The organism is Spiribacter curvatus (genome assembly GCF_000485905.1).
GTDB lineage: Bacteria > Pseudomonadota > Gammaproteobacteria > Nitrococcales > Nitrococcaceae > Spiribacter > Spiribacter curvatus.
In genome coordinates this window covers 284,160-339,697 of record NC_022664.1, presented here as the reverse complement: position 1 = coordinate 339,697, position 55,538 = coordinate 284,160, and the positions used below count along the sequence as shown (strand labels likewise).

Here is a 55,538-nt window from a genome sequence, read left to right as displayed (position 1 = left end):
CGCATGGCACTGGAGAGTCACGAGGACGTCGACGAACTCAAGCGCCGGGTGACCTCCCCCGGTGGCACCACCGCTGCCGCCATCGGCGAACTGGAGGGCGGCGATCTGGCCGGTCTTTACCGCCGGGCGCTGCAGGCTGCCGCCCACCGCGCTGACGAGCTGGGTCACGAACTGGGAGATCAGTAGCCATGGGACCGGGTTACCTCGCCAATCCCCTCGCCTTTCTGGTGGACACGCTTTTCAGCCTGTACATCATGGCGGTCATGCTGCGGTTCCTGCTGCAGTGGTCGCGGGCGGATTTCTACAATCCGCTCTCGCAGTTCCTGCTGCGCATCACCCAGCCCGTGTTGCAGCCATTGCGTCGATTCATTCCCAGCTGGGGAGGCATCGACATCGCGGCGATCGTGCTGATGATCATCCTCCAGATCATCGCGTTGAGCCTGCTGATGACCATCGCTGGCGTGACACCGCGGGTCGACTATCTGCTGCTGCGCACACCGGCGGAGCTGATCAGCCTGCTGCTCAATGTCTACCTGATCGCCATCGTGGTCCGGGCAATCCTCTCGTGGATCAGCCCCAATGACTACAACCCCGCAACCACCGTGCTGCTGGGTCTCACTGAGCCGGTCATCCGTCCGTTCCGTGCGGTCCTGCCCGATCTCGGCGGGATCGACCTGTCACCCCTGGCGGCGATTGTCGCCATCCAGGTGGTGAAGATGCTGGTACTCCCCCCGCTCGACCGGATCGCACCCGGGCTGATGATGTAGCGATGACAGCGCTGGCTGAGGAGAGATCGGTCGGGGTCATCACCCCCCAGACGGTGCATTTTGACGAGCCCCTGGCGCTGGACTCCGGGCGGGTTCTCCCGGGCTATACGATCGCCTACGAGACCTACGGTGAACTCAACGCCGACGCCAGTAACGCCATTCTTGTCTGCCACGCGCTGTCGGGGAATCATCACGCAGCGGGCTATCACAGCCACGACGAGCGTAAGCCCGGCTGGTGGGAGGCCTGCATCGGACCTGGCAAGCCGCTCGACACCAGTCGCTTTTTCGTTGTCTGCAGCAACAACATCGGCGGCTGTCACGGTTCCACCGGCCCAACCTCGGTCAACCCCGAGACCGGCGAGCTCTATGGCGCTGATTTCCCGCTGGTGACAGTGCGCGACTGGGTGCGCAGTCAGGCCCGTCTGGCTGATCATCTGGGCGTTGAACGCTGGGCCGCAGTGGCGGGCGGCAGCCTGGGTGGCATGCAGGCCCTGCAGTGGGCCATCGATCAACCCGAGCGCTTGCGGCATGCCGTGGTGATTGCCGCGGCGCCGCGACTGTCCGCTCAGAACATCGCCTTTAATGAGGTCGCGCGACAGGCGATCCGTTCCGATCCGGACTTTCAGGAAGGTCGTTATGCCGTCACCGGCGATCGACCCCGTACCGGTCTGATGCTGGCGCGGATGCTCGGTCACATCACCTATCTCTCGGAAGCGGCCATGGGCGAGAAATTCGGGCGCGACCGGCGGGGTACACCCGGTGGCTATCGCTACAACTACGATGTCGAGTTCGAGGTCGAGAGCTATTTACGCTACCAGGGTCAGTCGTTCGTGGATCGTTTTGATGCCAACACCTATTTGCTGATGACCCGGGCGCTGGACTACTTCGATCCGGCGGCGGCCCATGATGGCGACCTATCAGTGGCACTGAGCGGGGTTACGGCACCGTTTTTCGTCGCCTCGTTCACCAGCGACTGGCGCTTCCCACCAGCGGCGAGCCACGAGATTGTCCGTGCGCTGCTGGACACCGACAAGCGGGTCAGCTACGCCGAGATCCGCGCCAATCACGGACACGACGCCTTTCTCATGCCGGTGCCGCGCTATCGCGAGGTATTCACCACGTACATGCAGCGGGTCGCCACGGAGGTCGGGGTATGAGTCCACTGCGCTCGGATCTCGAGATTGTCGCCGGCTGGGTGAGTAGCGGAGATCGAGTGCTGGACCTGGGCTGTGGCGACGGCCGGCTGCTCAGACATCTGTTCGATCGCCGTCAGGCCACCGGCTATGGCCTGGAGATCGATCCCGCGGGCATCACCCAGAGCATCGCCAATGGCATCAATGTCATCGAAAGCGATATCGACGAAGGGCTCTCCGATTTCGATGACAATGCCTTCGATCAGGTCATCCTCACCCAGACACTGCAGGCCGTGCAGCGTCCCGATCAGCTCCTCTGGGAGATGCTGCGGGTGGGCCGGACCGGGATCGTCACGTTCCCCAACTTCGCCTACTACCGCCTGCGCTGGCATCTCGCGGTCAAGGGACGTATGCCGATGAGCCATGCGCTTTCCTATGCCTGGTACGAGACACCCAACATCCATTTCTGCACCATCCACGACTTTGAGGCACTCTGCGAGCAGCTGAGTATTCACATTATCGAACGGCGCGTGTTATCTCATGACTACAAACGCCCATTAATGGCGCGCTGGGTTCCCAATCTATTCGGAGAGGTCGCGCTGTACCGGATCTGCCGGGCCTGAAGGAGACTGAACATGAGTCACTACGCTCATCGCATCACTGCCTGGATGACAACCCTGTTGCTCGCCTTCCCGATGATCGTCAATGCGCAGCAGTCGGATCGTTTCGGTGAGTACGAGATCCACTACAGCGCCATCCCCACGGGCATGCTCAACGAACGGGTCGCCCGTGAATACGGCATCGTGCGCAGCCGCACCCAGGGTATGGTGATGGTCACCATCCTCCGCAATGGCGAGGCGGTCTCCGGTCGGGTGGACATCCTCGCCCGTGACGAGGACGACGAGCTGACCGAAATCGGCGCCCAACGTGTCCGCGAGGACGGCTGGGTCTCCTATGTCGGTACCTTCCCGATCGAGGCCGGCGATGCGTTCACTTTCGAGATCGAAGTCAATCCACATGCCGGTGGCGAGGTCTACCCAGTGGCATTCCAGCAGACCTTCTACCCGGGAGAGTGAGCGACGTGTCGACCTGGTTGATCAGCCACAGCGATTGCCTCCACCACGATACTGGCAGCAATCATCCGGAGCGGACCGAGCGGCTCGAGGCGGTCCTCGCGGCGCTCGACACGCCCGGATTCAACGACCTCCAGCGCCACGAGGCGGAAATGGCGTCGCGAACAGCGCTGGAGCGCGCCCACGCCAGTGACTACATCGACGCCGTCATGGCCGCCATCCCCTCCAGCGGTCATTCCCAGTTCAACGCCGACACCACGCTGTCGCCGGGATCTGGGGATGCGGCCTTGCGTTCGGCCGGCGCGGCGATCCAGGCCGTGGATGCAATCCAGAGCGGCGATGCGCGGCGGGTTTTCTGTGCCACACGGCCGCCGGGGCATCACGCCGAACCCGACGAATCGATGGGCTTTTGCCTGTTCAGCAACGCCGCCATCGCGGCTTTGCATGCGCAGGCCGTCCACGGGATCCAACGCATTGCGGTGGTCGACTTCGACGTCCATCACGGCAACGGTACTCAGGCGATATTCACCGGGCGCGAGGGGCTTTTCTACCTCTCCACCCATCAGTACCCCCTGTTCCCGGGGACCGGCAGCCGCAAGGAGAATCGGTCCGGCAATATCCTCAATATCCCCGTGCCGGACGGTACAGGGTCGGCGGACTATCGCCAGCAGTTCCACTGCGAGGCGATTTCCGCACTCATCGATTTCGATCCCGAGCTGCTGATCATTTCGGCAGGGTTCGATGCCGCCATCGAGGATCCGCTGGCGGGGCTCGCGTTGACGACGGATGACTTTGCCTGGATCACCGACGAGTTGGTCGCGGTGGCCAACTACTGCTGCGGCGGACACATCTGCTCACTGCTCGAGGGCGGATACGACCTCGACGCCCTCGCCAGAGGGGCAGCCGCGCATGTCGGCGGACTCATGAAATAGGTCTTGACAGAACCGGTTGTGCACAGCGCAAGACTCGGTAACCGCGTCGCAGCGCGGTAACTGCCTGACATCAGTGGATAAATAATAACTCATTGTTTTTGCTGGTTATTTTAAACTGGTCAAGGATTCGCCAATTTGTGAAGAGCCCCGACAGCAGGGCATTTACGCCATTCATCCCCGTGTTCCTCCACAAACTTGTCCACAGGGTCTGGGGACAACAATCACGGCCGGTGCGGCATCGCCAGATATTCGTGGGAGCGCATCTCCTGGAGCCTCGAGACAATGCGGCGGAACTCGAAATGCAGGTGTCTTCCCCGATACAGCCACTCGACATCCGCCGTGGCGGAAATGATCAGCTTGACCCCCCGGTCGTAGAACTCATCCACCAGCGAGGCGAACCGGCGGGCCGCATCCTCCCGCTCACGATCGAGGATCGGTAAGCCGGAGAGGATGACAGTGTGGAATCGACGGGCGATCTCGACATAGTCATCGGCACTGCGCGGGCCTTCGCACAGGTCGGCGAACCGACACCAGAGCACTCCATCACCGAGCGCGCGCACCGGGATGTCGCGCTGATTGATGGATAACTCGGGCGTGTCATGATCGCGCTCTGGACACATCCGCTCGAAGGTCTTTGCCAGCGCCGCCTCGGCGCGATCGTCCGCCGGGACATGATAGATCGGTGCACGGCTCAGCAGCCGGAGGCGGTAGTCGAGCCCACCATCGACATTGATCACCTGTAGGTGGCGCTCGAGGAGATCGATCGCTGGCAGGAACCGATCGCGCTGGAGACCATCCTCGTAGAGCCCGGCGGGAGCGATGTTCGACGTCGCCACCAGCGTCACCCCTTCCTCGATCAGACCATGCAGCAGGCCAGACAGGATCATGGCATCGCCGATATCGCTGACGAAGAACTCGTCGAAGCACAGTACCCGCAGATCCGCCGCCCATTCCGCGGCCAGGCTGCGCAGCGGATCAGGCTGCTCACGCAGCCAGCGCAGACGCTGGTGCGCCGATTGCATAAAGCGGTGAAAGTGCACACGCCGCTTGCCGATCGACGCCGGCAGGCATTCATAGAAGGTGTCCATCAGGTAGGTCTTGCCACGACCGACGCCGCCCCAGAGATATAATCCCGGAATCGCATCGCTCGACTCGCCGCGGCGACGGCGCCACCAGCCGCGCCACCCCGTCGGCCGCGGCGGTTGCGCCAGCAGGGACGCATGCAGCGCATCCAGCGCCTCGACCGCGGCGCGCTGCGCTTCATCATCGACGAAATCCCCACCGGCCAGATCGGCCTCATAGCGGCTGCTTGGCGTGGTCACCGCCTGTGCCTGCCCTTTCGCTTGAGTCAATGACAGAGTATGCCATCCCGATGGCTCCAGACGATGACTCAGGGCAATTGCCAGCCGCTCTGGAGTTTCGTATTTTCACGATATACTGCTGGTTTCATCACTCAATCAAGGACTGGAAATGGCCGATAATCGCCGTAGCCGCGCCGTCACCCAGGGACGCGCCCGTACCCCCAATCGCGCGATGATGCGGGCCGTTGGCTTTACCGACGAGGACTTCGAGAAACCCATCGTCGGTGTCGGGAATGCCCACAGCACGATCACGCCCTGTAACATCGGCATCGGTGCGCAGGCCGAGCGCGCCAGTGACGCCCTGCGCAATGCCGGTGCCATGCCGGTGAGCTTTGGCACGATCACCATCTCGGATGGCATCTCCATGGGCACCGAGGGCATGAAGTACTCGCTGGTCTCGCGTGAGGTCATCGCCGATTCCATTGAGACCGTCTGCAACGGCCAGAGCCTTGATGGCGTCCTCGCCACCGGTGGCTGCGACAAGAACATGCCCGGGGCGATGATCGGCATCGCCCGGCTGAATATCCCGTCGATCTTTGTCTACGGTGGCACCATCAAGCCGGGCCACTACAAGGGCGAGGACCTGACCATCGTCAGCGCCTTCGAGGCAGTGGGCCAGTCCGCCGCCGGGAACCTCTCGGACGAAGACCTCAAGGGCGTGGAGATGAACGCCTGCCCGGGGGCCGGCTCCTGCGGCGGCATGTTCACCGCCAACACCATGTCGAGCGCCTTCGAAGCGATGGGCATGAGTCTGATGGGCTCGAGCACGGTCTCTGCAGTGGATGACGAGTCCCGCGAGGTCGCTGCTCAGGCCGCTGACGTACTGGTCGATGCCATCCACCACCAGCGCCTGCCGCGCGACATCATGACCCGACCGGCCATCGAGAACGCGGTGAGCGTGGTCATGGCGCTGGGCGGATCGACGAATGCCGTGCTGCATCTACTCGGCATCGCCAATGCCTGTGAAGTGGATTTCTCCATCGATGATGTCGAGCGTATCCGCCAGCGCGTCCCGGTCCTCTGCGATCTCAAGCCCTCCGGGCGATTCGTGACCAGTGAGTTCCACGACGTCGGCGGGACACCGCAGGTCATGAAAATGCTGCTCGCCAGGGGCCTGCTGCATGGCGACTGCATGACCATCACCGGTCAGACCATCGAGGAGCTGCTCACGTCTGTACCGGCCAATGCGCCCGCCAATCAGACCGTTATCCGCGACTTCGATAACCCGGTGTATGCCGAAGGCCACCTGGCGATCCTGCGCGGCAACCTGGCCCTCGAAGGTGCCGTCGCCAAAGTCAGCGGAATCAAGAAGCGCCGTATCGAGGGTCCAGCCCGGGTGTTCGATTCCGAGGAGCTCGCCATGGAGGCGATCCTCAACGACAGCATTCAGGCGGGCGACGTGGTCATCATCCGCTATGAGGGGCCGAAGGGTGGACCGGGCATGCGTGAAATGCTCGCGCCCACCTCCGCGATCATTGGCCGCGGGCTGGGCGACGCGGTCGGCCTGATCACCGATGGACGGTTCTCCGGCGGCACCTACGGTATGGTCGTGGGGCATGTGGCACCGGAAGCGGCCACCGGCGGCAATATCGGCCTCGTCGAGGAAGGCGACACGGTGATCATCGATGCCGATGAGAACCGGCTTGAGGTCGCGGTCAGTGATGAAAGGCTGGCTGAACGCCGCGCCGTCTGGAAGCCGCGACCGCCGAATTACCGTCGCGGTGTCCTCGGCAAGTTCGCGCGGCTGGTGAGCTCGGCCTCCTACGGCGCCGTGACCGACAAGGACCTGTTCGAAGACTAACCCTCGGCGATGCGCCGCAGATCCGCCGCCATCGCGGTCACACTATCGCTCGGGCGGAATAACGCCCGGGCGTCACCCTCCGCGTCGAACACATACATCGCACTGGAGTGCGAGACGTTGTAGTCACCGAACTCATTGGGCTCGTCATAGCCAAAAGTGGCCCGATAGCGCTTGGTGAGTTCACGCAGTCGTTCAACTGACGCTGTCGCGCCCGTGACCCGATCGCTGAAAAAGCTCGTGTAATCCGCAAGACGCTGGGGGGTATCCCGCCCGGGATCCACGGACACGAACAACACCTGCAGCGAGGCATCCAGATCCTCACCCGCTGCCTCGGTGGCCGCCGTCACCCGCGCCATCGCCGTGGGACAGACATCGGGACAGTGGGTAAAACCGAAAAAAACCACCGTGGGCGCGCCCCGCATGTCGGCGGCGGTGAGGGTCTGCCCGGTCTCACTGGTCAGGCGGAACGACAGATCCGGCAGCAACCCCTCGATCCCTTTGGTCTGATAGCCACGACCGCCACAGGCGGTCAGGGCAAAGGCCACCACCACGAACAGGGCGCAGCGCGCGATCCGGCTCATTGAACGCTCACGCATGGCTCTCACTTCCCTCCAGACGGAATGCCAGCACGATCACCGCGGCGAGGACACTCATCATGGCCGCCGGGATCCAGGTGATCAGTCCGCCGATCTGCTGGTCGAGCAGCGGATCGATCGGAAACGCACGACCGCAGACATCGTAGATTTCGAATAGATTCTGACCGCTGAAGGTGATGTAGGCACCAAGCGCGATCTGCGGTGGCATGACCAGCGCCAGTAAAAGAATCCGGCGGCCGGGGCTGAGCCGCGGTGTCGACCCCGGATCGCCACGCTCGAAGATCAACCACCAGAACAGCAGCCCATCGAGCATCATCGTCCAGTTCATGAACCAGTAGAGATCGACGCTCAGCATGGCATCGAAATGGATCTCGGGGGTCAGCCAGAAATAGATCAAACCGACGAATAGCGTCCCCGCGATGAATGGCTGCTGGAACCCGCGGTAGATCATCCTGAGCACCCGGAAGGCCGGTGCCACGCGCCCCTGCGGCAGACTCCGGATACGTGCCGGCATGGCAGTGGCCAGCACCGTCGCCGGCATCGCCAGGGCGATCAGGAAAGGCCCGAGGTGGTGCAGAACCAGGTGCTGCAGACGATGGGCGGAGAACAGGTACTGCGAGTAATAGTCGTAATGGGTCTGCGTGACCGCGTAGATCAGCGCCACGCCCGCGAAGTACGACAGCGCCGCCCAGAACCCCGGTTTCGCGCCCCGCATCATGCCGATGGCGTACAGACTGACCGCCAGCGCACAGGCAAGGAATACCGGTAGCGACGGCTCCCAGGGCTGCAGCCAGGTGACGAGCGTGTTCATGGTGAATGAAGATTAGCAACGCCCTGCAGCTTCGTACAGGCATCGCGAGTCAGGAGGATCGCCACCTGGCTGCTTTGATACAGTGCGTGGGCGCGGTGCATCTGCTCGAGCAAACGGGCGGCGGGCTCATCGCTGGGTGCAGCGATGGTCTCGACGAAAAAATCGCGATCTTCCACCAACGCCGGCCGACAGCGCTTGAACGCCCGAAAAGCCGTGCCCTTCGGCACATCACTCGCCCGGTCGAGCTCACGCAGCGTCCACACCGCAACGCCGCGGTGGATGAATGGCGGTTCCTGTGTCACAGGCCTTTCCCTCCCCTGCGTCGGGTGGCTTCTTTCATGCGTTGGCTCGCGTAGACTCGGTGCTTTAACACGATCGGCATTCATCAAAGGAGAATGCGATGGAATTCGTGCAGGATTATGCCTCTTTCCTGGCCCGCGTGCTCACCCTGCTGGTCGCCTTCGGGGTGCTGCTGGGCATGATCGGTGGTATGAGCAACCGGCGCCGCGGCCGTCAGCGCGAGGCGCTCGAGGTCGAACCGCTCAACCGCCGTTATGAGGCGATGAGCCGTCGCATCCAGCATGGCCTTGAGCGCAATCGCCCCAACCTTCTGGCGCGTCTGAAAGAGCGCCGCCGGAAAAAGCGCCAGCAGGAGGGCGAAGGGCGACTGCCGCGTCTTTTCGTGCTCGATTTCGATGGCGATATCCGCGCCACCGCCGTCGATTCCCTGCGCGAGGAGGTCAGCGCCATCATCGCCAGTGCCAAGCGCGATGATGAAGTCCTGGTACGACTCGAAAGCCCCGGGGGCATGGTCCCGGGCTATGGCCTCGCCGCCAGCCAGCTGGCGCGACTGCGTGAGGCGAACATCCGCCTCACCATCTCGGTCGACCGCGTCGCCGCCAGTGGTGGTTACCTGATGGCCTGTGTGGCGGATCGAATCGTTGCCGCTCCGTTCGCCGTGATCGGGTCCATCGGCGTCGTCGGGCAGCTGCCTAACTTCCATGGCCTGCTCAAGCGCCATGATATCGAGTTCGAGCTGCATACCGCCGGTGAATACAAACGCGATCTGACAGTGTTTGGCGAGAATACCGACGAGGGACGGGAGAAATTCCGCGAATCACTCCAGGAAGTCCACGATCTGTTCAAGCACCACATTGGTCGGTACCGCCCACGACTCGACCTCGAGCGGGTCGCGACCGGTGAACACTGGCTGGGTGAGCGCGCGCTTGAGCTGGGCCTTGTGGATGATCTCGGGACCAGCGATGACCTGCTTCTCGAGCGTCGCGAGCGCATGGAACTGATCAGTCTGAGCTGGCACCAGGCGCCGTCGTTCAGCCGCCGTCTATCCGTCGTTGCGGAGTCGCTGCTGGCCCGGCTCAGGAGCCCTTCTCAAGCCAGAATGTAAGCACGTCACCGTGCTGCTCCTCATGCAACAGGTGATGCTCGGTGGTGTCACACAAGGCACGGAAGTCGATCACGGCATGTGGGTCGGTCGCCTGCACCGCAACGCACTCACCGACCGACATGTCACGGAGGGCCTGCTTGGTTCGCAGGATGGGCAGTGGGCAGCTCAAGCCGCGTAGATCCAGTTCGCGGTGGGCATGGGGTTGTGACGTTGCGGCCATAGAGGCAGTCCGTTTTCGAACGTATACTGGATTTTACAACAGATGATCAGGATTCGGAGGGTGTCGTCATGAGCAATGAGCGGCCGAAAGAGACAGAGCACGACCCGAACGCATCGCCGGATGACGGGCAGGGTCACGATCCGCGGCCGGTCAGCGATGACCGTCTACGCGAGGAAATGAGCCGCGAGGAGGTTGAAGCGTTCCGGAAGGATGCGGATAAGGCGCATGCCAACTGGTTCTCGGTCATGAACAACCCCTACGGCAAGGACTGAACCAGGCAAGGAGTCAGACATGCCGGAACTCAAGGGCATCCCCGTTGTTGTGAGCGGCCAGAAGGTCGACAAGGATAATGGGATCCGTGCAATCAAGAACGGCGTCAAGGCGCAGCGTGACACCGCACCGGTCGGGCGCGGCGATAAACCGGACTGGCTGCGTGTCAAAGTCCCGACGGGCGAGACCTATCAGAAGGTCCGCAACACCGTCCGCGAACACAAACTGGCCACCGTCTGCGAGGAGTCCATGTGCCCTAATATGGGCGAGTGCTGGAGCGCCGGGACGGCGACCATCATGCTCATGGGCGATGTCTGCACGCGCGCCTGCAAGTTCTGCGCAGTGGATACCGGTAACCCCAAGGGCTGGCTCGACGACAACGAGCCCAACGGCGCAGCGACCACGGTCGAGCTCATGGGGCTGAAATACGTGGTGCTCACTTCGGTGGACCGCGATGACCTACCCGATGGCGGGGCGCAGCACTATGCGGACTGCATCCACGAGATCAAGCGCCGTAATCCGAACACCGCCGTCGAAGCCCTGACCCCGGACTTCAACGGTCGTCATGAGGCGATCGACACGGTGGTCGATACCGGGCTCGAGGTATTTGCGCAGAACGTCGAGACGGTGAAGCGCCTTACCCATCCGGTCCGTGATCCACGAGCCGGCTATCAGCAGACCCTGGACGTGCTCGAGTATGCCAAGCAGCGTCGCCCCGATGTGCTCACCAAGACCAGCCTGATGCTGGGTCTGGGCGAGACCGACGAAGAGATCATCGAGACCATGGACGATCTCCGCGCTATCGGTATCGACATCGTGACCTTCGGGCAGTATCTCCGCCCCACGGTCAATCACCTGCCGGTGGACCGCTACGTCACCCCCGAGCAGTTCGAGCGCTACCGCGAGATCGGGCTTGGTAAGGGCTTTCTCGAAGTGGTCTCGGGCCCGCTGGTGCGTTCGAGCTATCGCGCCGACCGCGTCCTCGAGAAAAACAACGTCGGCCTGGACAAGGCGGCCGGCGAGGGCTGACTGTCAAAACGCGTCGCCGGGGATCCCGGAATCCCCGGTTGAGGTGCCATTCCGCCATGCTATGGAGGGTTGCTCCGCCTTCCAACGAAAAGGTTATCCCGCCACCAATCCCCAGGCCACTGGCAGGTAGGCATCCACCAGCAGCACCGCGAACAGCGCCATCAGATAGACAATGCTGAAGCCGAACGACTTCATCGGTAGCGACCGATCATCCGGCCGCGCAAGCAACGCATAGCCAAACCAGAGATAGCGCGCACCCAGAATCAACGCACCGGCGAGATAGACCGGACCGCTCATACCCGTGGCGAAGGGCAGCAGTGTGACGCCCACCAGTAACACCGTGTAGAAAAGGATCTGCCAGCGGGTGAACCGGTCACCATGCGTCACCGGCAGCATCGGGATATCGACGCTCGCGTACTCTTCGCGGCGATGGATGGCCAGGGCCCAGAAATGCGGTGGTGTCCAGGTGAAAATGATCAGGAACAGCAGCAGCGCATGGGCGTCAATGCTGCCGGTCACGGCCACCCAGCCCAACACCGGTGGGGCGGCGCCGGCGGCGCCACCAATAACGATGTTCTGCGGCGTCGCCCGCTTGAGGAACAGCGTGTAGATGAACGCGTAGCCGATCAGTGAGCCGAAGGTCAGCCACGCCGTCAGCGGATTGACCAGGAAATACAGCAGGGAGAGACCCGTCACCCCGAGTACCCCCGCGAACAGACTGGCATGGCTGGTACGCAGCCCACCGGTGGGCAGTGGTCGTCCTTCGGTGCGCTTCATCCGCGCGTCGATTCGGCGGTCCACCAGATGGTTGATCGCAGCAGCGGAGCCCGCCGCCAGCGCGATGCCGATATTCCCCACGGTCAGCGCCATCCATGGGATCGCACCGGGGCTCGCCAACAGTTGGCCAACCACCGCTGTAAATACCATCAACGCGACGACGCCAGGCTTGGTCAGTTCGTAATAATCACGCCAGTGCTGCAGCGTATGCTGCATGAATGCAGCAACGCCGGAAGACGGATGGGTTGTGGCGTCGGGATATCGGCTCATGGTTGCGCAATGGGCTGCCGGACGTGGATGGCGGTTACAAGCACCAGCATCAGCAATGCTGCGCCCGCATTGTGCGCGACCGCGAGAGCCAGCGGCAAGTTGTAGAGCACGTTACCGATGCCGATCAGCACCTGAAGCACCAGCGCCCCGGCGACAGCCATCCCCAGGGTGCGCCCCAGGCCACCGGCCCGCCAGAGCCAGAAGGCGAGCCCCCCCAACACCAGGGTCACGACAATCGCTCCCACCCGGTGCACGAGATGGATCGCCATTCGTGCCGGATGGTCCAGCACACCAAACTCGTAGTTGACGCCAAGGCCCCGCCACAGCACGAAGCCCTCGGCGAAATCCGCTTCATCCGGCCAGTACTCCCCGAGACTACACGCCGGGAAGTCGTTGCAGGCAAGGGCGGCATAATTGGTACTGGTCCAGCCACCCAGGCTGATCTGACCGACCGCCACCAGCGTTCCGATCGCCAGGAATGCCCCCAGTCCAGAGACTCGAGACAGCCGGCCACCACCCCCAAGGTGGTTGCTGCGCAGGGTCACCCACCAGAGCAGGGACAGGGTGGCGAGTCCACCGAGCAGGTGCGCTGTCACCACCGCCGGCTTGAGCTGCCAGGTGACGGTCCATGCCCCCAGCAATCCCTGAAAGCAGACCAGAGCAATGAGTAGCAGCGGAACCCGCCAGGGCTGGCCGGGGCGATGGCGCTGGCGCCAGGCGAACACGCCCAGCCCGACAATCAGCAGCCCCAGTCCGCTCGCGAGATAGCGGTGGACCATTTCCCGCCAGCCCTTACCAACATTCACGGGCGTATCCGGGAAGGCCTCGTTTGCAGCGGCGATCGCTTCCTGCGTGTTCGGCACATCCCACTGACCATAGCAACCGGGCCAGTCCGGGCAGCCAAGCCCGGCGTCGGTGAGTCGGACCCACGCGCCAAGGACAACAACACAAAGGGCCATGGCCGTTGCAACCAGACTCAGGCGGAAAAACCAGGGGTGAGCGTTCATTCAGTCACGACCTCCTCAAGGGCTCGGCGCTCCGCCTCTTCTTTCGCCAGACTCAGCAGGCTTTCCAGATCGTCCAGCAGCCCCGAGGCATCCAGAGGCCGGGCATAGCGCATCACGTGGTACCCGCGATAGTCGACAATATGCGCGGCCATCGGTTCGCCCTCATGCGTGGCGAGACGATCGACCACCGCGGCCGGCGCCGATAGATTAAGGATACCGGGGACGGGGTCGAACACCGGTGTCTCTCGCGAGTCGGGCTGGAGGACCACGAGCTGTACGCGTTCGATATCCCGATCGAGGGCGATCTGCGCCCGGTTGAGTTGATCCACGCGGTCGCGACAGTCACTACCACAGTCGCCGCGCTGCGGAGCGATGATGAGCCAGTCACCGGCCAATGTCGGTGCCGCTTCACTCACCCCTTGCCACTGTTCGGGACTGAGCTGCTCGGCGGGCTGGACCAGATCACCATTATTGGTGAATGTACTGGGGCGCCAGTCACTGAACACCATAACCATCGCGCCGGCGGTCGGCAGAATAAATAGCGCCAACAGCGCAAACGGCTGCCAACGGCCCTTGAGTCGTTCGATCAAGCGGCATCTCCTTGTTGTCGCCGGCGCGTATTCACCACCAGCCAGATCAGCGTGAGCGCAGCGGCCAGCGAAAACCACTGCACCGCGTAACCTTCATGACGCGCCGGCCCGAAGCGCCATGCATCGCGATCACTCGAGCGCGCCACCGCGTCAGTCGCCAGCGACCCCTCCACCAGCAGGTAATCGCTGAGCGGATAGTCGAGCGTGGCGTTCATGTAGTCGAAGTCCATGTACTGCAAACGCCTTGGCCACCGATCTGTACCATCCGCGGCATCACCCAGACGCATGCCGACGGACGGTCCAGCGCTGATCCGACCGCTGATACGTGCCTGTGGATCAACCGGGGGCAACGCTGGGAGTTTCTGGCGACTGTCGGCGATCGGGACGAATCCACGGTCAACCAGTACCGCCGTATCCCGTTCCTCAAGCCTCAAAGGGGTCATCACACGGTAGCCAATCCGTCCGTCTTCCACCTGGTTATCGAGCAGGAACTGGTGATCGGTATCGAAACGCCCGACCGCTGTCGCCCGACGGTACTCGTCGCGGTCCAGCGTCGCCGACTGCTCATTGATGGAAATCACCGGCGCCTCCGTGGCGGCGGCCCGTTGCTCGAGGGTCGTCCGCTTCTGATCGGCACGATCCAACTGCCATTGGCCAAGCCCGATCAGGCCCACCAACAGGATCAGGTAGACAACCGTTGGCAGCACACTCGGCGCGAACACGAATCTGCCGAGCTGAATCCCGTGGCGAGCGCGGGTCAAGCCAGCCAGTGCCCCAATCTTGGTTTATACTGCGCGCAAAACGATCGGGGATGACTGATGGATCTCGCAATTCGACTCACTATACTGCTCACATTGTTCGTCATTGTCGCGAGCCTTGGATCGGGGCTGTTCTATCTCATCCGCGACCGGGGCGAATCGCGCCGCACCCTGAACGCCCTGACCGTTCGCATCACCCTGTCGATCATCCTGTTTGTGCTGATCGTTATTGGGTTTCTGACGGGCACCATCTCCCCGAATAGCAGCCCGCTATCCTGACCCCTCAGAGGATGTAGACGAAGATGTAGAGCCCCAGCCAGACCACGTCCACAAAATGCCAGTACCAGGCGGCACCCTCGAAGCCAAAGTGGGATTCCGGCTGGAAATGTCCCTTCATGCATCGCAGGGTGATGACCAGCAGCATGAGGGTCCCGATCACCACGTGCATGCCATGGAAGCCGGTGAGCATGAAGAACGTCGACCCATAAATCCCGGTGTCCATACGCAGGTTCAGATGGGCGTACGCCTCATAGTACTCGTAGCCCTGCAGGCCGATGAAAATCATGCCCAGCAGAACAGTCGCCCACATGAACCCGATCAGCTTCGCGCGATTACCCGCCTTGAGGGCGTGGTGCGCCACGGTCAGGGTCATACCGGAGGTCAGCAGAATCATCGTGTTGATGGTCGGCAGCGGCCAGGCCGACATCGGCTGCCATTCCATGCCCGCGTTCGCCGGGCCAGCCGTTGGCCAGTCCAGCGCCATGGAATCCCACAGCATGCGGCTCGTCGCGGCATCCTCGCCGGAGAGCCACGGCACTGACAGTGTACGGGCATAGAAAAGCGCCCCGAAGAACGCCGCAAAGAACATGATCTCGGAGAAGATGAACCAGATCATGCCCCAGCGCAGCGACCGGTCGACCTGGTCGCTGTAGAGCCCCTTCACACCTTCGGTCACGACATCACGGAACCAGCCGAACACGAACCAGGCGGTAATCAGCCCGCCAGCCCCCATGACCCAGGTGCTGACGGCCATTCCCTCCAGATACATAGCGATGCCGACGACCAGCGTCGTCACGCCAACGCTGCCGATGATCGGCCAATTGCTCTGGTGCGGGACGTAATACCCGCCTTCTGCTTGTGCCATATGCTGTGCTCCCTCTCCCCCGGTGTAATCGCTAGAAGCGATCGAGGAAAACCCCCAGATAAATGCCCAGCACGACCAGCACCAGCAGGACCACAGTCCAGCGGATCCTGCGCCGTGTGCGCCGGTCGACTTCGCGGTTGATCATCGGTTATCGAACGACCGGTGGCGTATCAAACGTATGATGCGGCGCCGGTGAAGGCACATCCCACTCAAGCCCGGAGGCCCCTTCCCAGGCCTTCGCTTCAGCCTGCTGGCCGCCACGGATGCACTTGATGAGTAGCCACACGAAGATCAGCTGCGCGAAGCCGAACCCGAATCCGCCGATACTCGAGACCATATTCCAGTCCGCGAACTGCACTGAATAGTCCGGGATACGACGCGGCATACCGGCCAGTCCCAGGAAGTGCTGCGGGAAGAAGAGCACATTCACAAAGATCACCGACATCCAGAAATGCCACTGGGCCAAGCGCTCGCTGTACATATGGCCGGTCCACTTGGGCATCCAGTAGTACGCGGCCGCAAGGATCGCGAACACGGCGCCGGTCACCAGGACGTAGTGGAAATGCGCCACCACGAAATAGGTGTCGTGGTACTGGAAGTCGGCCGGCGCGATCGCCAGCATCAGGCCGGAAAAGCCGCCGATGGTGAACAGGAACACGAACGCCAGCGCGAACAGCATCGGTGCCTCGAAGGTCATCGCGCCCCGCCACATGGTCGAGACCCAGTTGAAGACCTTCACGCCGGTGGGGACCGCGATCAGCATTGTGGAGTACATGAAAAAGAGCTCGCCGGCCAGCGGCATGCCCACCGTGAACATGTGATGCGCCCAGACGATGAACGACAGGAACGCGATGGAGGCGGTGGCGTACACCATCGAGCTGTAGCCGAACAGCGGCTTGCGGGCAAAGGTCGGAATGATCGTGGAGATGATCCCGAACGCCGGCAGAATCAGGATGTACACCTCGGGGTGCCCGAAGAACCAGAAGATATGCTGGTAGAGCACCGGGTCACCACCGCCAGCGGCGCTGAAGAACGTGGTGCCGAAATACTGATCGGTCAGCAGCATCGTGACTGCCCCGGCGAGCACCGGCATGACAGCGATCATCAGATAAGCGGTGATCAACCATGTCCAGACGAACAGCGGCATTTTCATCAGGCTCATACCCGGAGCGCGCATGTTCAGAATGGTGGCGATCACGTTGATCGACCCCATGATCGAGCTGATGCCGAGCACGTGGATCGCGAAGATGACGAACGGAAAGGCCGTACCGGTCTGCAGCATCAGTGGCGGGTACATGGTCCAGCCACCGGCGGGACCACCACCCGGCATGAACAGCGTCGACAGGAGTACGGCGAAGCCGAACGGCAGCAGCCAGAAGCTCCAGTTGTTCATACGCGGCAGCGCCATGTCGGGCGCCCCGACCATGAGCGGTATCATCCAGTTGGCGAGACCGGTGAACGCCGGCATGACCGCGCCGAAGATCATCACCAGCGCGTGCATGGTGGTCATCTGGTTGAAGAAATACGGATCGACGATCTGCAGACCGGGCTGGAACAGCTCAGCACGGATCACGAGAGCCATCGCACCGCCAAGGAGGAACATAGCAAGCGAGAACAGCAGGTACATCGAACCGATGTCCTTATGATTCGTCGTCACCAGCCAGCGCTTGAAGCCAGTCGGCTCCCCCTCGTGCGCCGCGTGATCATAGGTTGTTGCCGTCATCTCAACCGTCTCCCCTGTCTGATTCTCGTTACCGGGCGGCGAGCTCGCCATCGGTCTCCGGTGTCTCATCGCTATCGGCGGTCATACCCGTGCCGCCGGCCTGGCGGTTCGCGAGCCATTCGTCGAACTCTGCCTTGGGCAGTGCCTCGACCACGACGGGCATGAATCCGTGGTCACGGCCGCATAGCTCAGCGCAGCGACCGCGGTAAACGCCAGGCTCCTCGATTTCCGTCCACATCTCGTTGACATAGCCGGGAATCGCATCCTTTTTCCAGCCGAGATCCGGCATCCACCACGAGTGGATGACATCGGCACCCGTGATCTGGAAGCGCACGCGCGTGTCAACCGGCAGCACCAGCCGCTGGTCGACATTCTGGAGGTAGTTATCGACCGAGGCGGGCTGTATTCCCGAGTCCAGACGCCGGGCGCGATCACTGTCGGTGTCCAGGCGGCTCAGGAACTGTACGTCCTCACCCTTGTACTTATACCCCCAGAACCACTGATAACCGGTCACCTCGACCGTCATCTCCGAGTTGGTCGTATCGTCAAGGTCGATCAGCACCTGGGTGGCCGGCACCGCCATCGCCACCAGAATCACCAGCGGAATGACCGTCCAGACAATCTCCATCGTCGTGCTGTGATGGAACTTCGATGGTTCCACGCCCCGCGATTTACGATGCCGGAAGATGGAATAGAACATGGCACCAAACACACCGACGCCAATCACCACTGTGATGGTGAATATCGTCATGTGCAGGCCGTAGATGTCACGGCTTGATTCCGTGACGCCCTGCGTCATGTTGAGCAGGCTGAAATCCGCACTGGCGGGTGCGGCGATCAGCGCGGCGGCCATCGCCACCCATTGAGCGAGTCGGGTCATTGCTGTCATCCCGTTTTTTCTCCAGCGTTTGCAGCGATGCCTGAGGCCCAGGACGCCCTTGGCTCGTCGGAATCAATCGCCGCCACCGGGCGATCGTCTCCCCACCGGGCCATTGGCCCGATGCAGGCACGGAGCGCCCGGTCCAGACTGCGCCGCTCTTGCGCATCGAGGAATGCTCCGATGGTCAGCGTCTGCTCCCGCGAGCGCAGGACCAATCGAGTCTCGCCCCAATGCCGGTGGAGCTCGCGCAGCTGAACCTCGGTCCAGCTGCGGTCCATCTCCCAGCGCTGCTCGGCCCGGCCGCATCCTTTCTCGACCGTGACCATATTGTCCACGACGTAGATCACTTCTCGATCCAGGGAGCGGCGCGCCGATGTATAGAGCGCCCAGCCCAGTGCGGTCACCTCAAGACCGGCAAAGGGCAGCACCGGCCAGAAACCGAACCAGGTACAGACCAGGGCGACGCCCAGGCAGACCGAGCTGATGCCGATAAAAATCCACACCGTCTGCCGCCAGTTCACCTCGATATTGGGCGCCAGCACAAAGCGGCGTCCGCGATCTCCCTCGCTTTCGGTCCGAGTGGTCATCGGCCTCTCCGCTCAGTTTTAACTGATATACGTCAAGTTTAGTGAATTCCATGCGTCGAGGAAAGCAACAAAACCAAACAATCAACGTCATCGCTGTCGTCGCGGCACCGACAGTGTATCGAGCGGCATCCGCACCGCACCGTCATCGCCCGTTACCTGCATCTGGGCGTCTGTTCCCCAGGCATGCCCATAAGCCACCTCCCAGGTCGCCGGGATACGGCCCTCCGCATCAGCGCTCGCCTCGTAGGCCGACTCCATGGCCCGCCAGCGGCGTGGCGATGTCAGCCCGGACTGACGCGCCGTCAATGCATTGCGCAGGCCAAGCGCATCCAGGTCACGGACCAGCGAGCGGACATTGGCGTATGTAAGCGTGAAATGCTCCATATCCATGACTGGATCCGCCAGCCGTGCCTTGACCAGTGCATCGCCGATATCGTGCATATCGACGAAACCGTGGACATGCGGAGTGTCATCCACCGCCTGCCAGGCCGACCGCAGTTCATCGAGCGTATCCGGACCAAAGGTCGCGAACAGGAGCACACCATCCGGGCGAAGGACGCGCTGCAGCTCACGGGCCGTCGCTGACAGATCGGGGACGCGGTGCAGCGCCAGGCTTGAAAACACGAGATCGAAGCTGTCGTTGCGGAATGGCAGGTGATCCATCCCCGCGCACACGCCCGGGACACGTCGCCAGCGCCCGGCACGGCGGCGCGCCTGGGCGACCAGGGGCGCGGCAAGATCCATCGCGACATAGTCCGCCTTCGGATAGCGCTTACGCAGCGCCCCGGTGTTCAACCCGCTCGCACATCCCAGATCGAGCATCGAGGCAGGCTGGAGACGGATGTAGTCGAGCCGCTCCACCAGCCGGCGGCCGACCTCGCGATGCAGCACAGCAGCCTCGTCGAACCCCGGAGCGGCCTTCTCCAGGCGTCGACGGAGGACACGCGAATCAAGCTGGAGGGGATCATCGGATAGATCTGACATCCACTTATCGTGACATATTCGGCCATTCGTCGGCAGATCACCGTCGGCCACTGGTCTTGGTACGATCCAACCGCCAGCGTGGCGGTATGAAAGCGGCAATCACACGACGTGCGTCGACGCTGCCATGGCGTCAACCCGGCCGGCGATCGGCCTGTCTGCATAATCTGTTCAGCGGGCGCTGTTGGTTCTGCCACGCCCGCAGCCTCTGCTGCGGACTCTGCCCCGGCTGTCGCGAGGATCTGCCCTGGATCAGCGCGGCATGCCGGCGCTGCGGATTACCGTTGGCCTCCGGGGCGTCGGAGTGCACCGGATGCCTCGCCGATCCGCCGCCGTTCCACCGCGCCCGGGTGCTGTGGACCTACGGGGAGGGGGTTGATGAGCTCATCCGCAGCTTCAAACTACACGAGAACCTGGCCGCCGGGCGGCTGCTCACCGAGCTGGCCGCCGAGTCGCTCCGCGAGCGCCATGCCCCCTGCCATGGCCCACTGGTGCCCATGCCCCTGCATCCGGCGCGCTACCGCGCGCGCGGATTCAACCAGTCGGCACTGATCGCCCGCTGGCTGGGAGGCCCAATGAAGGCGTCGCTGATCCGTCGGCACCGCAACACCCCACCCCAACGGGGCCGGAGCGCGGCCGATCGTCGGGTCGCCCTGCACAATGCGTTTCAATTGCAACAACCACCACCCCGCGTCGTCACGCTGGTGGATGATGTCATCACCACCGGCGCAAGCCTCGCCGCGGTGGCCGACTGCCTGCGGCAGGGCGGCGTTGAGCGCATTGAGGTCATCGCCCTCGCCCGGGCCATCTAGCCCATGGTCAGATACGACCCGACGATGCCCGCAAAAACGACGCCGCCGTAGATGTTGTTATTGAGAAACGCACGGAAGCTGCCCTCGCGACTGCGGTCGCGGATCAACCACTGCTGGCGGACGAACAGGCTACTGGCAATCACCAGCGCGAGCATATAGGGCAGGCCCAGACCTGCACGCCAGCCGATAACAGCCAGCAACAGGGTGAGCAGCATCTGCAGCAGGGCGATCATCGCCCGGTCATGGACACCGAACAGGACAGCCGTGGATTTGATCCCCACCTTGAGGTCGTCGTCACGATCGACCATGGCGTATTCGGTATCATAGACCGTCGCCCACACCACCGATGCCGCGAACACCAGCCACGCGAGAATGGGCTCGGCACCGGTCTGCGCGGCGAAGGCCATGGGCGCTGCCCAGCCGAATGCCGCACCCAGATGGACCTGAGGAAGATGGGTATGGCGCTTCATGAACGGATAGGTCGCCGCGAGCAGGACACCGCCCAGCGACAGCAGGACCGTCAGTCGATTCATGAGCAGCACCAGCGCGAAGGCGATCAGGCACAGCACGGCAAAAAGGACCAGGGCCTCGCGCTCGGTCACCGCCCCCGTGGTCAAGGGTCGTGACTGTGTGCGCTTGACGTGCCGGTCGAAGTCGCGGTCCGCGTAATCATTGATCACGCAGCCGGCAGCGCGCATCACCAGGACGCCGAGCACAAAGACCACCAGCACATCGGGCTGTGGCACCCCCTCCGCCGCCAGCCACAGCGCCCAGAGTGTCGGCCAGAGCAGCAGGAAATTACCGATCGGCCGATTGAGGCGGGCCAGCCTTGCATACAGCGACAGCCGATGTCCCCAGTCAGTCAGGGATGGGGTCATGCGCGAGCTCCTCGATCAGGGGTTGCAGAAAGACCTCGGTGACCAGCAGTGGCCGGCCGGTGATCGCGAATACCGAGCGCCGCGCCCAGCAGGGAGCAGCCCCCTGCGCCAGCGCCCGGGCACCGAGCCTCGACGCCGGCGTGAGGGGCGCGACCTCAATCGCCCCGCGGACGACCGGATAGCGCCCGAACAGCAGCGCCCCCAGTGGTTGCCGACCCAGCGAGCGCAGACGCCGAAGCGGCCCCCGGAGACTGCTACGCGGGATGACGCTCCGCGCATAGACCAGCGGTTGGTCACCCCGACCGAGCCGGACCTCGCGAACCCATAGCCACTCTTCATCCCGGCAGCGCAGGCGTTGACGTTCATCAGGCCAGACCCGACCCCAGTACTCTGCCAGCACCTGGACACTGAATGCCTCACCGGCGAGACCGCGCAGTCGCCGGGTCAGTGAACCGGGCTCATCCAGCCAGTCACGCAACGCACCGGGACGCGGCCGGGCGCCGGGAACGCCCCGTGGGCGCCAGTGACGCAGTCCCGGCTCAGCCATGCTGGAATTCCCTCATACCTGCGCGTAGCGCTCGCCCTCGCCCACCCAACGACGGATCAGTTCCGAGACGACGACCGGTTCATCACGGAGCAGCGACTGGGCCGCCGCCTGCACTGAGTCCAGCAGGTCACCATCGCGCATCAGATCGGCAATACGATAGGTCAGCGCGCCCGTCTGACGGGTCCCCAGCACCTCACCCGGCCCACGGATCTCCAGGTCACGCCGGGCGATGCGAAAGCCGTCATTGCTCTCGCGCAGTACGCCGAGTCGTGATTTCGCCGTCTCACCCAGCCGCCCATGATACAGCAGCACACAGCTGCTCCGAGCATGCCCCCGACCGACCCGACCGCGGAGCTGGTGGAGTTGTGAGAGCCCCAGTCGCTCGGCGTTCTCAATGATCATCAGTGAGGCATTGGGGACGTTGACGCCAACCTCAATAACGGTGGTAGCCACCAGCAGATCGATCTCACCAGCCTCGAACCGGGCCATGACGGCTTCTTTCTCGGCAGCGGGAAGGCGGCCATGTACAAGACCGATCACAAGCGCCGGCAGCTGCTCGCGCAGTCGCTCGGCGGTCGCCTCCGCGGCCTCGGCCTCAAGGACATCGGAGTCCTCCACCAGAGTGCAGACCCAGTAGGCCTGCCGGCCCTCCGCACCAACCGCCCGGATACGCTCGATGACGGCGTCGCGGCGGGTATCCGGCAGCGCCACAGTCTGCACCGGCTGCCGCCCGGGCGGCAGCTCGTCGATCACCGAGGTATCGAGATCGGCATAGGCGGTCATCGCCAGCGTCCGCGGAATGGGCGTGGCCGTCATCACGAGCTGGTGGGGCTGGCTCTGCTCACTGCCCTTATCGCGCAGTGCGAGGCGCTGGTGGACGCCAAAGCGATGCTGCTCATCGATCACGACCAGCCCCAGGGAGCGGAATACGACATCGGCCTGGAAAAGCGCATGGGTCCCGACCACCACCTGGATATCACCATCCGCCAGCCCCGCCAGCGTTCCGCGACGCCGGGCAGCGCCGGCGCGCCCGCTCAACCACCCCACCCGCACGCCAAGGGGTTCGAGCCAGTCGCGGAAGCTGCGCTCGTGCTGCTCGGCCAACAGTTCCGTCGGCGCCATGATGGCGACCTGCCAGCCGGCTGCTACAACGTGCAGCGCCGCCAGCGCCGCAACCACCGTCTTCCCGGAACCGACATCGCCCTGTATGAGTCGCAGCATCGGCGCAGGCTGGCCAAGGTCAGCCACCACTTCATCATGCACGCGATGCTGAGCGCCGGTCAGATCGAACCCCAGTCCCTGCAGGAAACGCCCGACCAGCGTCGCATCCCGCGGGATCACGGGCGCCGGCATGACCTGCTGCTGTGCCGCGCGCAGCCGCAGCAGACTCAGCCGATGGGCAAGCAGTTCCTCAAAAGCAAGTCGGCGGACGGCCGGATGCCGGCCCTCCAGAAGGGCCTCCGGATCGGCATCCGGTGGTGGCGCATGAACCAGTGCAAGGGCGTGCTCGAGCGCAGGCAGATCCAGCGACCTTCGCAGTGTCGCCGGCAGCCATTCGGTGACGGCGCCGGGTTTTGCCAGCGCGGCACTGATTGCCCGCCTCAGCGCCGGCTGGGTGATTCCCTCGGTCGCCGGATAGATTGGCTTGAATTCACCCGCCGTGGGGGTCGATCCCGGCTCGACGCGCTGCCAGTCCGGATGAATGATCTGAGGCACCACCGGACCCGCCCGGGCCTCGCCGAATACACGCAGATGAACGCCACGCGCCATCTGGCGCTGCTGGCTGGCGTAGAAATGGAAGAACACCAGCTCGAGGCTGCCGGTTCCATCACTGATTCGACAGATCAGACGTCGCCGCTGGCCACCCACGATTTCGGTGGCGGTCACCTCGCCCTCGACCAGCGCTGAGAGCCCGGGACGGAGCTCGCCAATGGCAAGCACCCGGGTTCGGTCCTCGTAGCGTATCGGCAGGTGGAACGGCATGTCCTCGACACGGACCAGGCCCAACCGTGCCAGCCTGTCAGCGAGCCGTGGACCGATGCCCGGCAGCCGGACCACCGGTGTCCCGGACACCGCAGCGCCTTCGACCATCGATCAGCGGTCTTCTGCCAGACTCAGAATCGCTTCGACTTCAACCATGGCGCCCTTCGGCAGTTCACGCACGCCCACCGCGGCCCGCGCCGGATACGGCTCCGCAAAGTACTCGGACATAATCGAATTAACGCTCGCGAAGTGATCCAGATCGGTCATGAAAATAGACAGCTTGCAGATCGAGGCCAGCTCACCGCCCGCAGCGACACAGACATTCCGCAGATTATCGAACACCCGCCGGGTCTGGGTATCGATATCGGCGTCGACGAGTGCCATCGTCGCGGGGTCCAGAGGGATCTGCCCGGAGATGAAAACTACGTCACCGACCTGGACCGCCTGTGAATAGGGGCCGATCGCTGCCGGCGCCTGATCGGTCTGAATGATACGGCGTGTCATGGGCGACTCCCTGTTGGATTGATCGTGATGTTCAGTGGCGGCGCCGGGAAATGCGCAGCACGGCCGAGAGACCGCGCAGCCGGCGCATAATGCGGGCCAGGTGGACGCGATCGCGGACGCCCATCACCAGCCGCAGGGTCGCAATCATGCCTTCCCTCTCCTCGATTTCAACCGCGTCGATGTTGGAATCGAGATCGGAGACTACCGCCGCCACACTGGCCAGCACGCCGCGATTGTTCATGACATCCATATCGACCGCGACCGGGTATTCGCCTTCGGCGATGGCATCCCACTGAACGTCCACCCATTTCTCGGGATGCTTGCGATACTCGCGGATGTTCCTGCAAGCCTGATGATGGACGACCACACCGCGACCGGCACTGGCGAATCCGACGATCGGGTCACCGGGAATGGGGCGGCAGCAACGCGCAAACGTGACCACCGCACCCTCATTGCCGTGAAGCGTCAGTGAGCCGCTGCCATCCCCTGTCCGTGTGATACCGCGGGCCGCGTCATCGCCCTCGGCGAGGTAACGTGCCACAAACCAGGGCATCCGCTGGCCAAGGCCGACCTCCTCGAAGACCTCGTCAACGCGCTCGACGCCGAACGAGGTCAGCGCCTGGTCGATCTGCTGATCGGTGAGGTCACCGAGACTCAGATCCATGGCATTCAGGCCGCGCTCCACGAGCCGTCGGCCAAGGTCGGTTGCTTCGGCTCCCTGCAGCCGCTTGAGGCTGTGGCGGATGGCGGCCCGGGCCTTGGCGGTGACCACGAAATCCAGCCACGCCGGATTCGGCCGGGCGATGGGCGCGGTGATGATCTCCACCGTCTGACCGGTCATGAGTGGTGTGCGCAGCGGTGCCAGTCGATTGTCGATATTCGCCGCGATGCAGGCATCACCGACTTCGGAATGTACCGCGTAGGCGAAGTCCACCACGGTCGCACCCTTGGGCAGCTCCATGATGTCGCCGCCGGGCGTGAAGACGTAGACCTCGTCGGGCAGAAGATCGATCTTGACGTTCTCGATGAACTCCAGCGAGTTGCCGACGTTCTCCTGAATCTCCAGCAAGCCATGCACCCATTCACGGGCACGGGTCTGGGCTGCATTGCTCGGCTGCCCCGGCTCCTTATAGAGCCAGTGCGCCGCGATGCCAGCCTCGGCAACCCGATCCATCTCGGCGGTGCGGATCTGGACCTCAAGCTGTATGCGGCGCGGTCCGAGCAATGTGGTGTGCAGACTCTGGTAGCCATTCGCCTTGGGGATGGCGATATAGTCCTTGATCCGCCCGGGCAGTGGCTTGTAGTGCCCGTGGCAATGCCCCAGGACGCGATAGCAGGTATCGACATCGCCAACGACAACGCGGAAACCGTAGACGTCGAATATGTCTTCGAACCCGGCCTGCTTGCTGCGCATCTTCTCGTAGATGCTCCACAGATGCTTCTGCCGGGCGGTGATCTGCGCCTCAATCCCCGCCTCGGTCAGGCTCGTCTGAATCTCGTCGCGGACGTTGTCGAGGAGTTCGCGACGGGCCCCCAGCTGCTCACGGACACGCGCTTTGAGCACCCGGTAGCGCATGGGATGCAGTGCGGCGAAACCAAGGTCCTCAAGCTCGACCCGGATGCTGTTAATGCCCAGACGCTGCGCGATCGGCGCATAGATCTCGAGGGTCTCCCGTGCAATGCGCGTGCGTTTGCTGGGCGGCATCACAAAGATCGTGCGCATGTTGTGGAGTCGATCGGCGAGTTTGATCAGGATGACGCGGATGTCTTTCGACATCGCCAGAATCATCTTGCGGAAGTTCTCAGCCTGGGCTTCCGCCTTACTGCGGAAGTTGATCTGAGTGAGCTTCGAGACCCCGTCAACGAGCTGAGCGACCTCGCTGCCGAACGCTTCAGCGATCTCCGCTTTCGCGGTCGGCGTGTCTTCGATGACGTCATGCAGGATGGCCGCGCAGAGGCTGTCCGCGTCGAGTCCCATTTCACCGAGCGTCCGGGCGACGGCGAGGGGGTGAGTGATGTAGGGCTCGCCCGACAATCGGCGCTGGCCCTGATGGGCATCGGCGCCGAATCGATAGGCCCGATACACCTTCTGAACATTGTGCGGATCGAGGTAATCCTCGAGCAGCGAGCACAGTTCAGCCGCCCGGCTTGCGGAGTCAAGCCCCGCCGTTTCAGGCGTTAATGCTGCATCGCTGCTGGCCATGGCGCCCGGTTCAGTCGCCGGGCCTCTCTTCGTTGTTCTCGGCCGGCGTCACGGGCTGGTCCGCGTCATCGCCGACTGCGTCTTCAACCTGAGCATCAGCGCTCTCCGCCGGATTGGCGGCGTCGTCCAACGCCCCCAATGCCTCGGCCGCCTCGGCCTCGACATTCAGGATCTCTGAGGTGACGTATCCTTCGGCAATCTCGCGCAGTGCAACCACGGTCGGCTTGTCGTTCTCCCAGTCCACGAGTGGCTGGGCGCCATGGGCGATCTGGCGGGCCCGACGGGTGCTGGCCAGCACCAGTTCGAAGCGATTATCGATGTTGTCAAGGCAGTCCTCGACCGTAACTCGTGCCATGGCGGCTTTCTCCAGAATCAGCGCAAATCGGAATTGACTTTAGTCTAGCGCGAAACGCCGCATTCAATAAAGGTCTGATTGTCCAGCCAGAAACCCCGCAGCTGCCGGTCACACCGGTGGTTTGTCGAGGCCGGTCAGGGCGGACAGCGCCTCGGCGTGGACGCTCAGCTGATAGCCCGCCTGCAGCCGTTTAGCACGGATGATCGCCTCCAGATCGGCCAGCGCCACCGCAAAGTCGTCGTTCCAGACGATGAAGTCGTACTCGTGGCAATGGCTCATTTCGCTGACCGCCGCCGCCATTCTCGACTCAATCACATCGTCGCTGTCCTGGCCGCGCGCCCGCAGACGTGCTTCCAGCGCAGACCGCGATGGCGGCAGGATAAAAACGGAGGCACACCCGGGGATCCGCTCACGGATCTGTCGCGCGCCCTGCCAGTCGATCTCCACCAGCACGTCCCGGCCCGCGGCGAGATCGGCTTCGATCGCCGCCCAGGAGGTCCCATAACGACGGTCGAAGACACGGGCGTGTTCAAGGAACGCATCGGCCTCCACCAGCGCCTGAAAACCCGCGTCGTCCACAAAGTAGTAATCGTGCCCATCGCGCTCGCCGGGACGCGGCTGCCGTGTGGTATGCGAGACCGAGAAACACAACCGGTCGTCGCGCGCCATCAACGCGCGAAGCAGCGAGGTCTTACCGGCGCCTGAGGCCGCCGAGACGATGTAGAGAGTGCCTGTCGTGCCCGTTTCCATCCCCGCAATGTTACCCTTGCGGGCATCTTTTCGCACCTTGCCAAACACCCAGGAGACCTGCATGCGCCCCAGCGGCCGAAACCCCGATCAACTCCGTCCCATCCGCCTTACCCGCGGCTTCACCCGACATGCCGAGGGGTCGGTACTGGTGGAGTTTGGCGACACTCGGGTGCTGTGCAACGCCTCTGTTGAAGATCGGGTACCACCATGGCTCCGTAACAAGGGGCGCGGCTGGGTGACCGCCGAATACGGCATGCTGCCCCGTGCGACCGGCAGCCGTACCGACCGTGAGGCGACCCGGGGTCGGCAGCAGGGGCGCACCATCGAGATCCAGCGCCTGATCGGACGCGGCCTGCGCGCGGCCGTGGACCTCGAAGCGCTGGGCGAACGGCGCGTCGTCGTCGACTGTGATGTACTCCAGGCCGACGGTGGTACCCGCACCGCCGCCATCACCGGCGGCTATGTCGCGCTCGCCGACGCCATCCAGACACTTCTCGATAAGCGCAGGATCCGCCGCAATCCGCTGCATGGGCACATTGCCGCCGTATCGGTAGGCATCCATCAGGGCATGCCGGTCCTCGATCTCGATTACGCCGAGGACTCTGAAGCGGAAACCGACATGAACGTCATCATGAATGAGGCCGGCCATTTCATAGAGGTGCAGGGCACTGCCGAGGGCCATGCATTCCGGCGCACCGAGCTCGACTCGATGCTCGACCTGGCGGCCGCCGGCATCGACGAGCTGGTCGCGGCCCAGCGTCTGGCACTGGAGCGCTGACATGGCACTGATCGAGCGACTGGTGCTCGCCAGCGGCAATGCGGGCAAGCTCGCCGAGCTGGCCAGTCTGTTGAGCGGACAGGTCGGCGAGATCATCCCGCAGTCGTTTTACTTCGTGCCAACCGCCGAGGAAACCGGCAGCACTTTCGTCGAGAACGCCATTATCAAGGCCCGTCATGCAGCCGCACACACGGGCCTGCCCGCCATCGCCGATGACTCGGGCCTGGAAATCCCGGCCCTCGATGGCGAACCGGGCGTCCGCTCGGCGCGCTGGGCCGGGGAGGACGCGAGTGATGCCGACAATAATGCCCGACTCCGCGATGCGCTGATCGATCTCGGTGCCCATGAGCGTGGGGCCGCGTATCGATGCGTGCTGGTGGCAATGCGGCATGCCGCCGATCCCGCTCCGTTGATCGCCGAGGGCATGTGGAGCGGGCAGCTGACTGAGACCCCACAGGGCGACAGCGGGTTTGGCTATGATCCGCACTTCTTTCTGCCTGAGGCCGGCTGCACGGCGGCCGAGCTACCGGCCGACACCAAGAACATGCTGAGTCATCGCGGCCAGGCACTCAGTGCGCTGCGACGGCGGCTGGAGCAGGAATGGCAGCAACCCTGAAAGCACCGCCACTGGGGCTTTATATCCACCTACCCTGGTGCGTACAGAAATGCCCCTACTGCGACTTCAACTCCCATGCGCTGCGTGGCGAGCTGCCGGAACAGGCCTATATCGACGCCCTGTTGCGGGATGCCGATCAGGAGGCAGTGGCTGCAGCGGGACGCGAGGTCGAGACGCTGTTCATCGGCGGCGGCACACCCAGCCTGTTCAGCGCCGGCGCCATACAGGGCCTGCTGGACGGCCTTCACCAGCGGATCAATATTCGTGCCGATGCCGAAATCACGCTCGAGGCAAACCCCGGAACACTGGAGTCGGGCCGCTTTGAGGGCTTCCTCGCAGCCGGCATCAACCGACTGTCAATCGGTGTTCAGAGCTTCAACGATCATCAGCTGCATCGGCTTGGGCGTGTGCATGGTGGTGACGAGGCCACGGATGCCATCGTTGCGGCCCAGCGCGCCGGGTTCAAGCGGATCAATGTCGATCTGATGCACGGTCTGCCCGGACAGTCTCCCGCCGCTGCCCTCGCCGACGTCGAGCAGGTGCTGGCACTGGGTATCGAGCATCTCTCCCACTACCAGCTCACCCTGGAGCCCGGGACGGCATTCCATGCAAAGCCACCGGTTCTACCTGATGACGATCAACTCGCGGACATCGAGGCCGCCTGCGCCGAACGGATCCATGCAGCAGGACTGCGGCGCTATGAGGTGTCCGCCTGGTCAACTCCCGGGGATGAATGCCGGCATAACCTCAATTACTGGCGCTTTGGTGACTATCTGGCAATCGGTGCTGGCGGTCACGCCAAGATCAGTGATCCCGACGGCAGCATTCGGCGCTACCGCAAGCAGCGGCTACCGCGGCTCTATCAGGATCTCGCCGGCACCGACGCGGCGACGGTGGAAACCCGATCCATCGCCGCGCACGAGCGCCCCCTCGAGTATCTGATGAATGCCCTGCGGCTGACTGACGGCACCGGCATACAGGCGGCGACCGAGCGGATCGGCCTGCCGGCATCGGCATTCGAGCCGGGACTGAGCGAGGCGCGGCGTCGTGGATTGCTGACCGACGACCCGTCACGGCTGCAGGCCACACCCTTTGGACAGCGTTTTCTGAACGATTTGCTGGATGTTTTCCTCGAGCCTGACCAACCGGATGACCGGGTGAGCGCAGGATGATCGAGACCGTGACGATCGAGTGCCCCTACTGCGGTGAGGCCTTCGAGACCATCGTCGACAGCTCAGCGGGGGATCAGGACTATATCGAGGATTGTGTGGTCTGTTGCCGCCCGATCGAGTGCCGGCTCACCGTTACCGCCGACGGCGCGCAGCTGTCGGTCCGTCGCGATGATGACTGATCAGATCGGCAGCGGCGTTTTGTAGAGCGCCACCATGACGATGTATCCATAGACTGCCAGCGCCGCGACGAATGCGGTGACCCGCACAGTGGCCGTGCGACCGCGCTTTAACGCGATGATGCCGAGTACGATATAGGCCACGAGCGCGACGACCTTGGCAGTGATCCAGTCGTGCGGGACAACGGGGTAGCGCCAGCCGATCCAGGCGGTCGCGAAGGCCGTCAGCAGCAGCGTGGTATCGATGACATGCGGCAGTATTTTCACCCACTTGCGCTGCAGCATCGATGAGCCCACTGCCATCCAGCCGCCGCGCAGAATGAACAGCAGCACTGTCAGTGTCGCTACCGTGGTGTGCAGGTGTTTGAGCCCGATGTAGAGCATGGAAGCAGTCCTTGTAATACGGCCAGATCTTGCTCTGCATCCTACCGCCGGGGGGGAACGCGGTCGAGCGTGTCCCTTGTACCGCCGGCGGTGACCGCCTAACATACGCGCATTCAATAACCAGCATCTCGAGATACCGCATGAAGAAAAGCATCCATCCCGGTTACCGTCAGGTGGTGTTCCAGGACATCTCCGCCGATTATTCCTTTCTGACGCGCTCCACGGTCAAGACCGATGAGACGATCCAGTGGGAAGACGGCAATGAATACCCCCTGGTCAAGGTTGAGATTTCAAGCGCCAGCCACCCGTTCTACACCGGCAAGCAGCGCGTGCTGTCGAGTGGCGGCCGGGTCGATCAGTTCCGCCGCCGTTATGGCGGAATGGCGAAAGGCTCCAAGGGCTGACGCGCGAGCGGCGGACAACAGGAGGCGACCCGATGGCTGACAAGACCGTCACGATGACTGACAACGAGACGGGTAAAAAGGCGGATATGCCGGTGCGCCAGGGCACGCACGGGTCTGACGTCATCGATATCCGCTCGTTGCACAGCGATCTCGGGTACTTCACGTACGACCCGGGCTATAGCACGAGTGGCAGCTGCCAGAGCGACATCACCTACATCGACGGCGATCAGGGTGTCCTGTTGTACCGCGGCTATCCGATCGAACAGCTCGCGGAGCATGCCTCATTCCTCGAGGTCGCTCGCCTGTTGATTCACGGCGACCTGCCCAACAAGAACGAGCTCGAGGCTTTCGATCAGGCGATCACGCACCACACGATGGTCAACGAGAGCCTGCGGATATTCTTCAACGGCTTCCATTACAACGCCCATCCAATGGCCATGCTCACAGGCGTGGTCGGTTCGCTGTCGGCGTTCTACCACGACACGATCGATATCACCGACCCCGAGAACCGCCTGCTGTCCGCGCACCGCATCATCGCCAAGATGCCGACAATCGCCGGTGCGGCGTTCAAGCATATGGTGGGCGAGCCGTTTGTCCATCCGCTCAATCGCCTGTCCTACACCGGCAACCTCCTCAATATGCTTTTCGCGCGGCCCAGCGAGGATTATGAAATCAATCCAGTCGCTGAGCGCGCACTCGATCAGCTCCTGATCCTGCATGCCGATCATGAACAGAACGCGAGCACCTCCACCGTGCGGCTCGCCGGCAGCACCGGAACCAATCCGTTCGCGGCCATCTCCTCTGGTTGCGCAGCACTCTGGGGACCTGCCCACGGTGGCGCCAACGAGGCCGTCCTGCGGATGCTGAGCGAAATCGGCACCGTCGAGGCGGTCCCGAAGTATATCGAGAAGGCGAAGGATAAGAACGATCCATTCCGGCTGATGGGCTTTGGTCATCGGGTCTATAAGAACTACGACCCGCGCGCGACCATTATCCGCAAGACCTGTCATGAGGTCCTCGACGAGCTGGGCGTGGGCAACGACCCGCAGCTTGAACTGGCGATCCGGCTCGAGGAAATCGCTCTGGCGGACGACTACTTCGTCGAGCGCAAGCTCTATCCCAACGTCGACTTTTACTCAGGCATTATCTATCGCGCCCTGGGCATCCCCAAGGAATTCTTCACTGTGCTTTTTGCGATCGGCCGGACGCCGGGCTGGATCGCTCAGTGGATGGAGATGCTCTCTGATCCGGAGCAGCGGATCGGTCGCCCACGCCAGCTCTACACCGGTGCGGCCCGGCGCGATTATGTGCCTCTCCACCGCCGCGGCTGACAACTAGTCCTGGACGGTGCTGGTGTCCTCAGTCACCAGCGCCTCCACTTCACGGCGCCCCGCGCGCTGCATCGGCCGCCCGTCGACAGGGCTTCTTGGCGGCTGATGGTTTCCCCGGCCCGAGAATACGGCGACCGTCACGGCGGTTTCCCCCGCCACAAAATGGTGGACCGGGATTGATTCGTGATCGTGCTCAAATCGAAACCGCTTCTCCAGCGTGTCGAAGGGGATATCGTGATCCATCAGGAAAAAAACGATGTCTTCCGGCGTTTCCGCGAAACAGTGGAGATCCACCGCGCTATCCGGGCCGGCCGTGCCGTCGAGCACCGAGCCAACCAGACGCGGTCGGAATGCCGCAAAAAACGCCATCGCCTCCAGCGCCGCCTCGCGTAGCGACTGCAACGCTGACTGTTGCCGCTCGCCACCGAACAGCCGCTGATAGTCCTGCAGCGCCGCCTGAATCTCGCGATTCTGGGGCAGGTTGGTCGTTCGTGGCGCATTCAGCTGCAGCGCCGCCTTGCGCTTGGCAATCGAGAAATCCCGTATACCCTCAACCGCCATGACCCGAGCCGATTCCTGAATCAGCCGCTCACGCATGCGCGCGTCCCGATTCGCTTTTCCTCTGGCCATTGGTCCTCACTCCGGATTAGAAAAGAGGCTGATCAGCGCCACGGTCATCGCCCGACCCGCCACCGTCCGCCCCTGCACCTGGCGGTTCCGGGAGGTTGGTGGCACGGAATGTCTCGAACACGGCATCCGCTGCATCACTGGGCACGCGTTTCCCGGTCTCAGGGTCGATCTTGACCGTCACCAGACCATCCGGACGCGGCCACTGCGATGGGGGTCGATCCGCCAGCGCCTCACCCATGAAATCCATCCAGATCGGCAGGGCCGCACGCCCCCCGGTCTCGTAGCGACCCAGGGTGCCGCGCTCGTCGAATCCCACCCAGACGGTGGTCACCAGATCGCCATTGAATCCAGAGAACCAGGCGTCCTGTTGATCATTGGTGGTGCCGGTCTTCCCGGCAATGTCTTCACGCCCGAGCGCGCGGGCGGCGCGGGCCGTGCCTTCCTGGACCACATTCCGCAGCATCGATCGCATCAGCCAGGCGTTCTCCGCACTGATCGCCCGTTCGCTTGGCGCGGCGCCCCCATCGTCGACCACACGCGGCGCATCGGCATCATGAACGGTCGCTCCCTCATTATCGACCACTCGATCAATAAAATGCGGATCGACCCGATATCCCCCGTTGGCAAATACGGAGTAGGCGCGCGCCAGCTCGAGCGGCGTCACTCCCGCCGCGCCGAGGGCCAGTGAGAGGTTCCGGGGCAGCCGTTCGCCCGGCAGACCAAACTGCGCAATATGATCGATCGTGGCCTCGACGCCGACACGCCGCAACACACGAATGGAGACCAGATTGCGTGAATACGTCAGCGCCTCGCGCAGACGGGTCGGGCCGAACACCCGGCCGCTGTAGTTCTCCGGCCGCCAGACATCCTCCAGAGCGACATCCGCGAACACCACGGGCGCATCGTTCACCAGCGTCGCCGGCGTTAGACCGTTGGCCAGCGCCGCCGAATAGATCAGTGGCTTGAACGCCGAGCCTGGCTGCCGCGACGCCTGAGTCACGCGGTTGAACTTACTGAACGAGAAGTCGTACCCACCGACCAGGGCCCGAATACGGCCGTCCTTCGGGGCCAGTGACACCAAGCCGCTCTGGGGTTCCGGCAGCTGCGCGAGCCGCCATCCCTGGTCGGTCTCGCGCAGATGGACGACATCACCCACGGACAGCACATCAGCCGCCTGGTCCGGACTGGGCCCCATGGCATTGCGACCGAGCTGCGGGCGGGCCCACTGCAGCGCCGTCCATGGCAGTTCCACACGCCCTTGCGTGCGGGTCAGCAGTGCTGCGGTCTGTCCCTCGGTCGCGCGGACCACTCCCACCTCCAGGTCGCCGGGACGCGGAAACTCAGACAGGCGATCGAGGAGTGACCCGCGGCTGTCCTCCACCACCGTCGGATCGAGCTCGGCGAGCGGACCGCGGTAGCCATGGCGCTCATCGTAGCCATGCAACCCATCCCGCAGCGCGGCACGGGCCTCGCGCTGACGCTCCCCGGAAACCGTTGTGTGGACGACGTAACCCTGCGTGTACGCGGCCTCCTGGCCATAGCGCTCGACCATCCATGCGCGCACCATTTCCGCGATATACGGGGCATCCACACTGTTCTCGCGGCGATGGTAGTTCGCCGTGATCGGGGCCGCCATCGCCTGCTCGTAGCGTGCCGCATCAATGACGCCGGTATCGCGCATCCGACCTAGCACATACCCCCGCCGGCGCAGCGATTCGTCAGGATTCGCCAGCGGATTGGAGGCCGACGGCGCCTTGGGCAGACCCGCGATCATGGCCCATTCGGGGAGGGTCAGTTCCGGGAGCGGTCGGCCGTAATACACCTGAGCGGCCGCGGCGACGCCATACGCCCGTTGCCCAAGATAGATCCTGTTGAGGTACAGCTCGAGGATCTTTTCCTTGTCGAGCTGCTGTTCGATGCGCAGGGCCAGGAGAATCTCGCGGAGCTTGCGCAGATAGGTCTGCTCGGAACTGAGGAACAGATTGCGGGCAAGCTGCATCGTAATGGTGCTGCCCCCGGGCCCTTTCTCTCCAGTGCGAACCAGGTACCAGACCGCCCGGGCAATCCCTTCATAATCGACACCAGGGTGTTGGTAGAAACGCTGGTCTTCAGCCGCGATGAAGGCCTTAATCATCGTCGGGGGAATCTCGTCAAGCGAGACCGGCGTACGACGGATCTGGCCGAATTCCTCGATGAGTTCGCCCTCGGCTGTGTAGATCCGCATCGGCACCTGGAGCTCGACATTCCGCACCGACTCGACACTGGGAAGCCCCGGGGCAAGCACGATATAGGCGATCACAAACGCCCCGATCGCCAGAAGCCCGAGCGACGCCAGACCCGCGAATAATTGCAATAACCGCCGAGCGATGACCGACATGAACCTTCTTGTACACAGCAAACCGACTGATGGCGAGTATATCACCAGCACGGACAGCTGCCGCCCCGAAAACGACCGGAGGCGGTGAGCGGATGCGCCTGATCCACCCATACCATCCCCCAACGGTGGGGATCGACCTGGGCACCACGGCGATCAAGGCCGTGGGTATGAGGCGGAGCGGCGAAAGGCCCGTGATCAGCGGCTTCGCCATTGAGCCGATCAGTACCGCTCCGGCGCCTGCAGACCCTGCAGCGCTTGACGGGGCGCTCACCGCCGCCATCAAGCGTGCGGTGCGCACGGCGGCACCGGGTGCCCGCGCTGCCGCGACCGCCCTGCCCGATGAAGAGGCCATCACCCGCGTGATCGAGGTCCCGACAGAGCTCGAGGAGAAAGCCCTGCGCATCCGGGTCAGCCTCGATATCGAAGCGTCGCTGAAACAGCCCCATCATGAGCTTGCCTGCGATTTCCGGCGACTCGCGCTCGACGCCGATCGTGGCAAGCAACCGGTCCGGGTGGTCGCGGCGCGCGCCGAGGCACTGACACGGCGGCGCAGACAGCTGGAGACCTCCGATCTAGAGTGCCGGCTCGTTGATCTCGACTCCCATGCCATCGCCCGGGCCGCGCTCGCCGATACCCAGCTGCATTCCGGTCCGGACAGCGCACCGGTCGCCCTCCTGGATGTCGGCACGCGACTCCATCTGACCATCTTCGATCGCCAGCGCATCCACTACCGCCAGGATCACGCCCTCGGCGCCGGGGCGGATGACAACGATTGTCTGCGGGTCATTGAGCAGGCAATGGCCATGCACCACGGGAGTCCAGACGCCCGCGCGCCGGGTGTTCTGAGCCTGACTGGCGGCGGCAGCAGCCCGCAACTGGCCGCTGCACTGGACCAACGCCTGGTGATGCGCTGCCGGCGTATTGACCCCTTGCACGCACTCGACATTGCCGAGACGGTCGACGTCAGTGAACTGAGCCGGTCGCTACCCCGGCTACTGACCGCCATGGGCCTTGCCCTTCATGCCGGAGATCCGAATGCCCATTGGCGTTAATCTCCTGCCCTGGCGGGAGACGCAGGCGCGCCGCCAGCGCCAACGCCTGCGACTGATCACGGTATTCGCGGTACTTGCCGGCCTGATGATCATGGTCGCAATAGCGGCGCCGGTCACTGACCGCAACCTGGCCGAGCGCGACCGCCAGAGTGGACTAAAGGCTCGCATCGCGGCCCTCGAAGCGGATGTCGAACGCGCCCAGCGCTTCGATCAGGAGATCGATCGCCTCAATGCCCGGCAGTCAGCAATGGATCGGCTCCAGCAGCGGCGAACCCAAGCCGTCGATGCACTGACCGGCGTGATGGCCGCGCTGCCGTTGCCGATCTCGCTCATCCGGCTCGAACAACGGCCCAACAAGCTTGTGATTGAGGGCCGGAGCTCACGGTCAGCAGCCATTCCGACACTCATCGATGCGCTCCGCGCCGAGCCGGGCTTCGCCGCATTCCGTGTCCATCGTCTCAGCAACCATCCCCTCGAATCAGCACCGGGGCAGCGATTCCGATTGGTACTCAACCGCCGACCCACTGCGTTATCCGACCATGATCGCTGAGACACTCAAGCGCACAGTCATGGCGCTGATTCTGGGCCTGACCATTGGCTGGTTCATCACCCTGCAACCGGCGCTGTCCAAGCGTGGCGCCATCGAACCGGGCAACGACGCGCTAAGTCAGCGTCTCGCAGCCCATCAGCGCACGGCAGCGGGACTGGCGGAGCAGCGTAGGGCCCTCGAGACCCTCAGTGAGGCGGTCAGCCAGCATCCCATGCGACTGCCAGGCCAACCCGATGAATCCGGACTGATCAGCCACCTCACCGCGCTGGCCGCCGACCGCGATGTCAGGATCATCGATATCGCGCCGGGTGAAACCGGCGAGACACCCGGCTACCGCCATCAGGCGATCACCGTCCGCGTACAGGGGCGATGGGAGGCGCTGGTGCGCTTGCTGACCGCGATCGACGCTACGACGCGGGCGGTCACAGCAACCGGCCTGGCGCTTGACCAGGTAGAGGCCGAGCATGATCGGCGACAGCTCACGATGGGGGTCAGCCTGAATGGCCACTGGCAACCCAATCCAGGCGGCGACGCCGCGACGGTTGACGCTGACAGCGGCTGGACGCAGGCGGCCGGAGCGGTCGATACCATGACTGTCCCGACGCCGTTACGCCGCGATCCCTTTCATCCAGCGATCGGCACCACGTCGGCCGATCCCCATGATGTCGCCTATCTAGGCCGGATCATGCGGGGCGATGCGCAGTGGGCGCTGATCCGGGATCACAACGGCCAGCTCCACCGCTCGCGCGTCGGTGACCCCGTACCCGGTATTGGACGCCTGACCCGAATCCGGCCCCAGGCCATCACGCTTGAACCGGTGAGATCAGATCGCGGCGGCCGGCCACGCATCATTCACCGCCATTCAGGCACCGAGGGGACAGGAGACTAGCGGATGCAGACCATCGGCATACAATATCGGGCAGTACTCGCCATCCTGACAGGGGTCATGGCTGGATCGGCCGTCGCCGACGAGCCCATCCGCCTGGATGTGGAGGACGTGACCCTCCCGGAGGTCAGACGGCAGGTAGAGGCCATCAATGGCCCCACAGCCACCGACGATCCCATCACCACCGCTACCACGACGGCACGGACCGTGTTCATACCGATTCAATACGCCGACGCCAACGAGCTCGCCCGCCTGCTCGAAAACGCACAGACCCGCGTCGATCCGCGCACCAACACCCTGATCATCAGCGGCAGCGAATCCGCCATCGCTCGTACCCGGAGGCTGGTCGAACGGCTCGACGTACCCGTCCAGCAGGTCCTCATCGAGGCACGCATCGTGATCGCCAGTGATGACTTCAGTGATGAAATCGGGGTGCGCTTCAACGCCCAGCGGCAGAACCGGACCGGCGACACCACCATCGAAACGGGTGGCACGCTCGACGAGGATGGCCTGATGGTGGACCTGCCCGTCGGCAATGCGGCTGGAGGCGCCGGGGTCGCGATCGGCAAGATCGGCAGCTATCTGCTCGAACTCGAGCTCTCGGCAATGGAGAGCGAGAATGAGGGTGAGATCATCTCCAGTCCACGGGTGGTCACCGCCAGCCATCGGGAGGCCGCGATCAAGCAGGGTGTCCAGATCCCGTTCGAGCAGGCCACCTCCAGCGGCGCCACCAGCATCGCGTTCCGTGAGGCCGTACTGGGGCTGGTGGTCACCCCACAGATCACGCCCGATGGCGAGGTACAGCTCGCGCTTGAAATCAATCAGGACAGTCGCGGCGAGGAAACCCCGGAGGGCCCAGCGATCAATACCCAGGCAGTGCGCACGCATGTCCTCGTCGCCGATGGCGAGACGGTGGTGCTGGGCGGCGTGTTTGAGCAGACCCGGCGCGAGGGGGTCAGCCGGATCCCGGTGCTCTCCGAACTACCGCTTGTCGGCGGGCTGTTCCAGCGCCGCTCCAGCGTCAATGATCGCAGTGAATTGCTGATCTTCGTCACGCCCCGCATCCTCGATGCCACGACCACCGGGACAAAAACGATAGACTCTGCACCATGACCATGACCATGACCAAGCGCGTATTCCTCATCGGCCCGATGGGCGCGGGTAAGAGCACGATCGGCCGGCGCCTGGCGGCGCGGCTGCGTCTATCGTTCGTGGATCTGGATGCCGCGATCGAGGCGCGGACCGGAGTGGATATCCCACGCATTTTCGATATCGAGGGTGAGGCCGGCTTCCGGCGCCGGGAGGCGGAGTTACTCGACAGCCTGACCCAGCAGTCCGGCATCCTCCTCGCCACCGGCGGCGGCGCCATCCTCGATGCCGATAACCGCCGCCACCTCAGCGAGCGCGGTCAGGTCGTGTATCTGCGGGCCAGCGTACCCGCGCAGCTTGCCCGAATACGCCACAGCAACCGCCCGCTGCTACGCGACGAAGACCCGGCGGGCCGTTTGCGCGCGATCCTCGCGGAACGGGCCCCACTCTACGAGGCGCTGGCCGACATCAGTATCGATACAGAAGATGGTTCGCCGGAGCGGATCGCCGAGCGACTCGCCCAGCGACTGCTGAAAACGGAGCTCTCCCATGAAGGATGAACCCCGCCGCGTGGAGGTCGCGCTCGGCGAGCGCCGCTATTTGATTGTCATTGGTCGTGGCCTACTGGATGACCGCGAGCTGTTACGCGACTGCGTCAGCGCCGACGAAGTCATGGCAGTCAGCAACGAAACCGTTGGCCCGCTCTATCTGGAGCGACTGGAATCGGCGTTTGCCGCCCGGCGATTCGCGAGCGCCTGTCTGCCGGACGGCGAACACGAGAAACGACTCGAATCGATGCTGCCGGTCTTTGACACGATGCTGGTCAACGGCCTGAGCCGTGACTGTCAGGTCATCGCCCTGGGTGGGGGAGTCATCGGCGATCTTGCCGGTTTCGTCGCCGCGACCTACCAGCGCGGCGTCGATTTCGTACAGGTGCCGACGACGCTGCTGGCGATGGTGGACTCGTCAGTCGGCGGTAAGACGGGCGTTAATCATCCCCGCGGCAAGAACATGATCGGTGCCTTCCACCAGCCACGTGCAGTCATTGCCGATCTGGCGGTGCTCGACACACTCCCCGATCGGGAGCTCCGCGCCGGTATGGCGGAGGTTATTAAATACGCACTGCTCGGCGATCGCGATTTCCTCGACTGGCTCGAGGCGCATATCGACGCAGCGATGGCCCGTGATCCAGCGGCGATGGCATTCATCATCGAGCGCTGCTGTCGCAACAAGGCGGCGATCGTCGCCGCCGACGAGCGCGAGTCGGGCGAACGGGCGCTACTCAACCTCGGTCATACCTTCGGCCATGCCATCGAGGGCGCCCGGGGTTATGGTGACTGGCTGCATGGCGAGGCGATCGCCGCGGGCATGTGCATGGCAGCCCGGATGTCGGCCCGCCTCGGATGGATCAGCGCTGCCCAGCGTGACCGCGCGATCACATTGGTCGAACGCGCCGGACTGCCGATACGGGCACCGGACGATATCGGCCCGGCCCGGTTCCGCGAATTCATGGCCCGGGACAAGAAAAACCGCAACGGCGAGCTTCGGCTGGTGTTGTTACGCAACCTGGGGGATGCGACCGTCACCGCAGATTACGATCCCCGCGCACTCGAGGCAACGCTGGAGGCCGTCGGCCATGAATGACCCGACCCAGGATCCCCTGGGCCTCGCGCCCTATGCCTGCCGTCCATCCACGAGTCGTGGCCGCCTCCATGAGGACACCCGACCGGACCTGCGCAACGCCTTCCAGCGCGACCGCGATCGGATTATCCACAGTTCGGCCTTCCGACGCCTGGAGTACAAGACGCAGGTGTTCGTGAATCACGAGGGCGATCTGTTCCGGACCCGCCTCACCCACAGTCTGGAGGTGGCGCAGATCGCGCGGACAATCGCCCGGGCACTGGGCCTCAATGAGGACCTCACCGAGGCGATTGCATTGGCACATGACCTCGGTCATACCCCTTTCGGTCACGCTGGACAGGCAGCACTCAATGACTGCATGACCGATTACGGCGGGTTCGAGCACAATCTGCAGTCACTCCGCGTGGTGGACCAGCTCGAGGCCCGCTATCCGGATCATGACGGTCTCAACCTTACTTTCGAGACCCGGGAAGGGCTCGTCAAACGTTGCCCACTGGCCAACGCCGAACGGCTTGGCGCGGTCGGGCAGCGCTTTCTCGATGGCACCCAGCCGGCGCTGGAGGCGCAGCTCACCAATATCGCCGATGAAATCGCCTACAACAGCCACGACGTCGATGACGGCCTGCGCGCCGGGCTGCTGGACCTGGATGCGCTGCGCGGCGTGGAATGGATCGACACACTGTACCGGCAGGTCGAGGCCGGACACCCGAAACTTGGCGGCCGTCGGCGGGTCTATCGGATAGTCCGCGAGCTGATCGCTGGTCAGGTCAACGACCTCCTGGCGACCAGTCGCGAGCGCATCGATCAGGCCGGACCGGACAGCCCGGCAGCGGTCCGCGCCCTGCAACAACCACTGATCGGGTTCAGTCCTGGCATGTATGCCCGACACCGCGCCCTCAAGGACCATCTGATGGAAAATCTCTATCGGCACTATCGCGTCCACCGTATGACCACGAAGGCGGATCATGTCATTCGCGCCCTGTTCCAGCGCTTCATGAATGATGGCCAGCTACTGCCCCCCGGATTCCGGACAAGCGCAGCAGATCAGTCTTCGCCGGAGAGCGAACGCGGTCGGGCACGAGTGATCGCCGACTACATCGCGGGCATGACAGATCGCTTTGCCCTCGAAGAATACGAGCGTCTCACGGACCCGAGGAAACTTACCTGAGATTGCCGCAAAACGGCGCCCGCGCTATATTGTCTAATCATTTGCCCGCTGACATGGAAGTCGCAGACTGATTGAGGACGTCAAACGCTGGCGCCGCCGGAGGCGTTGACGACATCCCGTCCCGACAGGATCCGAACGGATGAAAACGCCCAATCCCAGCCAATAACAGAGAGGCAGTTCGCGTGGAGCAACTACCCTTTAACGGCCCGACGCTATATCGGCCCGAGTTCGAGCGAGACAACTGCGGTTTTGGCCTGATCGCGCATATGGACGGCCAGCCCAGCCACTGGCTACTGGAAACGGCCATTTCCGCGCTGGCGCGGCTGACGCATCGCGGCGCGGTCGCCGCCGATGGCAAGAGTGGTGATGGCTGCGGTCTGCTGATCAAACCGCCGATCGCCTTCATGCGCCAGGCGGCCGCCGATCAGGGCATCGCGCTGAATGATCGATTCGCGACCGGCTGCGTCTTCCTGTCCCGTGACGAGGCGACGGGCCGTCATGCCCGATCCGTGCTCGAGCATGCGCTCGCCCACTACGAGGTGCCCGCCGCCGGATGGCGGGAGGTGCCGGTGGATACCAGCGCCTGTGGCGAACAGGCGCTGGAGACCCTGCCGGAGATCGCCCAGGTGTTCGTCAACACCCCTGACGACATGGAAGAGTCGGAGTTCGAGCGCCGCCTGTTCATGGCGCGCCGGCGTGCCGAGAAGGCGCTGGATGGCGTTGATCCGGCCTTCTATATTCCAAGCCTGTCAGCGCGCGTGCTCTCCTATAAGGGTCTGGTCATGCCGGAGAACCTGCCGGTGTTCTACAAAGACCTGCAGGATCCCGCCCTCGAGACCTCGCTGGCGGTCTTCCACCAGCGCTTTTCGACCAACACCCTGCCGCAGTGGCGGCTGGCCCAGCCGTTCCGGTATCTCGCCCATAACGGCGAGATCAACACCATCCAGGGTAACCGCAACTGGGCCCTCGCCCGGGCCTATCGGTTCAGCACCCCACTGCTGCCCGACATCGAGGCGATCCAGCCGCTGGTCAATCTCACCGGTTCGGATTCCTCGAGCCTCGACAACATGCTCGACGTGCTGATTACCGGTGGCATGGACATCTTCCGCGCCCTGCGCCTGCTGATGCCGCCGGCCTGGCAGAATGTCGAGACCATGGATCCCGATCTGCGCGCGTTCTATGAATTCCACTCCCAGCATATCGAGCCCTGGGACGGGCCCGCCGGCATCGTTCTGACCGACGGCCGGCACGCCGCCTGCGCGCTCGACCGCAATGGCCTGCGCCCGGCGCGCTGGGTGATCACCAAGGATCGGCACATCACGCTGGCCTCCGAAGTGGGCGTCTGGGACTACGACCCCGATCAGGTGGTCGAAAAGGGCCGGCTCAAGCCCGGTGAAATGCTCGCGGCGGACACCGAGACCGGCAACCTGATCCTGCCTGAAGACGTCGACGAGCGGCTCAAGAACCGCGCGCCCTACAAGCGCTGGCTGGCCGAGCACTCCCGCGATGTGCCCTCGGTGGACGGCGCCGGCGATCCGCGCGAGTCGCGCATCGGTGATCAGCTGGACGCCTATCAGAAGCAGTTCGGCGTGACCTTCGAGGAGCGTGACATCGTCACCCGCGCCCTGGCCCAGGGCGGCCAGGAGGCGGTCGGCTCCATGGGCGACGACACGCCGATGCCGGTGCTCTCGCGCCAGGTGCGGCCGTTATATGACAACTTCCGCCAGCAGTTCGCCCAGGTGACCAACCCGGCGATCGACCCGCTGCGCGAGCAGATCGTGATGTCGCTCGAGACCGTATTCGGCCCCGAGAAGAACCTCTTCGAAGAGGTCGAGGACCATGCCCGGCGCCTGGTGCTCGACTCGCCGATCCTCTCCGACGGCAAGTTTCTCGGCCTGATCGAGGAGCACCGCGACGGCGAGCGCGTCCACCACATCGACCTTGGATTTGCCACGGACGGTTCGCTGGAGGCGGCCATTCACGCCATCCGCGACGAGGCGGCCGAGGCCGTCCGCGGCGGTGCCACGCTGCTGGTGCTCTCCGACCGCGAGCTTTCCCGCGATCGCATCCCGGTGCACGCACTGCTCGCCACCGGTGCGGTTCACCATCACCTGGTGCGCACCGGTCTGCGCTGCGACACCAACCTGGTGGTGGAGACCGGCACGGCCCTCAACAGCCACGAGTGCGCGGTGCTGATCGGTTACGGCGCGACGGCGGTCTACCCATATCTGGCCTTCGAGGTGGTGCAGGATCAGCTGCGTACCGGCGAGATCAAGGGTGCCGAGCTCCCGGACCTGCTGCGCAACTACCGCAAGGGCCTGAACAAGGGGCTCTACAAGATCCTCTCGAAGATGGGCATCTCGACGATCACCAGCTATCGCGGTGCCCAGCTCTTCGAGATTGTCGGCCTGGGTGACAGTGTGGTGGACCTGTGCTTCACCGGCACCACTTCACGCATCCAGGGCGCGGATTTCGCGGACCTCGAGGAAGACCAGCGCAGTCTCCACGAACAGGCCTGGCGGGCCAGCGTGCCCCTCGCCCAGGGCGGGCTGCTCAAGTATGTCCATGGCGGTGAATACCACGCCTACAACCCCGATGTAGTGGCCGCCCTGCAGGAGGCCGCCTACACCGGCGATTACGAGCGCTACCAGGCCTATGCCGAAACGGTGAACACACGCCCGGTGGCCGCCATGCGCGATCTGTTCCAGGTCACAGACCGGACAGCGATCCCGCTCGATGAGGTCGAGCCGCTCGAGAACATCATCCGCCGCTTCGACTCGGCCGGGATGTCATTGGGCGCGATCTCGCCCGAGGCCCATGAGGCCCTGTCGATCGCCATGAACCGGCTCGGCGGGCGTTCCAACTCCGGCGAGGGGGGCGAGGATGCCCACCGCTTCGGCAACGAGCGGATGTCCAAGATCAAGCAGGTCGCCTCGGGCCGGTTCGGCGTCACGCCGCATTACCTGCGCAACGCCGAGGTGCTGCAGATCAAGGTCGCGCAGGGCGCCAAGCCCGGCGAGGGCGGACAGCTGCCCGGTCATAAGGTCAACGAGATGATCGCCCGGCTGCGCTACTCGAAGCCCGGCGTGGCGCTGATCTCGCCGCCGCCGCATCACGACATCTACTCCATTGAGGACCTCGCTCAGCTGATCTACGACCTCAAGCAGGTCAATCCCCAGGCGCTCGTCTCGGTGAAGCTGGTGGCGGCGCCCGGTGTGGGCACCGTGGCGGCCGGCGTGGCCAAGGCGTATGCCGACCTGATCACCATTGCCGGCCATGACGGCGGCACCGGCGCCAGCCCGCTGACCTCGGTCAAGTACGCCGGAACGCCCTGGGAGCTGGGTCTCACTGAAACCCATCAGACGCTGCGCGCCAATGATCTACGCGGCAAGATCCGGCTGCAGACCGATGGCGGGCTCAAGACCGGGCTCGACGTGATCAAGGCGGCCATCATGGGGGCCGAGAGCTTCGGCTTTGGCACCGCGCCGATGATCGCGATGGGCTGCAAGTACCTGCGCGTCTGCCACCTCAACAACTGCCCGACCGGCGTGGCGACGCAGGAGAAAGTCCTGCGCACCAAGCATTTCATCGGCACGCCCGAGCGGGTCGCCAACTACTTCACCTTCGTGGCGATGGAGACACGGGAGTGGATGGCGCGGCTGGGGATCCGCTCGCTCGAGGAACTGATCGGCCGGGTCGATCTGCTCGAGCAGCGCGCCCCCGAGACCTCACGCCAGGCGAAGCTCGATCTCTCGCCGATCCTCTCCGACGGCGGACTCGATCCGGACAAGCCCACGCACTGCATCACACCCAGCAATGTGCCGTTCGACCGTGGCGAGCTTGCCGAGCGCATGGTGGCCGACGCCCTGCCGGCCATCGAGTCCGCATCAGGCGGTGACTTCGAGTATGCAGTGCGCAACGACGACCGCTCCATCGGTGCGCGGCTGTCCGGCGAGATCGCGGTCCGCCACGGCAACCTGGGCATGAGCGGCTCGCCCGTCCGACTGCATCTGTCCGGCAGCGCCGGGCAGAGCTTCGGTGTCTGGAATGCGGGTGGCCTGAACATGTACCTCGACGGCGACGCCAACGACTATGTCGGCAAGGGCATGGCCGGTGGCAAGCTGATCATCCGTCCGCCGAAGGTCAGTGGTTTCGCGAGTCAGGACACCACCATCATCGGCAACACCTGCCTCTACGGCGCCACCGGTGGCAAGCTGTTCGCGGCCGGACTGGCGGGTGAACGGTTCGCGGTCCGGAACTCCGGGGCGCACGCCGTCGTGGAAGGCGTCGGCGATCACGGCTGTGAGTACATGACCGACGGTGTCGTCTGTGTACTCGGGTCCACCGGACTCAATTTCGGGGCGGGCATGACCGGCGGCATCGCCTTCGTGCTCGACATGGATAACCAGTTCGTCGACCGCTACAACCATGAGCTGATCGATATCCGGCGCGTCCAGACCGAGCCGATGACCGCCCACCGGGAATTCCTGCGCGATACCATCGCTGAGTATATCGACGAGACGGGATCGCCCTGGGGTCAGGAGATCCTCGATAATTTCCGGGATTACGTCGGCTGTTTCTGGCTGGTCAAGCCGCGGGCTGCTGACATCAACGAAGTACTGAGCACGCTGCGACAGGCAGCCTGAGAGAGCTATGGGTAACTACTTTCAGTTTATCGACGTCCCCCGGCAGGACACCGAGAAAGAGCCGGCCCGGGCAAGGGTCCAGAAATTCACCGAGATCTACGGTGACTTCAGCACCGAGCATGCGGCCGCCCAGGCGGACCGCTGCGTGGAGTGCGGCAACCCGTACTGCGAATGGAAATGCCCGGTCCACAACTACATTCCCAACTGGCTCAAGCTAATCGCCGAGGGCAATCTGTTTGAGGCGGCCGAGCTATCGCACAAGACGAACACGCTGCCCGAGGTCTGTGGCCGCGTCTGCCCCCAGGACCGGCTCTGCGAGGGCGCCTGCACACTGAATGACGGCTTCGGCGCCGTCACCATCGGATCGGTGGAGAAATACATCACCGACGAGGCGTTCAAGCAGGGCTGGCGCCCTGATATGACCGGGATTGTCGCCACCGGTCGGCGCGTCGCCGTCATCGGGGCCGGTCCCGCGGGTCTGGGCGCCGCCGACATCCTCGTGCGCAACGGCGTCGAAGCGGTGGTTTTCGATCGCTACCCCGAGATCGGTGGGCTGCTGACCTTCGGCATCCCCTCGTTCAAGCTGGAAAAGGAAGTGATCGCCAAGCGCCGCGAGATCATGGAGTACATGGGCGTAGAGTTCCGCCTCGGCGTCGATGTCGGCACCGACATCAGCTACGAGGCGCTCGAGCGCGAGTTTGACGCGGTCTTCCTCGGCATGGGCACCTATACCTACATGCGCGGCGGTTTTCCCGGCGAGGACATGCCGGGCGTCTATGAGTCACTGCCCTACCTGGTCTCCAACGTGAACCGCATCATGGGCTTCGAGAAGAGCCCCGATGAGTTCATTGACATGGCCGACCAACGGGTCGTGGTGCTGGGCGGTGGCGATACCGCGATGGACTGTAACCGGACCGCGCTGCGCCAGGGCGCCACCAGCGTCACCTGCGCCTATCGGCGTGACGAGGAGAACATGCCGGGCTCCCGGCGGGAGGTTTACAACGCTCGCGAAGAGGGCGTCGACTTCCAGTTCAACCGCCAGCCGGCGGAAATCGTTGGTGACGGCCGGGTCGAGGGCGTCAAGGTCGTCACCACACGCCTTGGTGCTCCCGACGAGCGCGGTCGCCGACGCCCGGAGACGGTGCCCGATAGTGAGGAAATCATCCCGGCCGATCGAGTGATCATGGCATTCGGCTTTCGTCCCAGCCCCCCCGAGTGGTTCGATGATCACGGCATCGGGGTCGATGAGCGGGAGCGGGTCCGCGTTAAAAAAGGCGGCAAGCACCCCTTCCAGACCGACAATCCCAACGTGTTCGCGGGCGGCGATATGGTGCGCGGATCGGACCTGGTGGTCACAGCCGTCTATGAAGGCCGCGAGGCCGCCAAGGGCATCCTCGCCTACATGGGCGTGTAAGGCGGTCATGTCCGATGAGTGAGCTCGATAACGACCGTCTGCTTCGGGCACTGGTCCGGGAACCGGTGGATCGCACACCGGTGTGGATCATGCGTCAGGCCGGACGTTACCTGCCGGAGTATCGGCAGATCCGCGAAGAGGCCGGTAGCTTCATGAATCTCTGCCGCAACCCGGAGCTGGCCTGCGAGGTCACGCTCCAGCCTCTGCGGCGGTTCGATCTGGATGCGGCCATCCTATTCTCTGACATCCTCACGGTGCCCGATGCCATGGGCCTTGGCCTTTATTTCGAGCCGGGCGAAGGGCCGCGCTTCGAGCACACCGTCCGCGATGCGGCGACCGTCGATCGTCTGCCGATCCCGGATGTGGACAGCGAACTGCGCTACGTGACCGATGCGCTCAGCCGCGTACGGCGGGAGCTGCGGGGCCGCGTTCCACTGATCGGTTTCGCCGGCAGTCCGTGGACCCTCGCGACCTACATGGTCGAGGGCGGCAGCAGCAAGGACTTCCGGCATATCAAGGCACTCGCCTATGATCAGCCGGCGGTCATGGAGCGGCTGCTGGATAAGACCGCGCGGGCGGTCACCGCCTATCTCAACGCCCAGATCGAGGCGGGTGCCCAGGCCGTCATGATCTTCGATACCTGGGGTGGATCGCTCGCTCACGACGCCTATCCGCAGTTCTCGCTCCGGTACGCCCAGCAGATCATTGACGGTCTGATCCGCAACCGTGAGGGCCGGCGCGTACCGGTCATCTTCTTTACCAAAGGCGGTGGTATCTGGCTCGAGACCATCGCCGAAAGCGGTGCCGACGCGCTGGGCATCGACTGGACGCTGTCAATGGACGAAGCGCGGCGCCGGGTGGGCGATCGCGTGGCCCTGCAGGGCAATCTCGATCCGAGCATCCTGTACGCGCGTCCCGAGGTCATCCATCGCGAGGTTGAACGGGTACTGCGGGAGTTCGGCTCCGGTAGTGGTCATGTCTTCAATCTCGGTCACGGCGTGCATCCCCAGATCCCCCCGGAACATGTCAAAGCCATGGTCGATGCCGTCCGCTCGCTGAGCCCGGCGTGGCATGACTAGGCAGAATCCCCGCATACTCTCCGCCGGCGTGGTTCTGGTCCGCGCCGAAAATGCCGCCTGGCGGTTCCTCCTACTGCGCGCGTATCAGTACTGGGATTTCCCCAAGGGCGGCACCGAGACCGGCGAAACCCCCCTCGAGGCCGCCCGCCGTGAAGTCGCCGAAGAAACCGGCATCACTGAGCTTCACTTCAACTGGGGAGATGACTTCACCGAGACCGGCCCTTATGCGCGCGGTAAAGTCGCGCGTTATTACCTGGCAGAGACACCCACCCGTGAGGTGGTCCTCGGCATCGCCCCGGATCTGGGCACGCCCGAGCACCACGAGTGGCGCTGGGTGGACCAGCAGACGGCCTACCGCATTACCGCGCCACGGGTGCGGCGGGTGCTCGACTGGGCGACTGCCCGACTGCCCGATCATCCGACTGGCTGAGCCCCCGACGAAAGGAGGGATTCAACCGTGAGCAATCAACCGTCCAACGGCCCGAGCTATCCCACTACCCGTCCGCGCCGCTTGCGCCGGGATGACGCCACCCGACGACTGGTGCGCGAGAACCAGCTGTCGGTCAACGACCTGATCCAGCCACTGTTCGTCATCGACGGGCATGACCGCAGCGAGCCGGTGCCCTCGATGCCCGGCGTCGAGCGACTCACTATTGATCGGCTCCAGGCCGAGGCGGCACATCTCGCGGCCCTGGGGATTCCCGCCATCGCGTTATTCCCGGTGACACCCGCCAACGCCAAGAGCGCCGATGCGGCGGAGGCCTGGAATCCGGACGGGCTCGCTCAGCGAGCGGTCCGCGCGATCAAGGACCACACCCCCGATATCGCGGTGGTCACCGATGTCGCCCTCGATCCGTTCACCATCCATGGTCAGGACGGCCTCCTCGATGCAGACGGCTATGTCGCCAACGACATCACCCTCGACGCCCTGGTCAGTCAGGCGCTCTCGCATGCAGCGGCAGGCGCTGACATCGTCGCCCCGTCGGACATGATGGACGGCCGGGTCGGGGCCATCCGCCGGGCGCTGGAGGCCGACGGCCACACCGAGACCCGGATCCTCGCCTATGCCGCGAAGTATGCCTCGGCATTCTACGGGCCCTTCCGTGATGCGGTCGGCTCCGCCGGCAACCTGGGCGGCGGCGACAAGCGCACCTATCAGATGGATCCCGGCAATGGTCGCGAAGCGCTGCACGAGGTTGGACTCGATCTCTCGGAGGGCGCGGACATGGTGATGATCAAGCCCGCCATGCCCTACCTCGACGTCATCCGACGGGTTCGCGAGCGCTTTGATGTACCGACATTCGCCTACCAAGTCAGCGGCGAGTACGCCATGCTGAACGCCGCTTTCGATAACGGCTGGCTGGACCGCCAGGCCTGTGTCATGGAGGCACTGCTCGGTTTCAAACGGGCCGGTGCGAATGCCATCCTCACTTATTTCGCGCGGGATGTCGCCGGCTGGTTGGCCGAGCGCTGACAATCCCGCCCATCGGAGGTCACCATGGATTTCTATGCCGTTTTCGGTCATCCCGTCGGTCATTCACTCTCGCCCCGCATCCACGAGCTTTTTGCCCAGGAGACAGCGCAGCAACTCGAATACACCCGGCGTGAACCGCCGCTCGATGGCTTCGCCGACGCCATCGCGGCGTTCCGCGCGGAGGGCGCCCATGGCGCCAACGTCACCGTGCCATTCAAGGAAGAAGCCTGGTCACTGGCGGATCAGCGCAGCGATCGTGCCGAGCGGGCCGGTGCCGCCAACACCCTGATCTTCGGCGACGCCATCTATGCTGATAACACTGATGGCGAGGGCCTGATCAACGATCTGCGCAACAACCTCGGCGTTGGTCTGGCCGGCAAGCGCATCCTGATCATCGGTGCCGGCGGTGCCGCCAGCGGCGTCCTCGCCCCACTGCTGAACGAAAACCCTGCCAGCCTGGTGGTGGCCAATCGCACCGCGGAGCGGGCGCACACGCTTGCACAGGCCTTCGCCAATGTCGGCGCCGTCGACAGCTGCGGCCTTGATGATCTGACGGGTGAGCGCTTCGAGGTGGTGATCAATGCCACGTCCAGCGGGCTTGAGGGCGATGTCCCGATGCTGCCGTCGAGTATCGTCGCCGACGGCGCGACGGCCTTCGATATGCTCTACGGCGCCGAGCCCACGCCGTTCCTGCGCTGGGCCGAGCATAACGGGGCATTCCGCACCCGCGATGGGCTCGGCATGCTGATAGAGCAGGCCGCGGCCGCGTTCGAGCTGTGGCGTGGAATCCGGCCCAGCACGGCACCGGTGATCGAGGCACTGCGTAACGACACCCGGCCCTGAGCCGCACCGATGGTCGAGGCGAGTGCGACCCCGGATTCAGTCATGGTCCTGCTGGTGGGCGGCGTTACGCTGCTCGCCATCCTGCTGCGCCACCTCTGCGCCCAGCTGAGGTTTCCCGCCCTGGTCGGCTATATCCTGATTGGACTGGGGCTGCGTCTGAGTCACGACGTCATTCCGATCATGGACCCGGCTGTGCGCGGCGCCTTCGATCTACTCGCCGCCCTCGGGCTCGTCGCCCTGCTGTTCCGGGTAGGTCTGGGCAGCAACCCCCAACGCCTCCTTGCGAAACTGCCCGGCGCGAGCGTGATCTGGCTGATCAGCGTGATCGTCTCGGGCGGCGTCGGCTACTACGCCGCCCGTTGGATCGGGTTCGATATGGTTCCCTCGCTGGTCGCCGGCGTCGCCCTGACTGCCACCAGCATTGGCGTTGCCCTGCCGCCCTGGCAGGCAGCGGGCGCGCTCGGTAGCGAACAGGGCTCTCTGGTGCTCGATGTCGCCGAACTCGACGATATCTCGGGCGTTGTCCTGATGGCGCTTCTGCTTGGCATCATCCCGACGCTGACCGCCGGTAACGGCGTAGCCTGGGGTGGCGTACTCACCACCGGTGCGGGGCTTTTGACGAGTCTCGCGGCATTCGCGGCCGGTTGCTACATCTTCGCCCGTTGGCTGGAGCCACCGCTCACGCGGGCACTCGTTCAACATGAACGCGCTCCGGCGCGAATGCTGATCGTGGTCGCGATGGGCAGCCTCATTGCAGCACTCGCGGGCATGCTCGGCTTTTCGCTGGCGATCGGTGCCCTGTTCGCCGGCCTGATGTTCAGCAAGGCGCCGCGGCGAATCCATCGGGACCGCGCCTATATCGTGCTCTACGACTTCCTCTCGCCGTTTTTCTTCATCGGCATCGGGCTTAAGCTCGAACCGGCTGCCCTGACCGGCGCGCTGGGCGCTGGCGGTCTCTTACTGGTGGCGGCAGTGCTCGGCAAGGTCATCGGAACCGCGTTGCCGGCCCGGCTCGTGGCGCCCCGCGGCAGCGCACTGGTTATCGCGGTGAGCATGGTGCCGCGGGCAGAGATCGCAATGGTGATCGTTGATCAGGCCGGACGCTACGGCTCGGAGGTGGTCCCACCAACGCTGTACGGCGCCATGACGATGGTCACACTGGCAACCTGTGCGCTGACGCCAGCGGTCGTTGAGCGTTTACTGGCGGCGCAGCCGACCGGGCCGCCCGATGCGAATGGGCCCAATCAGGTATCCGCGGGCCGGTGACGTCCCATCAGGCGGACGTAGTGATCAGCGGAATAGGCGAGCTGCTCGCGCTCGCGATTGCCCAACGCCCGCACGGGCCGCGCCGGGCTGCCGAGATATAGATACCCGCCGTCGAGTTGTTTACCCGGCGGCACCAGCGCACCGGCGCCGAGAATCGCCTCGTCGCCGACCACGGCACCATCCAGCACCATCGCCCCCATCCCCACCAGGACTCGGTCACCGATCGTGCAGGCATGGATGACTGCCCGATGGCCGACGGTCACCGCCTCGCCGACGATTGCCGGATGACCGGACTGGTGCGGTCCCTCATGGGCGACGTGGACGATCACGCCGTCCTGGATATTACTGCGGGCGCCGATCTCGATGCGGTGCACATCGCCCCGCAGTACCGCCGTCGGCCAGACCGAGACTGAATCATGGAGCGTGACATCACCGATCACGACCGCACTGTCATGGACCCAGGCCGTCGCCGGGATGCTGGGTTGGGTGCCTTGATAGGTCTCGATCATCGCGACACTCCCGTCGACTCAGGTCATGGTGACCAGTTCCTCAGCACTGGTGGGATGAATGGCCACCGTCTCGTCGAGATCCTGCTTGGTCGCGCCCATGCGGACCGCCACGGCGAATCCCTGCAGCATCTCGTCGCTGCCGACGCCGAACAGATGAACGCCGACAACCCGCTCTTCCGCGCCCACGCAGACCAACTTCATGGTGCTGCGCTGCTTGGCCTCTGCCGGGGCCAGGGCGAAATCCATAGGGACAAAGCGGGTCTCATAGACCTGGACCGCATCACCATGGACGGCCCGGGCATCGGCCTCGGTCAGACCCACGCTGCCAATGGGCGGATGCGTGAACACCACGGTAGGGACATCACGATACTCGAGATGCCGGTCGGCCTCTCCCCCCCAGACCCGGTCCGCGAGCCGCCGCCCCGCCGCAATCGCCACCGGTGTCAGCGGATAGGGATTATCGGTCACATCACCGAGCGCGAAGATATGCGGTTGGTTGCTGGCCTGCCAGGCATCGACCGGGATCGTCCCGGATTCATCGATGTCGACGCCAGCGGCCTCGAGCCCCAGCTCATCGGTATTGGGTAACCGACCGACAGCCCAGATCACCTGATCGAGCCCTTCCAGCGAGCGACCATCAGTGCCATGCAGCGAATAACCGCCCCATGCCGCCTCGAGGCCGGCTGGAGTGAAATGATTCACAAGCGTTGGACCATGCGCACCGATCGCTTCGACGTAGGCATCCTGAATCGCTGTATCAAAGCCGCGCAGCGGCTTCTCACGCCGGATCACCAGCTCCACATCGCTGCCCAGCTGGTGCAGGACGCCTGCCAGTTCCACGGCAATGTAACCGGCTCCGACCACCGCGACTTTTTCCGGGCGATCGGTCATCTCGAAGAAACCATCGGAGTCGATGCCCAGGTCGCCGCCCGGGATCCCCGGCCGACCCGGAGTGCCGCCGGTTGCGATCACGAAACGCGCCGCTCGGTAATGCTGGCCGTCCACCACGACGGTATGCGGATCGATGAAATGCGCATGCCCGGTGATCAGATCAACCCCAGACTTATCGAGATTACGGTCATAGATGCCATTGAGCCGCTCAATGTAGGCATCCCGCGCGCTCACCAACGCGCCCCAGTCGAGCGTCGGAGCAACGCCGCTGAAGCCATAATCGCCGGCCCGTGCCATGACCTCGCGGCTGTGGGCGGCCTGCCACATGACCTTTTTGGGAACACAGCCCACATTCACGCAGGTCCCGCCCAGACGCGATGCCTCGATGACGGCGCAGCGCGCGCCGTGCGCCGCGGCACGCCGGGCGGTGGCGATGCCGCCGCTGCCGCCGCCGATGCAGATAAGATCATAGGCGTGGTCGCTATCGGTCATGGTGGACTCCTGATATCCGTTCCTATAAGCCACCATTTTCACAGATCGGCACGAGAATGACAGTCACGCCGATCGATCCAGGGCGAACTGATCGGCGTTGCTGCGCTCGAAACAAACATGTCCGCGGGCTACCCTAGAGGATGAGCCCTAAGCGCTAACCTGTCCGATCACTGGAGCACCATGACCAATCCACTGCTGGAAACCGACGGGCTGCCCCGTTTCTCCGAGATCCGCCCCGAACACATCAAACCCGCCGTCGACCAGGTCCTTGCCGACAATCGCGCGGCGATCGATGAGTTGACCGCGCCATCGCTCCACCACGACTGGGACAGTCTGGTCGCGCCCCTCGAGCGACTCGAGGACCGGCTCGAGAAGGTCTGGTCACCGGTCTCGCACCTCAACGCCGTCATGAACAGTGAGGCGCTGCGCGAGGCCTATAATGCCTGCCTGCCCGCCCTATCCGCCTACCAGACCGAGATGGGCCAGAACACGGCGCTCTATGAAGCGTTTCGGACACTGCGCG

59 protein-coding genes (2 of these 59 cut by a window edge) are annotated in these 55,538 nt (G+C 64.0%); 33 read left to right on the top strand and 26 right to left on the bottom strand.

The features are described 5' to 3' along the window. The 6 genes in view from proC to SPICUR_RS01645 are tightly spaced (at most 12 nt apart) and all read left to right on the top strand, a layout consistent with a single transcriptional unit that may run on beyond the window. On the top strand, positions 1–186 hold the 3' portion of the coding sequence (gene proC, locus SPICUR_RS01670; RefSeq protein ID WP_023365404.1) for a pyrroline-5-carboxylate reductase. The gene continues 642 nt to the left of window position 1, outside the view; the window shows 186 of its 828 coding nt (coding positions 643–828); the start codon falls outside the window, past its left edge; the stop codon is at positions 184–186. 2 nt (positions 187–188) lie between these two features. Beyond that, entirely contained in the window at positions 189–767 is a 579-nt protein-coding gene (locus SPICUR_RS01665) for a YggT family protein (RefSeq protein ID WP_023365402.1), read from the top strand. A 2-nt stretch (positions 768–769) separates the two neighbouring features. Then, on the top strand, positions 770–1,924 hold the full coding sequence (gene metX / locus SPICUR_RS01660) for a homoserine O-succinyltransferase MetX (protein WP_023365400.1): 1,155 nt from the start codon (positions 770–772) through the stop codon (positions 1,922–1,924). Then, on the top strand, positions 1,921–2,523 hold the full coding sequence (gene metW, locus SPICUR_RS01655) for a methionine biosynthesis protein MetW (protein WP_023365398.1): 603 nt from the start codon (positions 1,921–1,923) through the stop codon (positions 2,521–2,523). Before metX ends, metW begins: the two co-directional genes overlap by 4 nt. Positions 2,524–2,535: 12 nt before the next feature. Next, on the top strand, positions 2,536–2,976 hold the full coding sequence (locus SPICUR_RS01650; RefSeq protein ID WP_023365396.1) for a DUF4426 domain-containing protein: 441 nt from the start codon (positions 2,536–2,538) through the stop codon (positions 2,974–2,976). After that, the gene (locus SPICUR_RS01645; protein ID WP_023365394.1) at positions 2,973–3,905 is read left to right on the top strand and encodes a histone deacetylase family protein; all 933 of its coding nucleotides are present in this window, start codon (positions 2,973–2,975) and stop codon (positions 3,903–3,905) included. Before SPICUR_RS01650 ends, SPICUR_RS01645 begins: the two co-directional genes overlap by 4 nt. Positions 3,906–4,126: 221 nt before the next feature. On the opposite strand, the gene zapE is transcribed toward SPICUR_RS01645, so the two are convergent. Continuing rightward, complete coding sequence (gene zapE / locus SPICUR_RS01640; RefSeq protein ID WP_041381576.1) at positions 4,127–5,257, bottom strand: cell division protein ZapE; 1,131 nt, start codon at positions 5,255–5,257, stop codon at positions 4,127–4,129. A 118-nt stretch (positions 5,258–5,375) separates the two neighbouring features. On the opposite strand from zapE, the gene ilvD reads away from it, so the two are divergent. Then, positions 5,376–7,067: a dihydroxy-acid dehydratase gene (gene ilvD / locus SPICUR_RS01635; RefSeq protein ID WP_023365390.1), complete on the top strand. Its 1,692-nt coding sequence runs from the start codon at positions 5,376–5,378 to the stop codon at positions 7,065–7,067. Here ilvD and SPICUR_RS01630 read toward each other — a convergent pair. The 3 genes from SPICUR_RS01630 to SPICUR_RS01620 are packed head-to-tail and all read right to left on the bottom strand — an operon-like array spanning position 7,064 to position 8,776. Beyond that, complete coding sequence (locus tag SPICUR_RS01630; RefSeq protein ID WP_041381999.1) at positions 7,064–7,648, bottom strand: SCO family protein; 585 nt, start codon at positions 7,646–7,648, stop codon at positions 7,064–7,066. The two genes, ilvD and SPICUR_RS01630, sit on opposite strands and share 4 nt — an antisense overlap. Before the next feature lie 7 nt (positions 7,649–7,655). Beyond that, complete coding sequence (locus SPICUR_RS01625) at positions 7,656–8,474, bottom strand: cytochrome c oxidase assembly protein (protein WP_023365386.1); 819 nt, start codon at positions 8,472–8,474, stop codon at positions 7,656–7,658. Beyond that, positions 8,471–8,776 carry an ORF6N domain-containing protein gene (locus SPICUR_RS01620; RefSeq protein ID WP_041381574.1) on the bottom strand — a complete coding sequence of 102 codons (306 nt, stop codon included), beginning with the start codon at positions 8,774–8,776 and terminating at the stop codon, positions 8,471–8,473. The genes SPICUR_RS01625 and SPICUR_RS01620 overlap by 4 nt, the downstream gene beginning before the upstream one ends. A gap of 98 nt (positions 8,777–8,874) precedes the next feature. Here SPICUR_RS01620 and sohB point away from each other — a divergent pair, with 98 nt between their 5' ends. Beyond that, entirely contained in the window at positions 8,875–9,879 is a 1,005-nt protein-coding gene (sohB, locus tag SPICUR_RS01615) for a protease SohB (RefSeq protein WP_023365382.1), read from the top strand. On the opposite strand, the gene SPICUR_RS01610 is transcribed toward sohB, so the two are convergent. Continuing rightward, on the bottom strand, positions 9,851–10,099 hold the full coding sequence (locus SPICUR_RS01610; RefSeq protein ID WP_041381572.1) for a sulfurtransferase TusA family protein: 249 nt from the start codon (positions 10,097–10,099) through the stop codon (positions 9,851–9,853). The genes sohB and SPICUR_RS01610 overlap by 29 nt on opposite strands. A 68-nt stretch (positions 10,100–10,167) precedes the next feature. On the opposite strand from SPICUR_RS01610, the gene SPICUR_RS01605 reads away from it, so the two are divergent. Together SPICUR_RS01605 and lipA are read left to right on the top strand one after the other, a co-directional pair. Further along, positions 10,168–10,371: a hypothetical protein gene (locus SPICUR_RS01605; protein ID WP_023365378.1), complete on the top strand. Its 204-nt coding sequence runs from the start codon at positions 10,168–10,170 to the stop codon at positions 10,369–10,371. A 19-nt stretch (positions 10,372–10,390) separates the two neighbouring features. Continuing rightward, positions 10,391–11,398: a lipoyl synthase gene (lipA, locus tag SPICUR_RS01600; protein ID WP_023365376.1), complete on the top strand. Its 1,008-nt coding sequence runs from the start codon at positions 10,391–10,393 to the stop codon at positions 11,396–11,398. A gap of 93 nt (positions 11,399–11,491) precedes the next feature. Here the strand turns inward: lipA and cyoE are convergent, their stop codons facing one another. The 4 genes from cyoE to SPICUR_RS01580 are packed head-to-tail and all read right to left on the bottom strand — an operon-like array spanning position 11,492 to position 14,764. Beyond that, positions 11,492–12,391 carry a heme o synthase gene (gene cyoE / locus SPICUR_RS01595; RefSeq protein ID WP_023365374.1) on the bottom strand — a complete coding sequence of 300 codons (900 nt, stop codon included), beginning with the start codon at positions 12,389–12,391 and terminating at the stop codon, positions 11,492–11,494. 50 nt (positions 12,392–12,441) lie between these two features. Continuing rightward, on the bottom strand, positions 12,442–13,452 hold the full coding sequence (locus SPICUR_RS01590; RefSeq protein WP_023365372.1) for a COX15/CtaA family protein: 1,011 nt from the start codon (positions 13,450–13,452) through the stop codon (positions 12,442–12,444). Next, on the bottom strand, positions 13,449–14,042 hold the full coding sequence (locus SPICUR_RS01585) for a hypothetical protein (protein WP_023365370.1): 594 nt from the start codon (positions 14,040–14,042) through the stop codon (positions 13,449–13,451). The genes SPICUR_RS01590 and SPICUR_RS01585 overlap by 4 nt, the downstream gene beginning before the upstream one ends. After that, positions 14,039–14,764 carry an SURF1 family protein gene (locus tag SPICUR_RS01580; protein ID WP_023365368.1) on the bottom strand — a complete coding sequence of 242 codons (726 nt, stop codon included), beginning with the start codon at positions 14,762–14,764 and terminating at the stop codon, positions 14,039–14,041. Before SPICUR_RS01580 ends, SPICUR_RS01585 begins: the two co-directional genes overlap by 4 nt. Positions 14,765–14,860: 96 nt before the next feature. On the opposite strand from SPICUR_RS01580, the gene SPICUR_RS01575 reads away from it, so the two are divergent. After that, positions 14,861–15,079 carry a twin transmembrane helix small protein gene (locus tag SPICUR_RS01575; protein ID WP_023365366.1) on the top strand — a complete coding sequence of 73 codons (219 nt, stop codon included), beginning with the start codon at positions 14,861–14,863 and terminating at the stop codon, positions 15,077–15,079. 4 nt (positions 15,080–15,083) lie between these two features. On the opposite strand, the gene SPICUR_RS01570 is transcribed toward SPICUR_RS01575, so the two are convergent. The 5 genes from SPICUR_RS01570 to bioC form a co-directional block, all read right to left on the bottom strand. After that, positions 15,084–15,944 carry a cytochrome c oxidase subunit 3 gene (locus SPICUR_RS01570; RefSeq protein ID WP_041381570.1) on the bottom strand — a complete coding sequence of 287 codons (861 nt, stop codon included), beginning with the start codon at positions 15,942–15,944 and terminating at the stop codon, positions 15,084–15,086. Positions 15,945–16,092: 148 nt separating this feature from the next. After that, positions 16,093–17,667: a cytochrome c oxidase subunit I gene (gene ctaD / locus SPICUR_RS01565; protein ID WP_041381998.1), complete on the bottom strand. Its 1,575-nt coding sequence runs from the start codon at positions 17,665–17,667 to the stop codon at positions 16,093–16,095. A 28-nt stretch (positions 17,668–17,695) separates the two neighbouring features. Further along, a complete protein-coding gene (gene coxB, locus SPICUR_RS01560; RefSeq protein ID WP_077176295.1) occupies positions 17,696–18,556 on the bottom strand; it encodes a cytochrome c oxidase subunit II in 861 nt (286 codons plus the stop codon). Then, on the bottom strand, positions 18,553–19,134 hold the full coding sequence (locus SPICUR_RS01555) for a DUF2244 domain-containing protein (protein ID WP_023365356.1): 582 nt from the start codon (positions 19,132–19,134) through the stop codon (positions 18,553–18,555). The genes coxB and SPICUR_RS01555 overlap by 4 nt, the downstream gene beginning before the upstream one ends. Positions 19,135–19,221: 87 nt before the next feature. Then, positions 19,222–20,118 (bottom strand): malonyl-ACP O-methyltransferase BioC, encoded by an 897-nt coding sequence (gene bioC, locus SPICUR_RS01550; protein ID WP_023365354.1) that lies wholly within the window; start codon positions 20,116–20,118, stop codon positions 19,222–19,224. 86 nt (positions 20,119–20,204) lie between these two features. Here bioC and SPICUR_RS01545 point away from each other — a divergent pair, with 86 nt between their 5' ends. Further along, positions 20,205–20,927: a ComF family protein gene (locus SPICUR_RS01545; RefSeq protein ID WP_148291303.1), complete on the top strand. Its 723-nt coding sequence runs from the start codon at positions 20,205–20,207 to the stop codon at positions 20,925–20,927. On the opposite strand, the gene ubiA is transcribed toward SPICUR_RS01545, so the two are convergent. The 7 genes from ubiA to gmk form a co-directional block, all read right to left on the bottom strand. Continuing rightward, positions 20,924–21,805: a 4-hydroxybenzoate octaprenyltransferase gene (gene ubiA, locus SPICUR_RS01540; protein WP_023365350.1), complete on the bottom strand. Its 882-nt coding sequence runs from the start codon at positions 21,803–21,805 to the stop codon at positions 20,924–20,926. The genes SPICUR_RS01545 and ubiA overlap by 4 nt on opposite strands. Further along, positions 21,786–22,352 (bottom strand): chorismate--pyruvate lyase family protein, encoded by a 567-nt coding sequence (locus SPICUR_RS01535; RefSeq protein WP_023365348.1) that lies wholly within the window; start codon positions 22,350–22,352, stop codon positions 21,786–21,788. Before SPICUR_RS01535 ends, ubiA begins: the two co-directional genes overlap by 20 nt. A 12-nt stretch (positions 22,353–22,364) precedes the next feature. Continuing rightward, positions 22,365–24,443: an ATP-dependent DNA helicase RecG gene (gene recG / locus SPICUR_RS01530; protein ID WP_023365346.1), complete on the bottom strand. Its 2,079-nt coding sequence runs from the start codon at positions 24,441–24,443 to the stop codon at positions 22,365–22,367. A 3-nt stretch (positions 24,444–24,446) separates the two neighbouring features. Beyond that, a complete protein-coding gene (locus SPICUR_RS01525) occupies positions 24,447–24,839 on the bottom strand; it encodes a RidA family protein (protein ID WP_023365344.1) in 393 nt (130 codons plus the stop codon). A 31-nt stretch (positions 24,840–24,870) separates the two neighbouring features. Continuing rightward, positions 24,871–27,042: a RelA/SpoT family protein gene (locus tag SPICUR_RS01520; protein WP_023365342.1), complete on the bottom strand. Its 2,172-nt coding sequence runs from the start codon at positions 27,040–27,042 to the stop codon at positions 24,871–24,873. A gap of 10 nt (positions 27,043–27,052) precedes the next feature. Further along, a complete protein-coding gene (gene rpoZ / locus SPICUR_RS01515; protein WP_023365341.1) occupies positions 27,053–27,397 on the bottom strand; it encodes a DNA-directed RNA polymerase subunit omega in 345 nt (114 codons plus the stop codon). Positions 27,398–27,505: 108 nt separating this feature from the next. After that, a complete protein-coding gene (gene gmk / locus SPICUR_RS01510) occupies positions 27,506–28,147 on the bottom strand; it encodes a guanylate kinase (RefSeq protein ID WP_041381993.1) in 642 nt (213 codons plus the stop codon). A gap of 61 nt (positions 28,148–28,208) precedes the next feature. On the opposite strand from gmk, the gene rph reads away from it, so the two are divergent. Genes rph through SPICUR_RS01490 form a run of 4 tightly spaced genes read left to right on the top strand, consistent with a single transcriptional unit; the run spans position 28,209 to position 30,892 of the window. After that, positions 28,209–28,925, top strand: coding sequence for a ribonuclease PH (gene rph / locus SPICUR_RS01505; RefSeq protein ID WP_023365337.1), 717 nt, complete (start codon positions 28,209–28,211; stop codon positions 28,923–28,925). Between the two features lies 1 nt (position 28,926). Then, complete coding sequence (rdgB, locus tag SPICUR_RS01500) at positions 28,927–29,541, top strand: RdgB/HAM1 family non-canonical purine NTP pyrophosphatase (RefSeq protein WP_023365335.1); 615 nt, start codon at positions 28,927–28,929, stop codon at positions 29,539–29,541. Continuing rightward, on the top strand, positions 29,526–30,713 hold the full coding sequence (gene hemW / locus SPICUR_RS01495) for a radical SAM family heme chaperone HemW (protein ID WP_023365333.1): 1,188 nt from the start codon (positions 29,526–29,528) through the stop codon (positions 30,711–30,713). Before rdgB ends, hemW begins: the two co-directional genes overlap by 16 nt. Then, on the top strand, positions 30,710–30,892 hold the full coding sequence (locus tag SPICUR_RS01490) for a CPXCG motif-containing cysteine-rich protein (RefSeq protein ID WP_023365331.1): 183 nt from the start codon (positions 30,710–30,712) through the stop codon (positions 30,890–30,892). Before hemW ends, SPICUR_RS01490 begins: the two co-directional genes overlap by 4 nt. On the opposite strand, the gene SPICUR_RS01485 is transcribed toward SPICUR_RS01490, so the two are convergent. After that, positions 30,893–31,273 (bottom strand): SirB2 family protein, encoded by a 381-nt coding sequence (locus SPICUR_RS01485; protein WP_023365329.1) that lies wholly within the window; start codon positions 31,271–31,273, stop codon positions 30,893–30,895. A 140-nt stretch (positions 31,274–31,413) separates the two neighbouring features. Between SPICUR_RS01485 and SPICUR_RS01480 the strand changes: the two genes are divergently transcribed. Next, positions 31,414–31,677 (top strand): type B 50S ribosomal protein L31, encoded by a 264-nt coding sequence (locus SPICUR_RS01480; RefSeq protein ID WP_023365327.1) that lies wholly within the window; start codon positions 31,414–31,416, stop codon positions 31,675–31,677. A gap of 32 nt (positions 31,678–31,709) precedes the next feature. Continuing rightward, positions 31,710–33,008, top strand: coding sequence for a citrate synthase (locus SPICUR_RS01475; protein WP_023365325.1), 1,299 nt, complete (start codon positions 31,710–31,712; stop codon positions 33,006–33,008). A 3-nt stretch (positions 33,009–33,011) separates the two neighbouring features. Here SPICUR_RS01475 and SPICUR_RS01470 read toward each other — a convergent pair whose 3' ends face one another. Together SPICUR_RS01470 and SPICUR_RS01465 are read right to left on the bottom strand one after the other, a co-directional pair. Further along, positions 33,012–33,638, bottom strand: coding sequence for a hypothetical protein (locus SPICUR_RS01470; protein WP_041381566.1), 627 nt, complete (start codon positions 33,636–33,638; stop codon positions 33,012–33,014). A gap of 16 nt (positions 33,639–33,654) precedes the next feature. After that, positions 33,655–36,015: a penicillin-binding protein 1A gene (locus SPICUR_RS01465; RefSeq protein WP_023365321.1), complete on the bottom strand. Its 2,361-nt coding sequence runs from the start codon at positions 36,013–36,015 to the stop codon at positions 33,655–33,657. Between the two features lie 92 nt (positions 36,016–36,107). Between SPICUR_RS01465 and pilM the strand changes: the two genes are divergently transcribed. From pilM to SPICUR_RS01395, 14 genes are all read left to right on the top strand, one after another. Then, complete coding sequence (gene pilM / locus SPICUR_RS01460; RefSeq protein WP_158499821.1) at positions 36,108–37,067, top strand: type IV pilus biogenesis protein PilM; 960 nt, start codon at positions 36,108–36,110, stop codon at positions 37,065–37,067. Beyond that, positions 37,036–37,617, top strand: a complete 582-nt coding sequence (locus tag SPICUR_RS09970) for a PilN domain-containing protein (protein ID WP_237220342.1) — start codon at positions 37,036–37,038, stop codon at positions 37,615–37,617. The genes pilM and SPICUR_RS09970 overlap by 32 nt, the downstream gene beginning before the upstream one ends. Continuing rightward, the gene (gene pilO / locus SPICUR_RS01450) at positions 37,607–38,506 is read left to right on the top strand and encodes a type 4a pilus biogenesis protein PilO (protein WP_023365315.1); all 900 of its coding nucleotides are present in this window, start codon (positions 37,607–37,609) and stop codon (positions 38,504–38,506) included. The genes SPICUR_RS09970 and pilO overlap by 11 nt, the downstream gene beginning before the upstream one ends. Positions 38,507–38,509: 3 nt before the next feature. Beyond that, positions 38,510–39,616, top strand: coding sequence for a type IV pilus secretin PilQ (pilQ, locus tag SPICUR_RS01445; RefSeq protein ID WP_023365313.1), 1,107 nt, complete (start codon positions 38,510–38,512; stop codon positions 39,614–39,616). Further along, a complete protein-coding gene (aroK, locus tag SPICUR_RS01440) occupies positions 39,613–40,152 on the top strand; it encodes a shikimate kinase AroK (RefSeq protein ID WP_335324081.1) in 540 nt (179 codons plus the stop codon). The genes pilQ and aroK overlap by 4 nt, the downstream gene beginning before the upstream one ends. Continuing rightward, positions 40,142–41,236 (top strand): 3-dehydroquinate synthase, encoded by a 1,095-nt coding sequence (aroB, locus tag SPICUR_RS01435; RefSeq protein WP_023365309.1) that lies wholly within the window; start codon positions 40,142–40,144, stop codon positions 41,234–41,236. Before aroK ends, aroB begins: the two co-directional genes overlap by 11 nt. Next, positions 41,229–42,401 carry a deoxyguanosinetriphosphate triphosphohydrolase gene (locus SPICUR_RS01430; RefSeq protein ID WP_023365307.1) on the top strand — a complete coding sequence of 391 codons (1,173 nt, stop codon included), beginning with the start codon at positions 41,229–41,231 and terminating at the stop codon, positions 42,399–42,401. Before aroB ends, SPICUR_RS01430 begins: the two co-directional genes overlap by 8 nt. A gap of 182 nt (positions 42,402–42,583) precedes the next feature. Continuing rightward, the gene (gene gltB / locus SPICUR_RS01425) at positions 42,584–47,047 is read left to right on the top strand and encodes a glutamate synthase large subunit (protein WP_023365305.1); all 4,464 of its coding nucleotides are present in this window, start codon (positions 42,584–42,586) and stop codon (positions 47,045–47,047) included. A gap of 7 nt (positions 47,048–47,054) precedes the next feature. Further along, positions 47,055–48,461, top strand: a complete 1,407-nt coding sequence (locus SPICUR_RS01420) for an FAD-dependent oxidoreductase (RefSeq protein ID WP_023365303.1) — start codon at positions 47,055–47,057, stop codon at positions 48,459–48,461. Between the two features lie 14 nt (positions 48,462–48,475). After that, positions 48,476–49,540, top strand: coding sequence for a uroporphyrinogen decarboxylase (gene hemE / locus SPICUR_RS01415; protein WP_023365301.1), 1,065 nt, complete (start codon positions 48,476–48,478; stop codon positions 49,538–49,540). After that, positions 49,533–49,970, top strand: a complete 438-nt coding sequence (locus tag SPICUR_RS01410) for a bis(5'-nucleosyl)-tetraphosphatase (protein ID WP_041381564.1) — start codon at positions 49,533–49,535, stop codon at positions 49,968–49,970. Before hemE ends, SPICUR_RS01410 begins: the two co-directional genes overlap by 8 nt. Positions 49,971–49,997: 27 nt before the next feature. Further along, positions 49,998–51,014, top strand: a complete 1,017-nt coding sequence (gene hemB / locus SPICUR_RS01405; RefSeq protein WP_041381562.1) for a porphobilinogen synthase — start codon at positions 49,998–50,000, stop codon at positions 51,012–51,014. A 24-nt stretch (positions 51,015–51,038) separates the two neighbouring features. Further along, on the top strand, positions 51,039–51,857 hold the full coding sequence (gene aroE, locus SPICUR_RS01400) for a shikimate dehydrogenase (protein ID WP_023365295.1): 819 nt from the start codon (positions 51,039–51,041) through the stop codon (positions 51,855–51,857). 9 nt (positions 51,858–51,866) lie between these two features. Continuing rightward, entirely contained in the window at positions 51,867–53,123 is a 1,257-nt protein-coding gene (locus SPICUR_RS01395) for a cation:proton antiporter (RefSeq protein ID WP_051373224.1), read from the top strand. Here SPICUR_RS01395 and SPICUR_RS01390 read toward each other — a convergent pair. Together SPICUR_RS01390 and gorA are read right to left on the bottom strand one after the other, a co-directional pair. Further along, positions 53,102–53,632, bottom strand: a complete 531-nt coding sequence (locus SPICUR_RS01390) for a gamma carbonic anhydrase family protein (protein WP_023365291.1) — start codon at positions 53,630–53,632, stop codon at positions 53,102–53,104. The genes SPICUR_RS01395 and SPICUR_RS01390 overlap by 22 nt on opposite strands. Before the next feature lie 18 nt (positions 53,633–53,650). Continuing rightward, complete coding sequence (gene gorA, locus SPICUR_RS01385; protein WP_023365289.1) at positions 53,651–55,015, bottom strand: glutathione-disulfide reductase; 1,365 nt, start codon at positions 55,013–55,015, stop codon at positions 53,651–53,653. A gap of 180 nt (positions 55,016–55,195) precedes the next feature. Here gorA and SPICUR_RS01380 point away from each other — a divergent pair, with 180 nt between their 5' ends. Next, positions 55,196–55,538: the beginning of a M3 family metallopeptidase gene (locus tag SPICUR_RS01380; protein ID WP_023365287.1), read on the top strand. The gene runs 1,697 nt beyond the window's last position; 343 of the gene's 2,040 nt are visible here — the first part of the coding sequence; the start codon lies at positions 55,196–55,198; its stop codon lies beyond the right edge, outside the window.

Excerpts from the sequence above, each read along its gene's own strand:
- SPICUR_RS01535 (WP_023365348.1), bottom strand. The coding sequence starts at position 22,352 with ATGGCTGAGCCGGGACTGCGTCACTGGCGCCCACGGGGCGTTCCCGGC.
- SPICUR_RS01520 (WP_023365342.1), bottom strand. The coding sequence starts at position 27,042 with ATGGCCAGCAGCGATGCAGCATTAACGCCTGAAACGGCGGGGCTTGAC.
- gorA (WP_023365289.1), bottom strand. The coding sequence starts at position 55,015 with ATGACCGATAGCGACCACGCCTATGATCTTATCTGCATCGGCGGCGGC.
- SPICUR_RS01485 (WP_023365329.1), bottom strand. The coding sequence starts at position 31,273 with ATGCTCTACATCGGGCTCAAACACCTGCACACCACGGTAGCGACACTG.
- aroK (WP_335324081.1), top strand. The coding sequence starts at position 39,613 with ATGACCATGACCATGACCAAGCGCGTATTCCTCATCGGCCCGATGGGC.
- SPICUR_RS01665 (WP_023365402.1), top strand. The coding sequence starts at position 189 with ATGGGACCGGGTTACCTCGCCAATCCCCTCGCCTTTCTGGTGGACACG.
- SPICUR_RS01570 (WP_041381570.1), bottom strand. The coding sequence starts at position 15,944 with ATGGCACAAGCAGAAGGCGGGTATTACGTCCCGCACCAGAGCAATTGG.
- ctaD (WP_041381998.1), bottom strand. The coding sequence starts at position 17,667 with ATGACGGCAACAACCTATGATCACGCGGCGCACGAGGGGGAGCCGACT.
- SPICUR_RS01390 (WP_023365291.1), bottom strand. The coding sequence starts at position 53,632 with ATGATCGAGACCTATCAAGGCACCCAACCCAGCATCCCGGCGACGGCC.
- SPICUR_RS01430 (WP_023365307.1), top strand. The coding sequence starts at position 41,229 with ATGAATGACCCGACCCAGGATCCCCTGGGCCTCGCGCCCTATGCCTGC.
- SPICUR_RS01395 (WP_051373224.1), top strand. The coding sequence starts at position 51,867 with ATGGTCGAGGCGAGTGCGACCCCGGATTCAGTCATGGTCCTGCTGGTG.
- pilO (WP_023365315.1), top strand. The coding sequence starts at position 37,607 with ATGATCGCTGAGACACTCAAGCGCACAGTCATGGCGCTGATTCTGGGC.
- rpoZ (WP_023365341.1), bottom strand. The coding sequence starts at position 27,397 with ATGGCACGAGTTACGGTCGAGGACTGCCTTGACAACATCGATAATCGC.
- SPICUR_RS01470 (WP_041381566.1), bottom strand. The coding sequence starts at position 33,638 with ATGGCCAGAGGAAAAGCGAATCGGGACGCGCGCATGCGTGAGCGGCTG.
- SPICUR_RS01605 (WP_023365378.1), top strand. The coding sequence starts at position 10,168 with ATGAGCAATGAGCGGCCGAAAGAGACAGAGCACGACCCGAACGCATCG.
- SPICUR_RS01525 (WP_023365344.1), bottom strand. The coding sequence starts at position 24,839 with ATGACACGCCGTATCATTCAGACCGATCAGGCGCCGGCAGCGATCGGC.
- SPICUR_RS01545 (WP_148291303.1), top strand. The coding sequence starts at position 20,205 with ATGAAAGCGGCAATCACACGACGTGCGTCGACGCTGCCATGGCGTCAA.
- SPICUR_RS01630 (WP_041381999.1), bottom strand. The coding sequence starts at position 7,648 with ATGAGCCGGATCGCGCGCTGCGCCCTGTTCGTGGTGGTGGCCTTTGCC.
- SPICUR_RS01420 (WP_023365303.1), top strand. The coding sequence starts at position 47,055 with ATGGGTAACTACTTTCAGTTTATCGACGTCCCCCGGCAGGACACCGAG.
- aroB (WP_023365309.1), top strand. The coding sequence starts at position 40,142 with ATGAAGGATGAACCCCGCCGCGTGGAGGTCGCGCTCGGCGAGCGCCGC.
- aroE (WP_023365295.1), top strand. The coding sequence starts at position 51,039 with ATGGATTTCTATGCCGTTTTCGGTCATCCCGTCGGTCATTCACTCTCG.
- lipA (WP_023365376.1), top strand. The coding sequence starts at position 10,391 with ATGCCGGAACTCAAGGGCATCCCCGTTGTTGTGAGCGGCCAGAAGGTC.
- pilQ (WP_023365313.1), top strand. The coding sequence starts at position 38,510 with ATGCAGACCATCGGCATACAATATCGGGCAGTACTCGCCATCCTGACA.
- cyoE (WP_023365374.1), bottom strand. The coding sequence starts at position 12,391 with ATGCAGCATACGCTGCAGCACTGGCGTGATTATTACGAACTGACCAAG.
- SPICUR_RS01625 (WP_023365386.1), bottom strand. The coding sequence starts at position 8,474 with ATGAACACGCTCGTCACCTGGCTGCAGCCCTGGGAGCCGTCGCTACCG.
- SPICUR_RS01465 (WP_023365321.1), bottom strand. The coding sequence starts at position 36,015 with ATGTCGGTCATCGCTCGGCGGTTATTGCAATTATTCGCGGGTCTGGCG.
- coxB (WP_077176295.1), bottom strand. The coding sequence starts at position 18,556 with ATGACAGCAATGACCCGACTCGCTCAATGGGTGGCGATGGCCGCCGCG.
- ilvD (WP_023365390.1), top strand. The coding sequence starts at position 5,376 with ATGGCCGATAATCGCCGTAGCCGCGCCGTCACCCAGGGACGCGCCCGT.
- SPICUR_RS09970 (WP_237220342.1), top strand. The coding sequence starts at position 37,036 with ATGCCGGAGATCCGAATGCCCATTGGCGTTAATCTCCTGCCCTGGCGG.
- SPICUR_RS01590 (WP_023365372.1), bottom strand. The coding sequence starts at position 13,452 with ATGAACGCTCACCCCTGGTTTTTCCGCCTGAGTCTGGTTGCAACGGCC.
- SPICUR_RS01650 (WP_023365396.1), top strand. The coding sequence starts at position 2,536 with ATGAGTCACTACGCTCATCGCATCACTGCCTGGATGACAACCCTGTTG.
- sohB (WP_023365382.1), top strand. The coding sequence starts at position 8,875 with ATGGAATTCGTGCAGGATTATGCCTCTTTCCTGGCCCGCGTGCTCACC.
- metW (WP_023365398.1), top strand. The coding sequence starts at position 1,921 with ATGAGTCCACTGCGCTCGGATCTCGAGATTGTCGCCGGCTGGGTGAGT.
- pilM (WP_158499821.1), top strand. The coding sequence starts at position 36,108 with ATGCGCCTGATCCACCCATACCATCCCCCAACGGTGGGGATCGACCTG.
- hemW (WP_023365333.1), top strand. The coding sequence starts at position 29,526 with ATGGCAGCAACCCTGAAAGCACCGCCACTGGGGCTTTATATCCACCTA.
- SPICUR_RS01480 (WP_023365327.1), top strand. The coding sequence starts at position 31,414 with ATGAAGAAAAGCATCCATCCCGGTTACCGTCAGGTGGTGTTCCAGGAC.
- recG (WP_023365346.1), bottom strand. The coding sequence starts at position 24,443 with ATGGTCGAAGGCGCTGCGGTGTCCGGGACACCGGTGGTCCGGCTGCCG.
- ubiA (WP_023365350.1), bottom strand. The coding sequence starts at position 21,805 with ATGACCCCATCCCTGACTGACTGGGGACATCGGCTGTCGCTGTATGCA.
- hemE (WP_023365301.1), top strand. The coding sequence starts at position 48,476 with ATGAGTGAGCTCGATAACGACCGTCTGCTTCGGGCACTGGTCCGGGAA.
- SPICUR_RS01490 (WP_023365331.1), top strand. The coding sequence starts at position 30,710 with ATGATCGAGACCGTGACGATCGAGTGCCCCTACTGCGGTGAGGCCTTC.
- SPICUR_RS01575 (WP_023365366.1), top strand. The coding sequence starts at position 14,861 with ATGGATCTCGCAATTCGACTCACTATACTGCTCACATTGTTCGTCATT.
- SPICUR_RS01610 (WP_041381572.1), bottom strand. The coding sequence starts at position 10,099 with ATGGCCGCAACGTCACAACCCCATGCCCACCGCGAACTGGATCTACGC.
- rdgB (WP_023365335.1), top strand. The coding sequence starts at position 28,927 with ATGGCACTGATCGAGCGACTGGTGCTCGCCAGCGGCAATGCGGGCAAG.
- SPICUR_RS01555 (WP_023365356.1), bottom strand. The coding sequence starts at position 19,134 with ATGACCACTCGGACCGAAAGCGAGGGAGATCGCGGACGCCGCTTTGTG.
- rph (WP_023365337.1), top strand. The coding sequence starts at position 28,209 with ATGCGCCCCAGCGGCCGAAACCCCGATCAACTCCGTCCCATCCGCCTT.
- SPICUR_RS01475 (WP_023365325.1), top strand. The coding sequence starts at position 31,710 with ATGGCTGACAAGACCGTCACGATGACTGACAACGAGACGGGTAAAAAG.
- gmk (WP_041381993.1), bottom strand. The coding sequence starts at position 28,147 with ATGGAAACGGGCACGACAGGCACTCTCTACATCGTCTCGGCGGCCTCA.
- metX (WP_023365400.1), top strand. The coding sequence starts at position 770 with ATGACAGCGCTGGCTGAGGAGAGATCGGTCGGGGTCATCACCCCCCAG.
- bioC (WP_023365354.1), bottom strand. The coding sequence starts at position 20,118 with ATGTCAGATCTATCCGATGATCCCCTCCAGCTTGATTCGCGTGTCCTC.
- SPICUR_RS01410 (WP_041381564.1), top strand. The coding sequence starts at position 49,533 with ATGACTAGGCAGAATCCCCGCATACTCTCCGCCGGCGTGGTTCTGGTC.